Annotated in this window: 53 protein-coding genes and 1 riboswitch (2 of these 54 only partly in view); of the genes, 28 read left to right on the top strand and 25 right to left on the bottom strand. The window is 72.1% G+C overall.

Annotated features, from left to right (window positions below):
- A protein-coding gene (locus ABZX75_RS00485; RefSeq protein ID WP_355406243.1) for an MFS transporter crosses the window boundary here: on the top strand, nucleotides 1–1,119 show its 3' portion. Its footprint begins 342 nt before the window's first position; only the last 1,119 of its 1,461 coding nucleotides appear in the window; its start codon lies beyond the left edge, outside the window; it ends in the stop codon at nucleotides 1,117–1,119.
- Nucleotides 1,120–1,466: 347 nt separating this feature from the next.
- On the opposite strand, the gene ABZX75_RS00490 is transcribed toward ABZX75_RS00485, so the two are convergent.
- Nucleotides 1,467–2,048, bottom strand: coding sequence for a helix-turn-helix domain-containing protein (locus ABZX75_RS00490; RefSeq protein ID WP_355406245.1), 582 nt, complete (start codon nucleotides 2,046–2,048; stop codon nucleotides 1,467–1,469).
- 78 nt (nucleotides 2,049–2,126) lie between these two features.
- On the opposite strand from ABZX75_RS00490, the gene ABZX75_RS00495 reads away from it, so the two are divergent.
- A complete protein-coding gene (locus tag ABZX75_RS00495; RefSeq protein WP_355406247.1) occupies nucleotides 2,127–3,584 on the top strand; it encodes an MFS transporter in 1,458 nt (485 codons plus the stop codon).
- Here the strand turns inward: ABZX75_RS00495 and ABZX75_RS00500 are convergent.
- A complete protein-coding gene (locus ABZX75_RS00500; protein WP_355406249.1) occupies nucleotides 3,571–3,831 on the bottom strand; it encodes a DUF397 domain-containing protein in 261 nt (86 codons plus the stop codon). The two genes, ABZX75_RS00495 and ABZX75_RS00500, sit on opposite strands and share 14 nt — an antisense overlap.
- The gene (locus tag ABZX75_RS00505) at nucleotides 3,791–4,639 is read right to left on the bottom strand and encodes a helix-turn-helix transcriptional regulator (protein ID WP_355406251.1); all 849 of its coding nucleotides are present in this window, start codon (nucleotides 4,637–4,639) and stop codon (nucleotides 3,791–3,793) included. The genes ABZX75_RS00500 and ABZX75_RS00505 overlap by 41 nt, the downstream gene beginning before the upstream one ends.
- 85 nt (nucleotides 4,640–4,724) lie before the next feature.
- Between ABZX75_RS00505 and ABZX75_RS00510 the strand changes: the two genes are divergently transcribed.
- From ABZX75_RS00510 to ABZX75_RS00535, 6 genes are all read left to right on the top strand, one after another.
- Nucleotides 4,725–5,141, top strand: a complete 417-nt coding sequence (locus ABZX75_RS00510; RefSeq protein ID WP_355406253.1) for an ATP-binding protein — start codon at nucleotides 4,725–4,727, stop codon at nucleotides 5,139–5,141.
- A 485-nt stretch (nucleotides 5,142–5,626) separates the two neighbouring features.
- Nucleotides 5,627–6,268 carry a class I SAM-dependent methyltransferase gene (locus ABZX75_RS00515; protein WP_355406255.1) on the top strand — a complete coding sequence of 214 codons (642 nt, stop codon included), beginning with the start codon at nucleotides 5,627–5,629 and terminating at the stop codon, nucleotides 6,266–6,268.
- Between the two features lie 235 nt (nucleotides 6,269–6,503).
- The gene (locus ABZX75_RS00520) at nucleotides 6,504–7,511 is read left to right on the top strand and encodes an N-acetylmuramoyl-L-alanine amidase (protein ID WP_355406257.1); all 1,008 of its coding nucleotides are present in this window, start codon (nucleotides 6,504–6,506) and stop codon (nucleotides 7,509–7,511) included.
- 150 nt (nucleotides 7,512–7,661) lie between these two features.
- Complete coding sequence (locus ABZX75_RS00525) at nucleotides 7,662–8,486, top strand: DUF5336 domain-containing protein (RefSeq protein ID WP_355406259.1); 825 nt, start codon at nucleotides 7,662–7,664, stop codon at nucleotides 8,484–8,486.
- A gap of 281 nt (nucleotides 8,487–8,767) precedes the next feature.
- Nucleotides 8,768–11,407, top strand: a complete 2,640-nt coding sequence (locus tag ABZX75_RS00530) for an N-acetylmuramoyl-L-alanine amidase (RefSeq protein ID WP_355406261.1) — start codon at nucleotides 8,768–8,770, stop codon at nucleotides 11,405–11,407.
- A 216-nt stretch (nucleotides 11,408–11,623) separates the two neighbouring features.
- Nucleotides 11,624–12,634: an LLM class F420-dependent oxidoreductase gene (locus ABZX75_RS00535; RefSeq protein WP_355406263.1), complete on the top strand. Its 1,011-nt coding sequence runs from the start codon at nucleotides 11,624–11,626 to the stop codon at nucleotides 12,632–12,634.
- Nucleotides 12,635–12,658: 24 nt separating this feature from the next.
- Here ABZX75_RS00535 and ABZX75_RS00540 read toward each other — a convergent pair whose 3' ends face one another.
- On the bottom strand, nucleotides 12,659–13,072 hold the full coding sequence (locus tag ABZX75_RS00540; RefSeq protein WP_355406264.1) for a hypothetical protein: 414 nt from the start codon (nucleotides 13,070–13,072) through the stop codon (nucleotides 12,659–12,661).
- A gap of 29 nt (nucleotides 13,073–13,101) precedes the next feature.
- Nucleotides 13,102–13,659 (bottom strand): hypothetical protein, encoded by a 558-nt coding sequence (locus ABZX75_RS00545; protein ID WP_355406266.1) that lies wholly within the window; start codon nucleotides 13,657–13,659, stop codon nucleotides 13,102–13,104.
- Nucleotides 13,660–13,771: 112 nt separating this feature from the next.
- Between ABZX75_RS00545 and ABZX75_RS00550 the strand changes: the two genes are divergently transcribed.
- Nucleotides 13,772–14,074: a hypothetical protein gene (locus ABZX75_RS00550; RefSeq protein WP_355406268.1), complete on the top strand. Its 303-nt coding sequence runs from the start codon at nucleotides 13,772–13,774 to the stop codon at nucleotides 14,072–14,074.
- Nucleotides 14,075–14,188: 114 nt separating this feature from the next.
- Here the strand turns inward: ABZX75_RS00550 and ABZX75_RS00555 are convergent, their stop codons facing one another.
- The 3 genes from ABZX75_RS00555 to ABZX75_RS00565 form a co-directional block, all read right to left on the bottom strand.
- On the bottom strand, nucleotides 14,189–15,277 hold the full coding sequence (locus ABZX75_RS00555; RefSeq protein ID WP_355406270.1) for a prenyltransferase: 1,089 nt from the start codon (nucleotides 15,275–15,277) through the stop codon (nucleotides 14,189–14,191).
- Nucleotides 15,274–16,008 carry a class I SAM-dependent methyltransferase gene (locus ABZX75_RS00560; protein WP_355406272.1) on the bottom strand — a complete coding sequence of 245 codons (735 nt, stop codon included), beginning with the start codon at nucleotides 16,006–16,008 and terminating at the stop codon, nucleotides 15,274–15,276. Before ABZX75_RS00560 ends, ABZX75_RS00555 begins: the two co-directional genes overlap by 4 nt.
- Before the next feature lie 64 nt (nucleotides 16,009–16,072).
- The gene (locus ABZX75_RS00565; protein WP_355406274.1) at nucleotides 16,073–17,386 is read right to left on the bottom strand and encodes a glycosyltransferase family 4 protein; all 1,314 of its coding nucleotides are present in this window, start codon (nucleotides 17,384–17,386) and stop codon (nucleotides 16,073–16,075) included.
- A 356-nt stretch (nucleotides 17,387–17,742) separates the two neighbouring features.
- On the opposite strand from ABZX75_RS00565, the gene ABZX75_RS00570 reads away from it, so the two are divergent.
- Nucleotides 17,743–18,366, top strand: a complete 624-nt coding sequence (locus ABZX75_RS00570; protein ID WP_355406276.1) for a TetR family transcriptional regulator — start codon at nucleotides 17,743–17,745, stop codon at nucleotides 18,364–18,366.
- A gap of 28 nt (nucleotides 18,367–18,394) precedes the next feature.
- Here the strand turns inward: ABZX75_RS00570 and ABZX75_RS00575 are convergent, their stop codons facing one another.
- Entirely contained in the window at nucleotides 18,395–18,628 is a 234-nt protein-coding gene (locus ABZX75_RS00575) for a ferredoxin (RefSeq protein WP_355406278.1), read from the bottom strand.
- A complete protein-coding gene (locus tag ABZX75_RS00580) occupies nucleotides 18,628–20,106 on the bottom strand; it encodes an aldehyde dehydrogenase (RefSeq protein WP_355406280.1) in 1,479 nt (492 codons plus the stop codon). The genes ABZX75_RS00575 and ABZX75_RS00580 overlap by 1 nt, the downstream gene beginning before the upstream one ends.
- A 188-nt stretch (nucleotides 20,107–20,294) precedes the next feature.
- Between ABZX75_RS00580 and ABZX75_RS00585 the strand changes: the two genes are divergently transcribed.
- The 7 genes from ABZX75_RS00585 (at nucleotide 20,295) to ABZX75_RS00615 (ending at nucleotide 28,827) form a co-directional block, all read left to right on the top strand.
- Nucleotides 20,295–21,398 carry an MBL fold metallo-hydrolase gene (locus tag ABZX75_RS00585; protein ID WP_355406282.1) on the top strand — a complete coding sequence of 368 codons (1,104 nt, stop codon included), beginning with the start codon at nucleotides 20,295–20,297 and terminating at the stop codon, nucleotides 21,396–21,398.
- 170 nt (nucleotides 21,399–21,568) lie between these two features.
- A riboswitch (cobalamin riboswitch) is annotated at nucleotides 21,569–21,649 on the top strand.
- 128 nt (nucleotides 21,650–21,777) lie between these two features.
- On the top strand, nucleotides 21,778–23,019 hold the full coding sequence (locus ABZX75_RS00590) for a prenyltransferase/squalene oxidase repeat-containing protein (protein WP_355406284.1): 1,242 nt from the start codon (nucleotides 21,778–21,780) through the stop codon (nucleotides 23,017–23,019).
- On the top strand, nucleotides 23,019–23,699 hold the full coding sequence (locus ABZX75_RS00595; RefSeq protein WP_355406286.1) for an SCO2322 family protein: 681 nt from the start codon (nucleotides 23,019–23,021) through the stop codon (nucleotides 23,697–23,699). The genes ABZX75_RS00590 and ABZX75_RS00595 overlap by 1 nt, the downstream gene beginning before the upstream one ends.
- 422 nt (nucleotides 23,700–24,121) lie before the next feature.
- Nucleotides 24,122–25,222, top strand: a complete 1,101-nt coding sequence (locus tag ABZX75_RS00600) for an energy-coupling factor transporter transmembrane component T (RefSeq protein WP_355406996.1) — start codon at nucleotides 24,122–24,124, stop codon at nucleotides 25,220–25,222.
- Complete coding sequence (locus ABZX75_RS00605; protein ID WP_355406288.1) at nucleotides 25,219–27,177, top strand: ATP-binding cassette domain-containing protein; 1,959 nt, start codon at nucleotides 25,219–25,221, stop codon at nucleotides 27,175–27,177. The genes ABZX75_RS00600 and ABZX75_RS00605 overlap by 4 nt, the downstream gene beginning before the upstream one ends.
- 74 nt (nucleotides 27,178–27,251) lie before the next feature.
- Entirely contained in the window at nucleotides 27,252–28,088 is an 837-nt protein-coding gene (locus ABZX75_RS00610; protein ID WP_355406998.1) for an ECF transporter S component, read from the top strand.
- A gap of 295 nt (nucleotides 28,089–28,383) precedes the next feature.
- Nucleotides 28,384–28,827: a transglycosylase SLT domain-containing protein gene (locus ABZX75_RS00615; protein WP_355406290.1), complete on the top strand. Its 444-nt coding sequence runs from the start codon at nucleotides 28,384–28,386 to the stop codon at nucleotides 28,825–28,827.
- A 109-nt stretch (nucleotides 28,828–28,936) separates the two neighbouring features.
- On the opposite strand, the gene ABZX75_RS00620 is transcribed toward ABZX75_RS00615, so the two are convergent.
- From ABZX75_RS00620 to ABZX75_RS00645, 6 genes are read right to left on the bottom strand one after another with little or no spacing between them, the layout of a single operon-like run.
- Entirely contained in the window at nucleotides 28,937–29,554 is a 618-nt protein-coding gene (locus ABZX75_RS00620; protein WP_355406292.1) for an exonuclease, read from the bottom strand.
- Between the two features lie 22 nt (nucleotides 29,555–29,576).
- On the bottom strand, nucleotides 29,577–29,897 hold the full coding sequence (locus ABZX75_RS00625; protein ID WP_355406294.1) for a hypothetical protein: 321 nt from the start codon (nucleotides 29,895–29,897) through the stop codon (nucleotides 29,577–29,579).
- The gene (locus ABZX75_RS00630; protein ID WP_355406296.1) at nucleotides 29,890–31,173 is read right to left on the bottom strand and encodes a hypothetical protein; all 1,284 of its coding nucleotides are present in this window, start codon (nucleotides 31,171–31,173) and stop codon (nucleotides 29,890–29,892) included. The genes ABZX75_RS00625 and ABZX75_RS00630 overlap by 8 nt, the downstream gene beginning before the upstream one ends.
- Nucleotides 31,170–33,461 (bottom strand): ATP-binding protein, encoded by a 2,292-nt coding sequence (locus tag ABZX75_RS00635; RefSeq protein WP_355406298.1) that lies wholly within the window; start codon nucleotides 33,459–33,461, stop codon nucleotides 31,170–31,172. The genes ABZX75_RS00630 and ABZX75_RS00635 overlap by 4 nt, the downstream gene beginning before the upstream one ends.
- Nucleotides 33,419–33,976 (bottom strand): hypothetical protein, encoded by a 558-nt coding sequence (locus ABZX75_RS00640; RefSeq protein ID WP_355406300.1) that lies wholly within the window; start codon nucleotides 33,974–33,976, stop codon nucleotides 33,419–33,421. Before ABZX75_RS00640 ends, ABZX75_RS00635 begins: the two co-directional genes overlap by 43 nt.
- Nucleotides 33,973–34,347, bottom strand: a complete 375-nt coding sequence (locus ABZX75_RS00645) for a hypothetical protein (RefSeq protein ID WP_355406302.1) — start codon at nucleotides 34,345–34,347, stop codon at nucleotides 33,973–33,975. Before ABZX75_RS00645 ends, ABZX75_RS00640 begins: the two co-directional genes overlap by 4 nt.
- A gap of 161 nt (nucleotides 34,348–34,508) precedes the next feature.
- On the opposite strand from ABZX75_RS00645, the gene ABZX75_RS00650 reads away from it, so the two are divergent.
- Together ABZX75_RS00650 and ABZX75_RS00655 are read left to right on the top strand one after the other, a co-directional pair.
- On the top strand, nucleotides 34,509–36,062 hold the full coding sequence (locus ABZX75_RS00650; protein WP_355406304.1) for a M48 family metalloprotease: 1,554 nt from the start codon (nucleotides 34,509–34,511) through the stop codon (nucleotides 36,060–36,062).
- The gene (locus tag ABZX75_RS00655) at nucleotides 36,059–37,978 is read left to right on the top strand and encodes a hypothetical protein (RefSeq protein ID WP_355406306.1); all 1,920 of its coding nucleotides are present in this window, start codon (nucleotides 36,059–36,061) and stop codon (nucleotides 37,976–37,978) included. Before ABZX75_RS00650 ends, ABZX75_RS00655 begins: the two co-directional genes overlap by 4 nt.
- A 235-nt stretch (nucleotides 37,979–38,213) precedes the next feature.
- Here the strand turns inward: ABZX75_RS00655 and ABZX75_RS00660 are convergent, their stop codons facing one another.
- Complete coding sequence (locus ABZX75_RS00660) at nucleotides 38,214–39,383, bottom strand: steroid 3-ketoacyl-CoA thiolase (protein WP_355406308.1); 1,170 nt, start codon at nucleotides 39,381–39,383, stop codon at nucleotides 38,214–38,216.
- Between the two features lie 239 nt (nucleotides 39,384–39,622).
- Here ABZX75_RS00660 and ABZX75_RS00665 point away from each other — a divergent pair, with 239 nt between their 5' ends.
- Nucleotides 39,623–40,894, top strand: a complete 1,272-nt coding sequence (locus tag ABZX75_RS00665) for a cytochrome P450 (protein WP_355406310.1) — start codon at nucleotides 39,623–39,625, stop codon at nucleotides 40,892–40,894.
- Nucleotides 40,895–41,083: 189 nt separating this feature from the next.
- Here ABZX75_RS00665 and ABZX75_RS00670 read toward each other — a convergent pair whose 3' ends face one another.
- Nucleotides 41,084–43,159, bottom strand: a complete 2,076-nt coding sequence (locus ABZX75_RS00670) for a bifunctional glycosyltransferase 87/phosphatase PAP2 family protein (RefSeq protein ID WP_355406312.1) — start codon at nucleotides 43,157–43,159, stop codon at nucleotides 41,084–41,086.
- A 119-nt stretch (nucleotides 43,160–43,278) separates the two neighbouring features.
- Here ABZX75_RS00670 and ABZX75_RS00675 point away from each other — a divergent pair, with 119 nt between their 5' ends.
- Nucleotides 43,279–43,620 carry an antibiotic biosynthesis monooxygenase gene (locus tag ABZX75_RS00675; RefSeq protein ID WP_355406314.1) on the top strand — a complete coding sequence of 114 codons (342 nt, stop codon included), beginning with the start codon at nucleotides 43,279–43,281 and terminating at the stop codon, nucleotides 43,618–43,620.
- A 332-nt stretch (nucleotides 43,621–43,952) separates the two neighbouring features.
- Here the strand turns inward: ABZX75_RS00675 and ABZX75_RS00680 are convergent, their stop codons facing one another.
- The gene (locus tag ABZX75_RS00680; RefSeq protein ID WP_355406316.1) at nucleotides 43,953–44,348 is read right to left on the bottom strand and encodes a nuclear transport factor 2 family protein; all 396 of its coding nucleotides are present in this window, start codon (nucleotides 44,346–44,348) and stop codon (nucleotides 43,953–43,955) included.
- Nucleotides 44,349–44,453: 105 nt separating this feature from the next.
- On the opposite strand from ABZX75_RS00680, the gene ABZX75_RS00685 reads away from it, so the two are divergent.
- Nucleotides 44,454–45,044: a GNAT family N-acetyltransferase gene (locus ABZX75_RS00685; RefSeq protein ID WP_355406318.1), complete on the top strand. Its 591-nt coding sequence runs from the start codon at nucleotides 44,454–44,456 to the stop codon at nucleotides 45,042–45,044.
- Nucleotides 45,045–45,150: 106 nt separating this feature from the next.
- On the opposite strand, the gene ABZX75_RS00690 is transcribed toward ABZX75_RS00685, so the two are convergent.
- Together ABZX75_RS00690 and ABZX75_RS00695 are read right to left on the bottom strand one after the other, a co-directional pair.
- On the bottom strand, nucleotides 45,151–47,220 hold the full coding sequence (locus tag ABZX75_RS00690) for an MFS transporter (RefSeq protein WP_355406320.1): 2,070 nt from the start codon (nucleotides 47,218–47,220) through the stop codon (nucleotides 45,151–45,153).
- A 462-nt stretch (nucleotides 47,221–47,682) separates the two neighbouring features.
- Nucleotides 47,683–48,273: a hypothetical protein gene (locus ABZX75_RS00695; RefSeq protein WP_355406322.1), complete on the bottom strand. Its 591-nt coding sequence runs from the start codon at nucleotides 48,271–48,273 to the stop codon at nucleotides 47,683–47,685.
- 10 nt (nucleotides 48,274–48,283) lie between these two features.
- Here ABZX75_RS00695 and ABZX75_RS00700 point away from each other — a divergent pair, with 10 nt between their 5' ends.
- Both ABZX75_RS00700 and ABZX75_RS00705 read left to right on the top strand, forming a co-directional pair.
- Nucleotides 48,284–48,457: a peptidoglycan-binding domain-containing protein gene (locus ABZX75_RS00700; protein WP_355406324.1), complete on the top strand. Its 174-nt coding sequence runs from the start codon at nucleotides 48,284–48,286 to the stop codon at nucleotides 48,455–48,457.
- 131 nt (nucleotides 48,458–48,588) lie between these two features.
- Complete coding sequence (locus ABZX75_RS00705; RefSeq protein WP_355406326.1) at nucleotides 48,589–49,284, top strand: HAD-IA family hydrolase; 696 nt, start codon at nucleotides 48,589–48,591, stop codon at nucleotides 49,282–49,284.
- A gap of 58 nt (nucleotides 49,285–49,342) precedes the next feature.
- Here the strand turns inward: ABZX75_RS00705 and ABZX75_RS00710 are convergent, their stop codons facing one another.
- Together ABZX75_RS00710 and ABZX75_RS00715 are read right to left on the bottom strand one after the other, a co-directional pair.
- Nucleotides 49,343–49,864, bottom strand: a complete 522-nt coding sequence (locus tag ABZX75_RS00710) for a DinB family protein (RefSeq protein ID WP_355407000.1) — start codon at nucleotides 49,862–49,864, stop codon at nucleotides 49,343–49,345.
- Between the two features lie 304 nt (nucleotides 49,865–50,168).
- Nucleotides 50,169–50,750: a TMEM165/GDT1 family protein gene (locus tag ABZX75_RS00715; protein ID WP_355406328.1), complete on the bottom strand. Its 582-nt coding sequence runs from the start codon at nucleotides 50,748–50,750 to the stop codon at nucleotides 50,169–50,171.
- A gap of 555 nt (nucleotides 50,751–51,305) precedes the next feature.
- On the opposite strand from ABZX75_RS00715, the gene ABZX75_RS00720 reads away from it, so the two are divergent.
- From ABZX75_RS00720 to ABZX75_RS00735, 4 genes are all read left to right on the top strand, one after another.
- Nucleotides 51,306–51,959 carry an HNH endonuclease family protein gene (locus ABZX75_RS00720; protein ID WP_355406330.1) on the top strand — a complete coding sequence of 218 codons (654 nt, stop codon included), beginning with the start codon at nucleotides 51,306–51,308 and terminating at the stop codon, nucleotides 51,957–51,959.
- Nucleotides 51,960–52,047: 88 nt separating this feature from the next.
- The gene (locus ABZX75_RS00725) at nucleotides 52,048–53,709 is read left to right on the top strand and encodes an alkaline phosphatase D family protein (protein ID WP_355406332.1); all 1,662 of its coding nucleotides are present in this window, start codon (nucleotides 52,048–52,050) and stop codon (nucleotides 53,707–53,709) included.
- A 244-nt stretch (nucleotides 53,710–53,953) separates the two neighbouring features.
- Complete coding sequence (locus ABZX75_RS00730; protein ID WP_355406334.1) at nucleotides 53,954–54,586, top strand: VTT domain-containing protein; 633 nt, start codon at nucleotides 53,954–53,956, stop codon at nucleotides 54,584–54,586.
- A gap of 159 nt (nucleotides 54,587–54,745) precedes the next feature.
- On the top strand, nucleotides 54,746–55,252 hold the full coding sequence (locus tag ABZX75_RS00735) for a hypothetical protein (protein WP_355406336.1): 507 nt from the start codon (nucleotides 54,746–54,748) through the stop codon (nucleotides 55,250–55,252).
- Between the two features lie 38 nt (nucleotides 55,253–55,290).
- On the opposite strand, the gene ABZX75_RS00740 is transcribed toward ABZX75_RS00735, so the two are convergent.
- Entirely contained in the window at nucleotides 55,291–55,518 is a 228-nt protein-coding gene (locus ABZX75_RS00740) for a DUF2277 domain-containing protein (RefSeq protein ID WP_355406338.1), read from the bottom strand.
- A gap of 15 nt (nucleotides 55,519–55,533) precedes the next feature.
- Nucleotides 55,534–55,711, bottom strand: the 3' portion of a protein-coding gene (locus ABZX75_RS00745) for a hypothetical protein (RefSeq protein ID WP_355406340.1). Its footprint extends 458 nt past the window's final position; 178 of the gene's 636 nt are visible here — the last part of the coding sequence; the start codon falls outside the window, past its right edge; its stop codon occupies nucleotides 55,534–55,536.

The raw sequence follows: 55,711 nt of genomic DNA on the forward strand, positions 1-55,711 counted from the left end.
CCGGATCTGCTGACCGCCGCCCGCGTCCTGCAAGGCGCCGCGGCCGCGGCGATGGTCCCGCAGGTCCTGGCCACCCTGCACGTCACCTTCGACGCGGGCTCCCGGGCGAAGGCGTTCGGCCTGTACGGGACGGTCATGTCGCTCGGCAGCGTCACCGGCCCGGTCCTGGGCGGTGTCCTGACCCAGGCCGACCTGTTCGGCCTGGGCTGGCGGCCCATCTTCCTGATCAATCTGCCCATCGGGATCGCCGCCGTCGTCCTCGGCCTGCGCTTCCTCCCCGAGTCCCATAACCGCACCGCCCAGCGCCTCGACCCGCTCGGCATGCTCCTGTCCGCGCTCGGCCTGCTGCTGATCACGCTCCCGCTGACCGTGGGCGGCGAACACGGCTGGCCCGCCTGGTCGCTCGCGGCGCTCGCCACCGGTCCGCTCGTACTGGTGGTGTTCGTGGTCCAGCAGCGGGCCAAGACGCGCAAGGGCGGCTCACCCCTGATCGTCCTCTCCCTCTTCACCGGCCGCGCCTTCAGCGCCGGGCTCGCCACCCAGCTCGCCTTCGGCCTGCTGTCCGGGGCCTTCTTCCTGTCCTGGGCCCTGTTCATGCAGGACGGCCTCGGCCTCACCCCGGGCCAGGCCGCTGCCGGTTTCGTCGCGGCCTCCCTCGGCGAGATGGGCGGCGCCTGGCTCGCCATGAGCCTCGTCGCGCGCTACGGACGAGCCGTGCCGCAGGCCGGGGCCCTGCTCGCCGCCGCCACCCTGTGCGGCTACCACCAGCTCATCACCACCGAGGGCACCGGCATGGGAACCGTGCTGGCCGCCGCCCCGATGCTCGCCGTCGGCTTCGGTCTCGGCATGATCGGTGCCCCGCTCGCCGACCTGACCCTCGGCAAGGTCCCCCACCGGCACGCCGGGTCGGCCTCCGGTCTCTTCAACACCGGAACGCAGCTCGGCATCGCGCTGGGAACCGCCCTGACCACTCTGGTCCTCTTCACCCGGATCAGCGCCGGCACCCGCGGCCCGTCCATGGCCACCGCCTTCGCCGGCAGCCTCTGGTACGTCGTCGGCACACTCATCACGATGTGGGCGCTGATGCTGCTGCTTCCCCAGCGGACCCGCACGAGCTGACGGGACGGTACGGGGGCGACGGGCGACGGGCGACGGCGCGTCCGTACCGTCGCCCCACCCACCGCCGGCGAGAAGACCGCTGAGGAAACCCTGCGCAGCACTGACATCCACTCTCCGTCCGACACATTGCAGACCTGCCGTGCAGACCTGCCTTTGCGGGCGAGTCCGCGGGTGGGTGAGCTGCGTTGCGGGCACCTGTGGTCTCGGGCGTGGAAGGCGGCCGGACAAGTCGCCGTCCATCGAATCGCAAGGTAGGTCTTCACCACCCCGGCGCGCGCCGTGAAGACACACGCTTCGTCCCGCTGGTCATCCGCGGCCGGCGCCGCAACCCCTGCCTCACCGGACAGTCACGCACGGGGCTTCGCGCGGACGTGCATGCGTTCCCCCTGCCTCCCGAAGAGGCTGAGGATCTCGACGGGCCGCCCGTCCGCGCTGCTGAACCAGTGGGGCAGCCGGGTGTCGAACTCGGCGACCTCGCCGGCGCCGAGGACCAGATCGTGCTCGGCGAGGACGAGTCGCAGCCGGCCGTCCAGGACGTACAGCCACTCGTAGCCCTCGTGCGTACGGGGCTCCGGCTCACCACGGTCAGAGATGATCATCTTGTAGGCCTGAAGGGGGCCCGTGCTCCGGGTCAGGGATACGAACGTACCGCCGCTCGCCAGGGTGCCGGGGGTCAGCCGCACCCGGGGATCCCCCACTTCGGGAGCGCCGACCAGGTCGTCCAGGGGCACGCCGTACACACCGGCGAGCGGCAGCAGCAGTTCCAGGCTGGGACGGCGCTGCCCGGACTCCAGCCGGGAAAGGGTGCTCTTGGAGATGCCGGTCGCCTCGGAGAGTGCGGCCAGGGTGAGGCCGCGCTGGGCGCGCAGCCTGCCGAGCCGGGGGGCGACCTCGTTGAGGACCGCTTGGTAGGGCGCTGGTTTGTCCATGCGGGCATTCCACTCCGCCGTCCCGGAATCGGCAACAAGAGTTGCCGCCACCCCCCGGCCGGTCCCACGCTCCCGGACATGAACCCACACAGCGATCCCGTCCCGGTCGGCGCGGCACAGGACGAAGCAGCAGCCGCGAGTGCGGGGCGCACTCCACCCTCGGTTCGGTGGGCGCTCACCGGCCTGGCGCTGTCCATGCTGCTGTCCTCGCTCGGCATCAGCATCGCCCATGTCGCCCTACCGACGCTGGCAGAGGCCTTCAACGCCTCCTTCCAGCAAGTCCAGTGGATCGTCCTCGCCTATCTCCTCGCCATCACCACCGTGATCGTCAGCGTCGGACGGCTCGGTGACCTCATCGGCCGTCGGCAGCTGCTCCTGGGCGGGATCTCTCTGTTCACGGCGGCCTCGGTCCTGGCTGGCATCGCGCCCACACTGGGGCTGCTGATCGCCGCCCGGGCGGCGCAGGGCCTCGGAGCGGCCATCATGATGGCCCTCACCATGGCGTTCGTCGGTGCGACGGTCCCCAAGGCGAAGACCGGTAGCGCCATGGGGCTGCTCGGAACGATGTCGGCGATCGGCACGGCGCTCGGTCCCTCGCTGGGCGGCGCTCTCCTGTCCGGTCCCGGCTGGCGGGCGATCTTCCTCGTCACCGCACCGCTGGGCGTCCTGACCCTGCTTCTCGCCCACCGCCACCTGCCCGCTGACGGGCGCGAGCCCCGAACCTCCCGGGCCGACTTCGACCATGTCGGCACGCTGGTGCTCGCCCTGACGCTCGCGGCCTACGCACTCGCCATGACCCTGGGAGGCGGCCGCTTCGGTCCGCTCAACATCGCGCTGCTGCTGGCCGCCGCCCTGGGAGTGGTCCTCTTCGTACGGACCGAGGCGAGAGCGGCCTCGCCCTTGGTCCGGTTGGCGATGTTCCGCGACCGCGCGCTGAGCGCGAGCCTCGCCACGAGCGCGCTCGTCACAACGGTGATCATGACCACGCTGGTGGTGGGGCCGTTCTACCTCTCCCGCACCCTCGGGCTCGGTGAGGCCCTCGTCGGACTCGTCCTGTCGGTCGGTCCGGTGGTCGCCGCGCTGACCGGTGTGCCGGCCGGTCGCATCGCGGACCGTTTCGGCGCCCGGCGCATGACCGTCGCCGGACTCGTCGGGATGGCGGCCGGCTCGTTCACGCTGTCCATGACACCGGCGACGCTCGGCATCGCCGGCTACGTCGCCCCCCTCGTGGTCATCACCGGCGGCTATGCGGTGTTCCAGACGGCCAACAACACCGCCGTCATGGCGGACGTCCGCCCGGATCAGCGCGGCGTGGTGTCCGGCATGCTGAACCTGTCGCGCAACCTCGGCCTCGTCACCGGCGCGTCCGCCATGGGCGCCGTGTTCGCGCTCGCGTCGGCGACGACCGACGTCACCACGGCGGGTCCCGAGGCCGTTGCCACCGGCATGCGGATCACGTTCGCGGTCGCGGGGGCCCTGATCCTCGTCGCGCTCGCCGTCGCGGCGTCGTCTTCTACAAGGTCTACAAGGCGCTGACGAAGGCGGCGAAGGCGACGGGGCCGACGGTGAAGGCCGGGCCGTCGGGATTCTTGGAGTCCCGGACGGCGATTCGGCAGGGCTGGGCGGCGACCTCGACGCACTCGCCGCCGGTGTCACCGCTGTACGAAGCCTTGCGCCAAGCGGCGGCGCCGAGTGGGGCACACTCGACGCAGTCGCCGCCGGTGGTTCCGCTGTACGACGACTTACGCCATTGCACGCTCGTCACGTCCAGGCCGGTCCCCATAACGTTCCTCCATTACCCGAGCGATCAGCGCCGCCGAGCGCTCCGGAGAGAGCGCCTCGGCTTGCAGCCGAGCGTAGCCGACTGAACGCTCCCGGATCAGTGCCGGGTTGGCGGTCATATGCCCCTGAGCGTAGCCCTCCTCGTAAAACAGATCCGGGTCGTCATCGAAGCGGAGGAGATTGAACGACCCCAGCATTCCTGTGTGCTGTCCGACCGAGAAGGGCAGCACCTGAATCTGTACCCATGGCCGTCCAAGGAAGGTCAACAAGTGGGCGAGTTGGTTCCGCATGACCTCATGACAGCCGACCTCCTGATACAGGACCGCCTCGGCGAGCACCACCCACAGAGCAGGCGGGTGCTCACGTTCGAGGATGCGCTGCCTCTCCATACGGGCCTCCACCAGCTCGTCGACCTGGTCAGGTCGGTCCACACTGAGCAAAGCCCGTGCGTAGTCCGGGGTCTGCAACAGCCCGTAGACCAACTGGGCCTGGAAGGTGGAGATGTACTCCGCCTTCGCCTCCATCTCCGCGTACGCCTGGAACCACGTCGGCAACTGGCTCCGCAGCACCAGCCCCACCAGCCGCGAGAACACCCCGTCCGTACCCAGCGCCGCGTCCACCCGTTCCGAGAAGTCCCGGGTCGGCACCTTCCTCGCCGTCTCGATCTGGCCGATCAACGAGCCCGTACAGAAGACGCTGGATCCGAGCGCCCCCTGCTTCAGCTCCGCTTCTTCTCTCAGGCGGCGCAGTTCGGAGCCGTAGTAGTCCAGCGGCGATGCGCTGGGATCGAGGTCGCGGATGTTGACCACGAGGCGGTCACCCCCCAAGTTCACGCCGTGCGGCGTTCGTTTCGGTCTGTTGCCGAGCGTAATCACTCCACTCCACGCTGGTGACATGAATCACGCAACTGAGCCCTGTCGGGCGGAAATTGGCGGCAGCTACCGCATGGGCTTCACCGTGGGTGAGCATTCCGCCCGGCACATGCGGCGCATCCTGCGGACCTTCCTCGTCCGCTGGGACATGGCCGAACTGGCCGACGCCGCCGAACTGGCGCTCACCGAGCTCGTCGCCAACGTCGTACGGCACGTCCCCGGCCGGGGCTGCGCGGTGCTCATCCTGCGGCGGCCGGAAGGGCTACGGGTCGAGGTCACGGACGGGTGCCCGCACCCGGTGCGCGTCTCGGAGGGGGGCGACGAACTCACCGAGGGCGGGCGCGGGCTGCTCCTGGTCGAAGCCGTGACCGACCGCTGGGGCACCGTGCCGCTCCCGGCGGGCAAAACGGTCTGGTTCGAGTGCGACGCCCCGGTCTGAGGCGCGGGGCCCAAGGCCGCGCCCCCATCCCAGCCCGGCCAAGCACAACCCAGCCCCGCCGGGAACACTCCAACCCCACCGGGCCCCAACCCAGCCCCGCCGGGCCCATCGCAGCCCCGCCGGCGTTTGAGGCGCGGGGCCCGGGGCGGAGCCCCAAACCCAGCCCCGCCGGCGTTTGAGGCGCGGGGCCCGGGGCGGAGCCCCAAACCCAGCCCGGCCGGCGTTTGAGGCGCGGGGCCCGGGGCGGAGCCCCAATCCCAGCCCCGCCGGCGTTTGAGGCGCGGGGGCTCGGGGGCAGAGCCCCCGCAACGGCGCCGCACCCGCCCCCACAAGCCACCCCGCAGGGGACCGGGCAACGGCGCCGCACCCGGACCCGGACCCGCCAAGCAACCCCGCAGGGGACCGGGCAGGGGACCCGCCCCCGCCCGCTACTCAGCGGTACGGCAGCATGGGCCGCCGCACACCCCCACCACCCCGGAGGAACCATGGCCACGCCCAAGCCGGAGACCCTCGCCGCGTTCGAGGCGGCCAAGGGGTTCATGCCCGTACGGGAGGGCCTCGCCCTGTACGAGGCGGCCACGGCCGCAGCCTCGCTCGGCCTGCCGCTGCTGGAGGTCGGCACGTACTGCGGGCGCTCCACGATCCTGCTGGCCGATGCCGCCCGCGCGGCCGGGGTGTCCGCCATCACCGTCGACCACCACCGTGGCAGTGAGGAGCAGCAGCCCGGCTGGGAGTACCACGACCCGACGGTCGTGGACCCGGAGATCGGGCTGATGGACACCCTGCCCACCTTCCGCCGCACCCTGCACCGGGCCGGCCTCGAAGACCACGTGATCGCGATCGTCGGCCGCTCCCCCCAGGTCGCCGCGGCCTGGGGCGGCCCGCTCGGCCTCGTCTTCATCGACGGCGGCCACACCGACGAGCACGCCTCCGGCGACTACGAGGGCTGGGTCCCGCACCTGGCCGAGGGCGGGACGCTCGTCATCCACGACGTGTTCCCGGATCCGGCCGACGGCGGCCAGGCCCCGTACCGGATCTACCTGCGCGCCCTCGCCTCCGGCGCCTTCGAAGAGGTGTCCGTCACCGACTCGCTGCGCGTACTGCGCCGGACCGGCCCCGGCATCTGAGGCCCGGCCCGGGCCCAGCGCACAGCGTTCCGGACCCGGGACTCCGGACCCGGGACTCCGGACCCGGGACTCCGGACCCGGGACTCGGGGAGTCGGGACTCCGGACCCGGGACTCGGGGAGTCGGGCCCGGACGCCGGGCCCGGCACCGCGCTGCCGTCAGGCATATAAGCGCACCGCGCCCCCGGATGGCCCAGGGTCCGCCGTACCACCGCGCCCGCGAACTAGCATCGCGACGTGCGCTACGACGACGACAGCCCCCCGCCGCCCGAGTCCGGCTCCCCGGCCCCGCCGGACCAGCCGTGGTTCACTCGCCGCTCCGCCCTCGTGGTCTCGGTCGCCGCGCTCGCACCGACCTGCCTGGCGGGCTGGGTCCTGGCCCAGGTGCTGACGGGGGCCGGGCCGGGCGAGGAACAGATGCCGCGGGCGACGCCCGTGCCCGCCTCGCACTCCGCCCTTCCGTCCGGCTTCCGGGACGCAAAGCCGAACGCCTCGTCCAACGGAAGCACGAGCCCCAGCCCGGCCGTCGGACCGAGTTCGGGCACGAGCCCGGGCGGCTCCCCCGCCAAGGGCCCGCTCGCCGGCCGGACCGTCGTCATCGACCCCGGCCACAACACGGGCAACTTCAAGCACGGCACGGAAATCAACAAGAAGGTGGACATCGGCACGGGCCGCAAGGAGTGCGACACCACCGGCACCACCACCAACTCCGGCTACATGGAAGCGGAGTTCACCCTCGACGTGTCCCAGCGCCTGCGCGCCGTCCTGGAGGCCCAGGGCGTGAAGGTCCTCCTCACCCACCAGGCCGACCGCCCGTGGGGCCCCTGCATCGACGAGCGCGCCCGCATCGGCAACGAGGCGGCCGCCGACGCCGTCGTCTCCGTCCACGCGGACGGCGTCTCCGCGGGCAGCCGCGGCTTCCACGTCATCCTCCCAGCCAAGGTCAGCGGTGGTGGCGCCGACACCTCGGCGATCGTCGGACCCTCGCGGCAGCTCGGCGAGCGGATCGTCGGAAACTTCGCCCGGACCACCGGATCCGCTCCCGCCAACTACCTAGGCAGCGGTACCGGTCTGGTCGTCCGTGACGATCTCGGCGGACTGAACCTGTCAACTCAGCCCAAGGTCTTCATCGAATGCGGCAACATGCGTGACGCCAAGGACGCGGCGCAGCTGGCGAGTCCGGAGTGGCGGCAGAAGGCGGCACAGGGCATTGCGGACGGCATCGTCGGCTTCCTGGGCGGGTAGTTCCTGCGGGAGTCCCGCCGGGACTGCTCGCCGCCCCGATCCTCTCGGCCGCGGGAGAACTCCGTACCATGGTCCCGCCCGCCCCGCTCCAGGCTCGATCTGCGACCGCGGCACCACGAGACGACCGAGACCGAGAAGGACACCTAAGACGTGAACATCCGCTCCCTCACTCGAGGCGACGGCGTGGTGATCGGAGCAGCGGTGCTGCTGTTCATCGCCTCGTTCCTCGATTTCTACTCCAAGACCGGTGTCGAGCTCCCGAACGCGTGGGACACCGACGCCTACCGCCTGGTCCTTCCCAGCGTCTTCCTGCTCGGATTCATCGCGGCAGGCCTGCTCATCGCCGCCCGTTTCCTGCCGGAGACCCGCAAGGTCCTGGGCCTGCCGCTGGCGGCGTGGGGCACCGTGCTCGCCGTCTCGGCCGCCTGGTCCGCGCTGTGGTCGCTGATCACCTGCCCGAGCACCGTCGACCTGGGTGCCGGCGCCATCATCGCCTTCCTCGCCACCCTGATCCTGGCCGGTGTCGCCGTGGCCGGCGCGAAGATCCCGGCGCTGGCCGGTGCGCTGGTGCCGGAGCCGAGGCCGGCGGCCATCCCGCCGTACGGCGGTCAGCCGCAGCCGGGCGCCGGGTACGGCTACCCGGGCGGCCAGCAGCCGCAGCCGTACGGGACCACCCCGCAGCCGGTCCCGCCGTACGGCGGCACCCCGCAGGCGGGTCCGGGTCCGCAGGACGCCGCCCAGCCCACGCCGACGCCGACGCCCGCCCCGGCGGCGGACTTCACCCCGTTCTGGTTCGCGGTCCCGGTGGCCCGCCCCCTCTTCGCCGAGGACGGCTCCCCCACCCCAATCGCCGAACTCGCGCCGGGCACCTGGTACCTGGCCGTGGAGCAGCGCGATCCGGCCACCCTGGTCGCCCAGACCCAGGACGGCCGCCGCGGCATCCTGAGCGACACCTCGGGGATCCAGCGCGGCTGACGCCTCGCGGACCCGTGCGGGCCCCAGTGGTTCCCTCTTCGCTTCGCCCCACCGGTTCCCCGGTGGGGCGAAGTGCTGCATGGGGACAGACAGGGCAGGTAGGACAGATCGGACCGGCAGACAGATGGGCCTTTCGTATGTGGCCGAACTTCTTACCTTTTGCGTCCACTTATGTCCGATAAGTGGAACCCCCGCCTCTCTTTCTGTCAGAGCGAACCAGTAGCATCCGGCCAACCGGTGATGCCACCTGGTGAGTTCGTGACAGGGGTTGAGGAAAAGACGTGAGAATAGGTCGAGTGCGCGGTACGGCTTTGGCCGCCGCGCTCGGTGTCGTAGCGGCACTGGGCTTCCAGGGAGTGGCCGGTGGCGCCGGTACGGACGCCTCGGACGGCGGAGGACCGGCCGCGGTCGCCTACAGCGCCACCGCCGGGGAGAACGGTCCCGTCGAGGCAGAGGTCCACAAGCTCCCTCTGAAGCCGAAGGGTGACGGTCAGGCCGTCCTCTCGCAGCAAGGCACCAAGCCCTTCGGGCTGCTGGGCGTGTCCTGGACGAACCCCGCGGCCGAGATGAAGGGCACCATCGAGGCCCGCAGCCGGGACGCCGTGACCGGCAAGTGGTCGGACTGGATCGCCCTGGAACCGGTCAAGTCCGATCTCGACGGCAAGCGCGCCTCGGCGCGCGGCGCCACCGAGCCGGTCTGGGTCGGTCCGTCGGACGGTGCCGAAGTACGGGTGGCCGGCGACAAGGGTGCCGGCGTACTGCCGGCCGGGCTGGAGCTGAACCTGGTGGACCCGGGCTCGGGCACCGCCGGCTCCGCGAAGAAGAGCGGTGACCTGAACGCCGCCCCAGTGGCCTTCGCCGCCCCGGCGACGGAGCCCGCGCAGCCCCCGTCGGTCCCCGGACCGACGTCGACGGCGCCGCGGCCGACCGTGGTCACGCGGGCCGAGTGGGGCGCGGACGAGTCCCTCAACAACGAGGGTCCCGTCTACCTCCCCGAGCCACTGATCAAGGCGTTCTTCGTCCACCACACGGCGGCCAGCGCGCCGTACGAGTGCTCCCAGTCCGCCGCGATCGTCCGCGGCCTGCACGCCTACCACGTGCAGAGCCTCGGGTGGCGGGACCTCGGCTACAACTTCCTCGTCGACAAGTGCGGCACGATCTTCGAGGGCCGGCAGGGCGGTATCGACCAGCCCGTCATGGGCGCGCACACCTTCGGCTGGAACTCCCAGTCGACGGGCACCGCGATCCTCGGTGACTACACGAGCGCCGGGGCCTCGGCCGCCGCGCTCGACGGCGTCTCCAAGGTCGCCGCGTACAAGCTGGGCCAGTACGACGGGGACATGAACGGCACGACGACGCTGACCGCGGGTGCCACCCAGAAGAACTTCTACGGCGCCTCCTACACCGCCGACCAGCCGTACACGTTCAAGACGCTCTCGGGTCACCGGGACGGCTACAACACCGAGTGCCCGGGCAATTCGCTCTACCCGCAGCTGGACACGATCCGCCAGTCCGGTCCCGCGGCGGCGCTGAAGATCGCCTCGGTGAACGGGGCCCCGGCCGGGTCCGCCGTCACGACCCCCGGTCCCGTGACCGTCAACTGGAGCACCAGCACGGCGAGCACCAAGCTCAGCAAGTTCGAGCTGCTGGTCGACGGCAACTCCGTCACGACCGTCGCGGGCACCGCCCGTTCGGCGTACACGGTACTGGCCGTCGGCAGCCACCAGGTCCAGGTCCGGGCGACCGCGCTGAACGGCAAGGTCTCCACCAGCCTGCCGGTCACCGTCGTGGCGGAGGTGAAGGCGGCCAAATTCGTCCCGGTCACCCCGAAGCGCCTGATGGACACGCGGGAGGGCCTGGGCGTCGCCAAGGCCCCGGTCGGCGCCGGCGGCGTCGTCACCCTGCCGGTCGCCGGCGTCGGGGGAATCCCCGCCACCGGCGTTACCGCCGTGGTGCTGAACGTGACGGCCACCAACCCGACGGAGCCCAGCTTCGTGTCGGTGTACCCGAGCGGAACCACCCGCACCAGCGCCTCGAACCTGAACTTCGTCGCGGGCCAGACGATCCCCAACCTGGTCGTCGTCCCCGTGATCGACGGAAAGGTCAACTTCTACAACCACAACGGCACCGTCGACCTCATCGCCGACATCACCGGCTACTTCACGTCGAGCGGTGAAGGTGCCACGCACACCAACTTCGGCCCGAAGCGCCTGATGGACACCCGTGAAGGCCTGGGCGTCCCCAAGGCCCCGGTCGGCCAGGGCGGCGTCGTCACCCTGACCGTCGCGGGCGTCGACGGAATCCCCTCCACCGGCGTTACCGCCGTGGTGCTGAACGTGACGGCCACCAACCCGACGCAGCCCAGCTTCGTGTCGGTGTACCCGAGCGGAACCACCCGCACCAGCGCCTCGAACCTCAACTTCGTGGCGGGCCAGACGATCCCCAACCTGGTCGTCGTCCCCGTGATCGACGGAAAGGTCAACTTCTACAACAACGTCGGCACCGTCGACCTCATCGCCGACATCACCGGCTACTTCACGTCGGGCGGCGAGGGCGCCAACCACCTCAACTTCGGCCCCAAGCGCCTGATGGACACCCGTGAAGGCCTGGGCGTCCCCAAGGCCCCGGTCGGCCAGGGCGGCGTCGTCACCCTGACCGTCGCGGGCGTCGACGGAATCCCCTCCACCGGCGTTACCGCCGTGGTGCTGAACGTGACGGCCACCAACCCGACGCAGCCCAGCTTCGTGTCGGTGTACCCGAGCGGAACCACCCGCACCAGCGCCTCGAACCTCAACTTCGTGGCGGGCCAGACGATCCCCAACCTGGTCGTCGTCCCCGTGATCGACGGAAAGGTCAACTTCTACAACAACGTCGGCACCGTCGACCTCATCGCCGACATCACCGGTTACTTCACCAAGTGATCTGAGCTCACGTCTGCCTCACTTCGCCCCACCGGTTCCGCCGGTGGGGCGAAGTGCTGTCCGGGGCCTTGGCGCGCACACCGGCCGGTACGGGCCCGGGCGTGGCCTGCGGCCCTCCCCGCGGGCACCACCCCCCTTTCCGGGCGGGGGCGGTTGCCCGTACAGTCACCTGACGCACCGTCAGGTCTGCTGTCGGCATCGCGGAGGGAACCGTCCATGCGCCTGGGACTCGCACTCGGCTACTGGGGCCGCGGCCCCGATCCGGCCCATCTCGACCTCGCCACCGAGGCCGAGAACCTCGGCTACGACTCGGTGTGGACCGCCGAGGCCTGGGGCTCCGACGCCTTCACCCCGCTGACCTGGATCGCCGCCCACACCTCGCGGATCCGCCTCGGCACGGCCATCGCGCAGATGGCCGCCCGCACCCCCACCGCCACCGCCATGCACGCCCTCACCCTGGACCACCTCTCCGGCGGCCGGATGATGCTCGGCCTGGGCCTCTCCGGCCCGCAGGTGGTCGAGGGCTGGTACGGGCGCCCCTTCCCCTCCAGCCCGCTCACCGCGACCCGCGAGTACGTCGACGTCATCCGCCAGGTGCTGCGCCGCCAGGGCCCGGTCGCGCTGGACGGACGCTTCCACAGCCACCCGTACCGGGGTGAGGACGGCGCCGGCACCGGCAAGACGCTGCGGCCCATCACCCACCCCCTCCGCGCGGACCTGCCCCTGCTCCTGGGCGCCGAAGGCCCGAAGAACATCGCCCAGACGACGAGGATCGCCGACGGCTGGCTCCCCCTCTACTGGTCACCGACCCGCACCGACGTGTACCGGGCATCGCTGACCGGTCTGCCCGAGGGCTTCATGATCGCGCCGATGGCCCGCGCCAAGGTCTGCGACGACGTCGCCGAGGGACTCCTGCCGGTCAAGGCGATGCTCGGCTTCTACATCGGGGGCATGGGGCACGCGGCACGCAATTTCCACGCCGACCTCATGGCCCGCATGGGTTACGAGGACGAGGCCCGCCGCATCCAGGAGCTGTTCCTCGCCGGGCGCAAGGAGGAGGCGGTGCTCGCCGTCCCGGACGCCTTCGCCGACGAGATCTCGCTGATCGGACCGCGGGAGCGCATCGCCGAACGCCTGGAGCTGTGGCGCGAGGGCCCGGTCACCGACCTGCTCCTCACGGCCCCGGACCCCCACACGCTGCGGGTGCTGGCGGAACTCAACAGCTAGTGCTGTGACCGTCCCGTTGCGGCACTAGGGCGTGTCCGGCCCCGTGTCGTCTCGCGCCACGGCCTGCGGCACGCCTTCCAGGAGCTCGCGCAGATCCAGGGGCATGACGGCGATCTCGATGCTGCCGCCGCCCTCGTACGTACAGGTGACGATCCGTGAGCCGGGGTTGATGGAGATCCCCTCCCGCACGGAGGGCGCGCGCAGGGCGGTGGCGCGGCCGCCGGGCAGCGCCACGGGCTCACCGCGCCCGGGGACCCACCGGGCCACGCCCTGATCGACGTACACCCGGCCCGTCCGCCAGCGGCCCTCACCGGCCGGATGCCGCGCCATGCACGGGATCCCGGGCACGGGTCCGCCGGCCACCCGGCGCAGGTGCTTGCGCCGCAACAGCCAGCCGGCCCCGGCCGCCCCGAGGACGACCACCACGAATTCGATCACACGACCCATTGAAGCAGGCCGGACAGGGCTCAGCCGCCCAGCTGGGAGGTGCTCGGGACCTGGTCCTTGACCTCCGCGCCCGCGCTCTTGCCGGCGTCCTTCACATTGCCGATGATCTTCTCGAAGGCGCCGACGTCGGCTTCGCTCGCCTCGCCCTTGCGCAGCTTCGTCCCGAGGTCCTTGAGCGAGTCGATGCCCGCCGACAGCGGGGCCACCGCCTTCGACAGCAGCGGGTCGCCCTTGGCGTTGTTGACGGCCGCCTTCAACCGGTTGTAGGTGAACGCGCCCGCGAGGCCCGCCTTGACCAGCGCGAACTTGCGGCCCTCCGCGCCCTGCTTGAACTTGCCCTCGCGGTACGGCTTGACGATCCACTGGTACGTCGCCCCGGCCGCGAGCCCCGCGTTGGCGACGAAGCGCGTCTTGGCGAACTTCTGCGCCTCCGCCGAGCTGGTGGGCGTGGCCGTCCCGGTCGCGGCGGCGGTGTCCTTCTCGTCACTGCCGCACGCGGTGCTCCCGGCGAGCAGCGCGGTGGACAGGATCACCGCGGCCAGGGCGCGGCGGAATCTGGCGGTACGGGGTGCGGGCACGGTTTCCTCCGGGGGCTCGGGGATCTTCCGCAGCCTCACCCGGGGCGCCGGGCTGCGCCACTTGGGGGACCCGTTCGGGTTTACAGCGCGCTTACGCGGCAAGACGGATGACATGTCCCCACTCACGCGTTCCCACGCCCGAGGTAGCAGTCAGGCAGGGCGAGCCGTCGCCTTGGTAGCGGACGTCGCCGCCCTGATCATCGCCCTGTGGATCGTGCTGTACCTGCTCGACGCCAACCAGGGAAACGGACTCGTCCAGTTCTTCCACAACGCCGCCACCTGGCTGGCCGGCTGGTCCCATGACCTGTTCACCTTCAGCCGCGAATGGATCCAGGTGGTGGTCGGTTACGGCCTGGCGGCCGTGGTGTACCTGATCCTCGGCCACCTGATCGCCGGCTGGCTCTACCGCCGCTGATCACGCCGACAGCGCCCCCTGGGGCGGGACCGCCCTGCGGCGGTCCCGCCCCACCCCTGACTCTCAGCCCCGTCGGCTCCTGCGATGCGGAGCGCCGGCAGCCGCCCGCACCGGCTACGGGCAGCAGTCGGGCTCCAGCCCGCCCGGCAGGGCCGACCCGCCGAACACCGACGTCGTCGCCTCGTCCCCGCCCAGCGCGGCCACCGCGAGCAGCAGCGACCCGGCCGTCCACGTCGTCTGCTCCACCGGCCACACGGCCTTGTCCTGGAACACGTACCCCGTCCAGTACATGCCGTTGTCGGCACGCAGGTGGGTGATCGAGCGCAGGACGTCCAGCGCCCGGTCCGACTCCCCCATCGCCCAGAGCGCGATCGCGAGCTCACAGGACTCGCCGCCGGTCACCCACGGATTCGGCAGGACGCAGCGCACGCCGAGCTCCGGCACCACGAACTCGTCCCAGCGTTCCTCGATGCGGGCCGTCGCCTCGGGGCCGGTCAGGGCTCCGCCCAGCACCGGGTAGTACCAGTCCATCGAGTAGCGGTTCTTGTCGAGGAACCGCTCGGGGTGCCGGCGGATGGCGTGCCGGAGCGCGCCCACCGCGAGTTCCCAGTCGGGCTGCGGCTCCTCGCGGTGCTCGGCGATGGCCAGGGCGCAGCGCAGTGCCTGGTGGATGGAGGAGGACCCGGTCAGCAGCGCGTCGGTGACCGCCGTGCCGTCGGGTTCCCGCTTCCAGCCGATCTCGCCGCCCGGCTGCTGGAGCGCGAGCACGCACTCGACGGCCGCGAAGACGGCGGGCCACATCCGGTCGAGGAAGGCATCGTCGCCGGTGGACAGGTAGTGGTGCCAGACGCCGACGGCTATGTAGGCGGTGAAATTGGTTTCGCGGCTCGCGTCCTGCGGCTCGGTGGTGTCCACGCCGTCCGCCCGGTCGGCGTAGGCCGCGTACCAGGAGCCGTCCCGGTTCTGGTGCCGGGCCAGCCACATGTACGCCCGCTCGGCGGCTTCGTGCTCGCCGGCCACGTCCAGCGCCATCGCGGCCTCGGTGTGGTCCCACGGGTCCAGGTGGTGCCCGCGGAACCACGGGATGGCTCCGTCCGCCCGCTGCGCGGCGAGGATGCCGGCCACCGTCGCGGCGGCCTCTTCGGCGGTCAGTACGCCGTCCAGGACGAGGTGTTCGGGTGCGGTGCGCCCGGGCGAGCTCACTGGGCGGCGCCGACGGGGAGGTGCGGCTTGGTCGCGTACGCCACGAAGCTCTTGCCGATGACCGGGTTGAGCACCTGCTCCGCGAGCCGGGTGGCCATCGGCTTCTTCATGATGTCCCAGACCAGGAGCTTGTGGTACGCCTTGACCGGCAGCGCCTTGTCGTTGTCGACGCCGAAGGCGCACTTGAGCCACCAGTAGGGGGAGTGCAGTCCGTGCGCGTGGTGCGTGCCGTAGGGCTTGAGGCCGGCCTGCCTCATCTTGCCGAGCAGCTCGTCCGCCTTGTAGATGCGGATGTGGCCGCCCTCGACCTCGTGGTACGCGTCGCTCAGCGCCCAGCAGATCTTCTCCGGGCCGTAGCGCGGCACGGTGACGGCGATGCGCCCGCCGGGCTTCAGCACGCGCACCATCTCGGCGAGGACGCCCTTGTCGTCGGGGATGTGCTCCATCACCTCGGAGATGATGACGACGTCGAAGGACTCGTCGGGGAAGGGCAGGGCGAGCGCGTCGCCCTCCATGGCGGTGGCGGTGGCTCCGGCCGGGGCCTCACCGGCCTCCTTCATGGCGGCGAACCACTTGGCGACCTCGCGGATCTCCTCGCCGTTGCGGTCGACGGCGACCACTTGGGCGCCTCGCCGGTAGCACTCGAAGGCGTGCCGGCCTGCGCCGCAGCCCAGATCGAGCACGCGGTCGCCGGCGGCGAGCGGGAACCGGGAGAAATCGACGGTCAGCACGGGGTCCTGCCTTCGCGGTCGCGGGGGTGGTGAGGGGGAAGCGGAAGCGGAATCGGGGGGAAGGTCACCGCGTACGGCGGGTACGGGCGGCCTGCTCGATGGCGGCCCGGTAGTGCCCGACGGTGCCCTCGGCGGCCTTGGCCCAGGTGAACCGGGACAGCACCCGGTCGCGCCCGGCGGCGCCGAGCCGGGCGCGCAGCCGCGGGTCCTCCAGCAGCCGGCCCAGCGCGGCGGCCAGGGCGCCCGCATCGCCCGGCGGCACCGCGAGGCAGGTCTCGCCGTCGGGGCCGGCGACCTCGGGGATGGCGCCGCCGGTGGTGGCGACGAGCGGGGTGCCGGTCGCCATGGCTTCGGCCGCCGGGAGCGAGAAGCCTTCGTAGAGGGAGGGGACGCAGGCGACCTGCGCGCTGCGGACGAGGTCGACGAGCTCGGCGTCGGTGATGCCCTTGACGAACCGGACGGCGTCCTGGAGCGCGTACTTCTCGATCGCGCGCGCGACGGGGCCGCGCTCGGCGCGCTTGCCGACGACGACGAGGTGGGCGTCGGGCCGCTCGGTGCGCAGCTTCGCCAGCGCCTCGACGAGGTGCACGAGCCCCTTGAGCGGCACGTCCGCGCTGGAGGTCGTGACGATCCGGCCGGGGACCTCGGCGACGGAGGCGTCGGGCGACCACAGGTCGGTGTCGGCGCCGATGTGGACGACGTGGATGCGCTCGTCCCGCACGCCCAGGTGCTGGGCGATCTCCTGCTTGGAGGACCCGGAGACGGTCAGCACGGACGGCAGCCTGCGGGCCACGCGCCCCTGCATGCGGGTGAAGCCGTACCAGCGCCGTACGGAGACCCGCTTCTTGCGGTCCTTCGCGGCGGCGAGGTCCAACTGCCGGTCCACGGTGATCGGGTGGTGGATCGTGGTGACGAGCGGCGCGCCGAGGTCGGCCAAGAGGCCGTAGCCGAGCGTCTGGTTGTCGTGGATGACGTCGAACTCGCCGACGCGGGCGGCGAGGTGGCGCCGAGCCCGCAGCGAGAAGGTCAGCGGCTCGGGGAATCCACCGGTCCACATGGTGGCGACCTCAAGCGCGTCGATCCAGTCCCGGTACTCGTCGCGCTTCGGGGTGCGGAAGGGGTCGGGGTGCCGGTACAGGTCGAGGCTCGGCAGCTCGGTGAGCGAGGCGCCCGTGTCGAGGACCGGGTAGGGCTGGGCGCCGATCACCTCGACGGAGTGTCCGAGGCGGACGAGCTCGCGCGAGAGGTGGCGGACGTAGACGCCCTGGCCGCCGCAGAACGGGTTCCCCTTATAGGTGAGGAGTGCGATGCGCAGCGGGCGGTCGCCGTCGGTGGCGGAACCCGCGAAAGGGCTCGTCACCATGGCCTCAGCGGTCACTCTCGGCCCCCTTCTCCCTGCACTTTCGCCGGAGCGTAACCGCTCGCATAATGTAGAACAAGTTTCAGACTTGATCCGTTGAAGACCATTGAATCTACCGGCCGGAAACCACACCGTAAGAGGCGGAGCAGGTGATTCACGCCACGGCTCCAGCGCCTGCCATGCTGGCCCCCGATCAGCCCCGAGGCGGACCGGATCAGCCCGCGCGACGCACACGCAACGCCACGTACGCAACGCCCAAGCAAGGTCCAGGCAAGGCCCACGTAACACCCAGACAGCGCCACACATCGACATACAGCGACATACAGCGACACGGAACGATACGGAACGACGCCGAACGCCATGGAACGGGACACATGACAGCGGAAGCCAAAGCCGTCAGCATACCGGCGTCCCCTCCCCTGACGGAGCGCCAGGAGGCCCGCCGCCGCCGGATCCTGCACGCCAGCGCCCAGTTGGCCAGCCGGGGCGGTTTCGACGCCGTCCAGATGCGCGAGGTCGCGGAGTCGTCCGGCGTGGCGCTCGGCACCCTCTACCGGTACTTCCCGTCCAAGGTGCACCTGCTCGTCGCCACCATGCAGGACCAGCTCCAGCACATGCACACCACCCTGCGCAAACGCCCGCCGGCCGGCGACGACCCGGCGGCGCGGGTCGCGGAGACCCTGATGCGGGCCTTCCGCGCCCTCCAGCGGGAGCCGCACCTGGCCGACGCGATGGTCCGGGCGCTGACCTTCGCGGACCGCAGCGTGAGCCCCGAGGTGGACACGGTCTCCCGGCTGACCACGGCGATCATCCTGGACGCGATGGGCCTGGACTCCCCGCCGACGGCCGAGCAGCTCTCGGCGGTGCGGGTGATCGAGCACACCTGGCACTCGGCGCTGATCACGTGGCTGTCGGGCCGTGCCTCGATCGCCCAGGTCAAGATCGACATTGAAACGGTCTGCCGCCTGATCGACCTGACCTCCCAGGAAACGGCCTGATCCCACCCCCGGGGGGCCCGGACAGGACCTAGTCCTCCGGCGGGAACACCACCTCGCCGCTGCCCGCCAGGGTGATCGCGATCGCCTCCACCGGGCAGCCCTCCGCCGCCGTCAGGACCGGTTCGTTCGGGTCCGTCTCCGCCGCGCGGGGGTGTGACTGGCGGGCCGAGTCGAGGGTGAAGCCCTCCGGGGCGTGGTTCACGCACATGCCCGAGCCGATGCAGACCGTGCGGTCCACCTCGACCTGCCAGCGGTCGCCCATCAGGCACCCGCCCGGCCGGCGCCCGGTGCGTACGCGGCCGGCAGGTGGATCATCTTGTGTTCGAGGTACTCGCTCAGGCCCTCCGGCCCGAACTCCCGTCCCAGGCCGCTGTTCTTGTAGCCGCCGAACGGCCCCAGCATGTCCAGGCTGAAGGTGTTCACGTTGAAGGTGCCGGTCCGTATCCGGCGGGCGAAGTCGATGCCGTGCTCGACGTCACCGGTCCATACGCTGCCGCTCAGCCCGAAGTCGGAGTCGTTGGCGATGCGCGCCGCCTCCGCCTCGTCCCCGTACGGGATCAGGCACACCACCGGGCCGAAGATCTCCTCGCGGGCGATCCGCATCGCGTTGTCGACGTCGCCGAAGAGGGTGGGCTCGACGTACCAGCCCCGCTCCAGCCCGGCCGGGCGGCCGCCGCCGGCCAGGACCTTCGCGCCCTCCTCCTGGCCGATGCGGATGTAGTCCAGGGACCGCTGCTGCTGCCGCTGCGCCACCAGCGGCCCGAGCTGCGTCGCCGGGTCCAGCGGGTCGCCGACGACCAGCGCCCCCGCCGCGGCGGCCAGGGCCTCGGCGACCTCCTCGTACCGGCCGCGCGGTGCGAGGACGCGGGTCTGGGCCACGCACGCCTGGCCGTTGTTCATCCACGCCGCGGGGACGATTCCGGCGATGGCGGATTCCAGGTCGGCGTCCGGGAGGACGACGGCCGCCGACTTGCCGCCGAGTTCCAGGGTGACGCGGGTGAGGTTGCGCGCGGCGACCTCCATGACGCGCTTGCCCGCGGCGACCGAGCCGGTGAAGGCGACCTTGTCGATGCCGGGGTGGCCGACCAGGTACTCGCTGACCTCGCGGTCGGCGGGCAGGATCGACAGCACGCCCTCGGGCAGTCCGGCCTCTCGCGTGATGTCGGCGAGGATGTACGAGTCGAGAGGGGACTCGGGGGACGGCTTCAGGATCACGACCGATCCGGACAGCAGCGCGGGCGCGAGTTTGGCGGCGGCCACGAACTGCGGGACGTTCCACGGGATGACGGCCGCGACGACCCCCACCGGCTCCCGCCGCACCAGGATCGGCCCGAGCACCCCCTGGCGGTGCTCCTCGTACGGGAAGTCACGCGCGACGGTGATCGCCGCGTCGTAGACCATCATCGGGCCGAGCGCCTGGGCGAGGATGCTCCAGGAGTACGGGGACCCGTTCTGGGAGCTGATCGAGCGGGCGATCTCCTCGTGCCGGACGACGATGGCGTCCTTGATCCGGGAGACGACGGCGATCCGCTCGTCCAGGCTCATCCGGGGCCACGGCCCCTCGTCGAAGGCTTTGCGCGCCACCTCGACGGCCCGGTCGACGTCCGCCTTCGAGGCGTGCGGGACGCTGCCGATGACCTGCTCGGTGTGAGGGGAGACGACCTGGATGGTGTCGGTGCCCAGCGGATCCGTCCACTCCCCGCCGATGAGCAGTTGTCCGTGTTCCACGAGCTCGGTCATGGCAGATGCCTCCTGCGGCTTGGCGGTTCCAGAACTGATACCAGTTCTAGTTCGAGGAGTCCACGGCCAGGACGAACCCCGGGAAGGATCCGACGACTAGTCAGGAGGGCGTCGACATGGTCGACTTGGGCTCCTACTGGAACAGGTTCTCGTTGCGTTCCCGGAGAACAAGGAAACAGGGGGCTCTCATGTCAGAGGATCCGGCCCGGGCGACGCAGGCGGCGCCGCAGGCGGCACCCCAGTCCCCACAGCCGCCACCGCACGTCACCGACCACGGCGGAGGCGTGTGGGGCATCAAGGTCCCCATCCCCGACAATCCGCTGGGACACACCCTCGTCCACGTCCTCGACACCGACCGCGGGCCCGTCCTCGTGGACACCGGCTGGGACGACCCCGCCTCCTGGCACACCCTCGTCGCAGGCCTCGCCGCGCTCGGCATCGCGGTCTCCGGCGTCCACGGCGTGGTCATCACCCACCACCACCCCGACCACCACGGCCTGTCGGGCCGGGTCCGGGAGGCGTCCGGCGCCTGGATCGCCATGCACGCCGCCGACACCGAGATCGTCGTACGGACCCGCCGGGCCGAGCCCGGCCTCTGGCTGGAGTACATGAGCGAGAAGCTCACCGCCGCCGGAGCCCCCGAGGAGCACGTCGCCCCCCTGCGCGCCGCCCGCGCGAGCGGCCGCGCGAGCACGCTGCCCGGCCTGCGGGCCGCCGTCCCCGACCGGGAGATCGTCCCCGGCGACCTGCTCCCCCTCGCCGGCCGCCGCCTGCGCGCGATCTGGACCCCCGGCCACACCCCCGGGCACGTCTGCCTGCACCTGGAGGAACAGCACCCGGCGAACCTCCCCGGCCACGGCCGCCTCTTCTCCGGGGACCACCTGCTGCCCGGGATCTCCCCGCACATCGGCCTCTACGAGGACCCCGGGGACACCCGCGTCACCGATCCCCTCGGCGACTACCTCGACTCCCTCGAACGCATCGGCCGCCTCCGGCCGGCCGAGGTGCTTCCAGCCCACCAGCACGCCTTCACCGACGCCGCCGGGCGCGTACGGGAACTCCTCGACCACCACGAGGAGCGGCTGACGGGCCTGTGGGAGCTGCTGGCCGAGCCGCTGACCCCGTGGGGGCTGGCGGAGCGGATGGAGTGGAACCGGCCGTGGGCGCAGATCCCGTACGGCTCCCGCAACATCGCCGTCTCGGAGGCGGAGGCGCACCTGCGGCGGCTGGTGAAGCAAGGGCGCGCGGAGGCGGTCCCGGGGAGCGAGCCGGTGACGTACCGCGCGCTGTAGGGCGTACGGGAGGACCGCGGCACCGGCCGGCGGCCCGGCGCGCGCACGCGCTCGCAGCGGCGCGGCCCCGCGCGCGGCACCGGCGCCGGTAAGGACCGCTCCCGGCCGGCGCCCCGTGCCCGCGGTCTACGGGCCGGTACAGTGTGCCCGTCGTCCACACTTCCGTACGGGGGGAAGCCGGTGCGAATCCGGCGCTGACCCGCAACCGTGACCCGCTCCCGGCACCGCCCGGGCGGGGAGCCGGATTGCCCCGTACCGGAGGTGCGCGGCTCGTGCCGCCGGGTCCCCCGGCGGCCGGCACCGTCGAGGTAAACGGAGCCGGAGCCCGGTGCCTGCGCGTGCCTGCCTCCCGCTCCCCAGCACGAGAGGCACCCGCCCCATGAACGTCCGCCGCAGCGCCGCCGCGCTCGCCGCCTCCGCCGTGCTCTGCGTGGCCGCCGCCCCCGCAGCCCTCGCCGACACCGTGCCGCCCTCCCCGGCCCCGGTCATCCCGTCCGGTCTGTACGGCAAGAACGACCCGACGTACGACGGTGTGTGGCGCCAGTCCTTCGCGCTGCTCGCCCAGCACACGGTCGGCGTCAAGCCCGCCCCGCAGGCCGTCGACTGGCTCGTCGGCCAGCAGTGCGCGAACGGCGCCTTCGCCTCCTTCCGCGCCGACACCGCGAAGGCGTGCGACGCCGCCACGATGCTCGACTCGAACGCCACCGCGGCGGCCGTGCAGGCGCTGAAGGCGCTGGGCGGCCAGGACGCGGCCGTGAAGAAGAGCGTGGACTGGCTGAAGTCCGTACAGAACGAGGACGGCGGCTGGAGCTACGTACCCGGCTCCCCGACCGAGTCGAGCTCCACCGCCCTGGTGATCAGCGCGCTGAGCGTGGCGGGCGAGAAGCCGGCCGAGGTGAAGTCGAAGGCCGACAAGTCGGGCTACGACGCGCTGCTCCCGTTCCAGCTGGGCTGCGACGCCGAGCCGGCCGCCGACCGGGGCGCCTTCGCGTACGAGATCAAGGACGGCAAGCGCGTCGCCAACCCGGACGCGACGGCCGCCGCGACGCTCGCCGCCCTCGGCCAGGGCGCCGTCGTCACCCCGGCCGCCGCGGACACCCCGGTCGCGGCGCTGGACTGCCCGGCCGGCGCGAAGGACCCGGCGGGCGCGGCGCGGGGCTCGGCCGGCTACCTGGCCGAGGCGCTGAAGAAGGACGGCCACTTCACCGTGGCGACCCCCGGCTCGGACCAGGTCACCCCGGACTACGGCAACACCGCCGACGCGGTGATCGCCCTGGCCGCGGGCGGCCACAAGCAGGCCGCGGCGGGCCCGCTGGAGTGGCTGAAGGCCAACACGGCGCAGTGGGCGAAGGGCAGCCCGGCGGCCCTGGGCACGCTGATCCTGACCGCGCACGCCACCGGCACCGACCCGAAGGCCTTCGGCTCCACCGACCTGGTGTCCGCGCTCAACGCGACGGGCCCGGCCCCGCAGGCCGCCGAGACCGGCGCAACCGAGGCCGAGAGCAAGGGCGACGACAGCTCCGGCAACCAGAACATCTGGTGGATCATCGGTGCGGGCGCCGCGGCCGGTGTGGGCATCGGCATCCTGCTGAGCGGCCGCCGGAAGAAGAACCAGCTCTGATGCGCCGCCGTCTGCCCGTACTGGCCCTCGCGGTCGGGATCACCCTCGCCCTGCTGGCCGCCGGTCCGGCGCTGGCGGCGGGCTACCGCTACTGGCTGTTCTGGGACGGTGCGGACGGCCGGTGGACGTACGCCACCCAGGGCCCTTCGCAGGCCCGTCCCGCGGACGGCACCGTCCAGGGCTTCCGCTTCGCGGTCAGCAAGGACGCCGCCGACGCGGCGGCGCAGGCGGCCCAGCCGCGCGCCGCCGCCGACTTCGAGGCCGTCTGCGGGGCCACCGCCCCGGCGGAAGGCAGGAAGCGGGTGGCGCTGGTCATCGACTTCGGCCTCCCCGCGGACGCCCCTGCGGGCGAGAGCCCGCCGCAGGAGGCCCCGCGCACGGCCTGCGCGCAGGTGGCTCCGGAGGCCACGACGGCGGAGGCCCTGGCGGCGGTCGCGAAGCCGTTGCGCTACAACAGCGCGGCGCTGCTGTGCGCGATCACCGGCTACCCGAAGCAGGGCTGCGGCGAGCAGGTCGCGGACGCCGACACCGAGCCCTCGGCCGCGCCGACGGCCCCGGTCCCGGCCCCGGCCCCAGCCCCCGGGGACGGCGGACCCTCGGCGGGCCTCCTCGCGGGCATCGCGGCGGTGCTGGCCCTGGCCGCGGCCGCCCTCTGGCAGTCCCGCCGCCGCGCGCGATGACCGACCACGCCGACACGACCGCCCCGCACCGATCTCCGGCATCCGCCGACGCCGCTCCGGCGCCCACCGGCGGCGGGCCGGTCCCGGCTCAGCACGCGGCCGCACCCGCCGACGGCTCTCCGGCGCCCACTGGTACCACCCGTACGGGCGGCCGTCCGACTCCGGCGGAGCACGGAGCCCCAACCGCCGACGGCGCCCAGCCACCCACCGGCGCCACCGGCACCGGTGTCGCGGGTGGCACGGGTGGGAACCCAGCCCGGCCGCAGGCCGGGCGCACCCCCGGCGGCGCCGCAGCCGGCACCGCACCTGCGCCCGGGCGCCGCCCCGCCGCGCAGGAGGGTCCCGCGCGCGGGACCCCGTATGCCCACTCCCGGGCGGCGGACGGCAGCCGCCCGCACGGGCCGACGTACACCCGCCCCCGCATGCTGCCCGCCCCGCCGGAGGCGACCCGCGGCAACGCCCTGCACGCGGGAGCGTGGTGGCTGTGGGCCCTCGGCCTCGCCACCGCCGCCTCCCGGACCACCAACCCGCTCCTCCTCGGCCTCGTCGTCGGCGTGGCCGGCTACGTCGTCGCGGCCCGCCGCACGAGCGCCCCCTGGGCCCGTTCCTACGGAGCCTTCGTCAAGCTCGGCCTCTTCGTCATCGGGCTGCGCCTGGTCTTCTCCATGCTGCTCGGCTCCCCCATCCCCGGCTCGCACGTCCTCTTCACCCTCCCCGAGGTCCCGCTGCCCGCCTGGGCGCAGGGCATCCGCTTCGGCGGCAAGGTCACCGCCGAGCAGCTGGTCTTCGCCTTCTACGACGGCGCCAAGCTGGCCGCCCTCCTCATCTGCGTCGGCGCCGCGAACGCCCTCGCCAACCCGGCCCGGCTCCTGAAGTCCCTCCCGGCCGCCCTCTACGAGGCGGGGGTCGCCGTCGTCGTCGCCATGACCTTCGCGCCGAACATGGTCGCGGACGTGGTGCGGCTGCGGACCGCCCGCCGCCTGCGCGGACGCCCCACCGGCGGGGTGAAGGCGATCCTCCAGATCGGCCTCCCGGTGCTCGAAGGCGCGCTGGAACGTTCCATCGCCGTGGCCGCCTCGATGGACGCGCGCGGCTACGGCCGTACGGCGCAGGTCCCGCCCGCCGTTCGGCACACCACCAACGTCCTCACCCTCGGCGGGCTGCTCGGCATGTGCGCGGGCACGTACGGACTGCTCGCCGCGCAAGGAGCGGCGTACGGGGTCCCCGTGCTGGTCATCGGGCTCGTCCTGGCCCTCGCCGGCCTACGGCTGGGCGGCCGCCGGTCGGTCCGGACGCGGTACCGGCCCGACCGCTGGGGTGCGCGCGCCTGGCTGGTGGCCGGGTCCGGCGCGGCCGTCGCCGCCCTGCTGATCCACGCCGGCGCCCTCGACCCCCACGGCCTGCGGCCGGGCGTGGTCCCGCTGGTCACCCCCACGCTCCCGCTCTGGCCGGCGGCGGCGATCCTCATCGGCCTGCTTCCGGCCTTCGTGGCATCCGTACCGCCCAAGGAGGCGTCGCAGTGATCCGCTTCGAGCAGGTGTCGGTCACCTACGAGGGCGCGGCCGGACCTTCGCTGCAAGGCGTCGACCTGGTGATCCCCGAGGGGGAGCTCACGCTCCTCGTCGGCCCGTCGGGGGTCGGCAAGTCCACCCTGCTGGGGGCCGTCTCGGGGCTGGTGCCGCATTTCACGGGCGGCACCCTGCGGGGGCGGGTGACGGTGGCGGGCCGGGACACGCGTACGCACAAGCCGCGCGAGCTCGCGGACGTGGTGGGCACGGTCGGCCAGGACCCGCCGGCGCACTTCGTGACGGACGTGGTCGAGGACGAACTCGCCTACGGCATGGAATCCCTCGGCCTGCCCCCGGCCGTGATGCGCCGCCGCGTGGAGGAGACGCTCGACCTCCTCGGCCTGAACGAGCTGCGCGACCGCCCCATCGCCACCCTCTCCGGCGGGCAGCAGCAGCGGGTCGCGATCGGCTCGGTCCTGACCCCGCACCCGAAGGTCCTGGTGCTGGACGAACCGACCTCGGCGCTCGACCCGGCGGCGGCCGAGGAGGTCCTGGCGGTCCTCCAGCGCCTCGTCCACGACCTCGGCACCACGGTCCTCATGGCGGAACACCGACTGGAACGGGTCGTGCAGTACGCCGACCAGGTACTGCTACTGCCGTCCCCGGGCGCGGCCCCCGTGCTCGGCACCCCGGCCGACATCATGGCCGTCTCCCCGGTCCACCCGCCGGTGGTCTCCCTGGGGCGCCTCGCGGGCTGGTCGCCGCTCCCGCTGTCGGTCCGCGACGCCCGCCGGCTGGCTGCGCCGCTCCGCTCCCGCCTGTCGGCCCTCTCCGCTCCGCTCGGGTCCCACCGGTCGGAGCCCGCCCGCACCGCCGCGCCCCAGGGCTCCGCCCCACACCACCCGTCCCAGCCCACCCCCGGCGCCGCGCCCCAGGGCTCCGCCCCGGACCCCGCGCCTCAAACGCCGGCGGGGCTGGAGTTGCCGCTCCGCGGCACCCCCCAGCCGGTGGCGACGGCTCCCGCAAACGCAGCCCGGCCGGCGCTTGAGGCGCAAACCCCAGCCCGGCCGGCGTTTGAGGCCCAAACCCCACCCCCGCCGGCGTTTGAGGCGCGGGGGTACGGGGGCGGAGCCCCCGGGTTGCTCGCCCGGCTGCTCCGCCGGAGCCGGCCGGCCACCCCCGCCGCCACCGCCCCCGCCCCCGCCAGGGAACCGGTCGAGGTCCGCGACCTCACCGTCCGCCACGGCCGCACCGAGGTCCTGCACGGGATCACCCTCACCGTCGCACCCGGCGAAACCGTCGCCCTCATGGGCCGCAACGGCGCCGGCAAGTCCACCCTCCTGTCCGCCCTCGTCGGTACGGTCCCGCCCGCCTCCGGCCGCGTCACCGTCGGGGGCCGGACCCCGCACCGGACTCCGCCGTCCGAGATGGTCCGCTGCGTCGGGCTCGTCCCCCAAGAGCCGCGCGACCTCCTCTACGCCGACACCGTCGCCGCGGAGTGCGCCGCCGCCGACTCCGACGCCGGCCAGGCGCCCGGCACCTGCCGGGATCTGGTCTCCGCCCTTCTCCCCGACGTCCCGGACGACACCCATCCCCGCGACCTGTCCGAGGGCCAGCGCCTGGCCCTCGCCCTGGCCCTGGTCCTCACCGGGCGTCCCGCCCTGCTCCTCCTCGACGAGCCCACCCGCGGCCTGGACTACGCCGCCAAGGCCCGCCTGGTCGGGATCCTGCGGGATCTCGCCGCGCAGGGCCACGCCATCGTCCTCGCCACGCACGACGTGGAACTCGCCGCCGAGCTGGCCCACCGCGTGGTGATCCTGGCGGGCGGCGAGATCGTGGCGGACGGGCCGACCGCCGAGGTCGTCGTCTCCTCCCCCGCCTTCGCGCCGCAGGTGGCGAAGATCCTGGCGCCGGGCCACTGGCTCACCGTGAGCGAGGTCGCCCGGGCGCTGAGGACGGCGGCCCCGTGAGCCGCGCGGCCAAGCACCCGGCGAACCGCCGAGCCCACCGCCCGGCCTACCGCCCGGCCAACCGCCCCGTCCGTATCGGCCCCCGGGCCGCCGCCGCCCTAGTACTGGTCACCCTCATCGGTATCGCGGCCTTCGGCTGGCCGCTGCTCGCCGACCGCCAGTCCGGCCTCGCCCACTCCCAGGACGCCCCCTGGCTCTTCGCCGCGCTGCTTCCGCTGCTGGTCGCCGTGGTCATCGCGACCATCGCCGACAACGGTATGGACGCCAAGGCGGTGGCGATGCTCGGTGTGCTCGCCGCCGTGGGGGCCGCACTGAGACCGCTGGGCGCGGGTACGGCCGGCCTGGAGCCCATGTTCTTCCTGATGGTGCTCAGCGGGCGGGTGCTCGGCCCGGGCTTCGGCTTCGTCCTCGGCTCGGTGACGATGTTCGCCTCCGCCCTGCTGACCGGCGCGGTCGGGCCGTGGATGCCGTTCCAGATGCTGGCCATGGGCTGGTTCTCACTCGGCGCCGGGCTGCTGCCCGGGCCGGAGCGCATCCGGGGCCGGGGGGAGCTGCTGATGCTGGCGGCGTACGGCTTCGTGGGCTCGTTCGCGTACGGCACGATCATGAATCTGCAGGGCTGGGTGATCCTGCAGGGCATGGGGCAGGGCGTCTCCTTCCACCCCGGGGAGCCGGTGTCCGCGAATCTGGCCCGGTTCGTCGCGTACTGCCTGGCGACTTCGGTGGGCTGGGACCTGGGCCGGGCGACGCTGACCGTGGTCACCACGCTCGCGCTCGGCACCACGCTGCTGAAAGCCCTGCGGCGGGCGACTCGCAAAGCTGCCTTCGACGCGCCTGTTTCCTTCGATTCGGGGGCCCCAAACGGCGGCGACCCGACCCTCGAAAGGGGTACGAACCGCGACGGAGGGTGATATTCAGCCCCTTCCCCGGTGACCCGCCCCACAGGACCCACGTCACATACGAAGCGCGATCGTAGGCCCTAAACGTCCCATATACGACCATTTACCCCGGGTCTCACCTGCACAGATGCCGATCGCGACCGAGGGGGCCGTTGCGCCCCCGCTCCGAAGACCCCTAGTAAGTCGGGTCGTTGCCAGGACCTGCGGGCGTCTGTAGAACTGGATGAGTCGCAAGGCGGCAGGGGTGCTTCACCCCCCGCCGACGAACCCCTCTCCCTCGCGTGAGTGGCTCACGCATGTCTTCGGCATGCCTGCGACCGCCCTTGTCCCCTTCGAAAGGTTCTCCGTGTCCAACGCCGTCATCCGCCGCATCGCCGCTTCCAAGAAGACCCTCATGGGCTCCGTCCTCGCCGTGGGCGTCGCCGGTTCCATGCTCGCCGCGGTCCCCGCCCAGGCGGCCCCGACCAGCGCCAAGGCGATCGCGCAGCAGATGATCAAGGACCCGGCCCAGTTCGCCGCGTTCAACAAGATCATTTCCCGTGAGAGTGGCTGGGACCACACCGCCACGAACCCCTCCTCCGGCGCGTACGGCCTGGTCCAGGCCCTGCCGGCCTCGAAGATGGCCTCGGCGGGCTCGGACTGGAAGACCAACCCGGCCACCCAGATCAAGTGGGGCCTGGACTACATGAACGACCGCTACGGCAGCCCCGTGGGCGCCTGGAACTTCTGGCAGTCTCACCACTGGTACTAAGCCACCAGCGGCAGCAGACGCCCGGCGCGCCGAGCGGCGCGCACGCGAAGGCCCCGGTGGCCGACCTCCCCAGGTCGGCCACCGGGGCCTTCGGCTTCCCATCGCGCTGTCACTCCCTCTGGTGCTGGTGGTCGACGCGGGGGTGAGCTCGCCAGCGCATCAGGTTCTGGAACAGTTCGGCCTGCTCGACCGCGTCGTCCAGGGCGTTGTGCGTGTGGGGGCGCGAGGACAGCAGATGGCCAGGCATCGACCGCTTCGTCGCCTCGCCGATCGGCACGGCGGCCTTGGCGGCGTACAGCGTCTTCAGGTCCATGCAACGCGAATGCCCGAACGGCGAGCCGGCGTCGGCGAATTGCACGAAGTACCAGTACATCCACATCCAGTCGTAACCCAGCGGGTACGCAACGAATACCGGAGTGGCGGCCAGCTCCTCGGACACGGCGGCGAGCCAGGCGGCCGCGGCGTTCATGGCCTGGGCGGGATCCTGGCCTTCACGTGCCAGCCGGCCGCGATCCAGGCCGCTGACCGCGAGCGCCTCCGCGTCGTAGGCGTCGCTGATCGGCCTGAGTTCGGCGTAGAACGTGCGCACGGCGGGGTCACACGCCTGGAACACGACCCCGTCGTGGATCCCCGCGACCGCCAGGCCGAAGCTCGACATCGAGAACGGCCCGGGCACCGGGCCGTCAGCCTCCACGTCAGCCGAAACATAGAATTCGGATTTCGCCATTGTTCTTTACCCGTCCCGAGCTTTAGGAGAGGACCTGGGCGGTGACGGTCAGCCCCGCATGAGCTACGGCGTCCAGAATCGTTCGCCGCAAGTCTTCTGTTTCCTCGGCAGGTAGCGGATCACGCTCGTAACTGAGCGAGATCATCCAGTCGTCATCCGCGTAGCGCCACAGGGTCAAGTCCACCCGCCCCAGCTCCTTAGGGCGCAGCTCCCGCCTGCCGAATTCCTCGTCCCAGTCGTCGTCGAGGCGACCGCGCGGTGTCAGCCCCACCTGATCCCGGAATACGGAAAGCCCACCTTTGGGGAACTCGCCCTTCATTCGGATCTTCAGTTGGCTATTCATCTCTATCGCCTCCCGGGCGGTTGATGATCCAATCAGTTTCACGGAAATGTGTGGATATTCCCTTACCCACGTCAGTCCGATCCGGAGGGCCTTCGGAGGTAAACAGAGCCGGGGCCACTTCGCGACCCGTCTCCTCTTCCCAGTGCTCTTTCCAGGCGTGCAGCGCAGGAAATGTTTCCTGCACCGTTTCCTTGTCCACGAAATCATATTTCGGGTGGATGACGTCTGGCCTCCGGGCTTCAGGGTCAGCGGCCTCCCACGTCTCCTTGGCCTTAGCGACCATACTGTCGGAAGAAAGCTGGACATCATAGTCGCTGGGCGGCTCCGGCGTACCATCGGCATCCTCCACGCCCAGCAGATGCTTAGCGTCGAAGGGGATCCGGGCGGGTCGTTCGGATTCCGTCCTGTCACCCATCCATTCCGTCAGCCTGCTCAACGCCTCAGGCTGGTCAGCCAGATCCTGCTCCGTCGGGAAGTCTTTGTGGGAACCGGAGAAGAATTGTGCCGACGAGCCCTGCAGCCGGATATCCACCTGCTCCGGATCGATCCCGTCCGCCGCGAGGGCTTCGTTCAGGCTCTCTCTAAATTCCGTGAACTGTTCCGGGTTCATTCCCAGTGGCGCCTCGAACCGCTGCCAGGCCTCTACCTGCTCCTCGTCCAGGCCAAGGTATTCCAGGTCCTCGGCCCGTATCTCGTAACCAGTGTCATCGCACGGCCGACCCCGCACCCGGTCACCCGAGTCGAGTTCTTCGACCGGGACGCGCCCGGCGTCGTCTATCAGCCCGTCGGCCTGCGCCGCCTGCTTCCTGGCATCCACGGTGTCGACCGTGTCGGCGGCATCGGTGGTGTCGCCGTCGGCGGCATCGTCATCCGCAACATCAGCAGTCGACAGCTCCACCTCCGCCGGATCAACAGGCGCCTCAGGCTCCGGGTCCTCATCGGGGGCTTCGGGCTCCTCCGGCTCGACGGCATCCTCAGCATCCGTAACATCGCCGTCTCCATCAGCCGCATCGCCATCCGCAGCATCAGCAGTCGACAGCTCCACCTCCGCCGCATCATCAGGCGCCTCAGGCTCCGTGTCGTCGTCGGGGGCCTCGGGCTCCTCCGGCTCGGCGTAGTCCGCCATCACCGAGTCGTCGGCAGCCTCGCCGTGGCCGGATTCCTCCGACTCCTGCGGTCCCTCCGGTTCCCCGACGGGCTCTGCAGTGTCCGGCAGCGGGGAAGGCGGAGGGGTGTCCGCCGCGGTGGTCTTGTCGGTGACGTCGAGCTCGCTCATCGCGTGTCCCCCGTGGACGGTTCGGGCACCACCGGCTTGCGCGGCCTGCGCTCGAAGCACTTGAGCGCATGGGCGAACCGCTTGGACCAGTCCTCCGACGGGTCCCCGCAGCCGACGGTCTTCTCCAGCACGGACGGCGTGTGGCGCCCGTGGTAGTACTGCCGCGTCTTCGTCCCCTTCCGGGCCTTCCACCGCGGCTCGGCGACCGGGCAGGGGTCGGAGCCGTCGAGTTGGGCCCGCATCATCGAGGCGACATGCCCGGCCAGGGCGGCGGGTGAGCCCGGGGCGCCCACGCGGCTGTGCACCGCGCGGTCGACGGCCTGGCCGATGGCGCACTCCACCAGGCGCCGGTCCGAGGTCCAGTACGGAGCGAGGTCGCGGCGCATTGCCTCGCCCGGCAGGGGAGTGATCCAGCCCAGCAGGTGTGCGGCCACCGCCATTTCGGCCCAGAGGGTGATGCGGAGCTCGTCCTGTTCGGTCAGGCGTTGCGCGGTGCGCAGTTGCCGGAGGGTGCAGGGAGCCGCCGAGCAGTCCTCGCCGCAGGCCCTGCTGCGCGGCGCGACCATCGGGGCCGGGGACGCCGGGCGGATGGCGGCCGCGTCCTCGCGCGACGTGCCGTCCTCCATGCGGACCAGCAGGGGGTAGTCCATGCCGTCGGTGAAGACCGCGGCCTCACCGGGCTTGAGGGTGACCAGGTACTCCGACTGCGCCTCGGTGATGTTCATCGTGGCACCGACGGCCTCGCGGTCGTCCTGTGCCGGGAGGCGGTGGACGATCTTGGCCGCGGTGTTCTTGATGACGTCGGGGACCAGTTTGGCGGGGATCTGGTCGGCGATCACCAAGCCCTCGCCGTACGCGCGGATTTCGGCGAGCAGGCCCGCGAACATCTCCACCGCGTGGGCGCTCGCCCCGCCGTCCTCCGAACGCCGCAGCAGCCGGTGGGCCTCCTCGAAGACGGTCAGGTGGCGCAGGGGGAAGGAGAGCCGGCGGGTCGTCCGCTGCTCCATGCGCAGGTACTCGACGAGCCGGATCAGGATGGTCCCCATCAGGAACGCCTTGTCCTTGTCGTCTCCGACGTCCTCGATCTCGAAGACGACGTTGCGCTTGAGCAGTTCACCGAAGTCGACGGGGTGGCCGCCCTCCAGGAACCGGCCGGTGGTGCCGAGTCGGAGGCTGGCGAGCCTGATCTTGATGAAGCCCTGGACGTTGTCGGTGATCTCCTTCCCGTAACCGATCTCCGCGACGATCCGCAGCGCCGTGTGCTCCAGGTCCTCAAGCGTCGGGTAGCGCGGCTCGGTCTCGGCGAACCGTGGTTCGCCGAGGGTGAGATCCCAGCCCAGGTCCTCGTAGCAGCGTGTCAGTGCGGCGCTCAGCACCTGCGGGAACGGCTCCTGCGGGTCGAAGGAGGCGAGGAAGAGGGCGCGGACCATGTCGAGATGGGTCTGCAGGGGGAAGCGTTCACCGTCCGCGAAGACGGACGGTTCCAGCGGGTTGAGGCCCGCGGGGAGGGCGTCGCGGTCGCCGGGCTTGATGACGATGACCTCGTGCTCGTCGCCCAGGCGCGCGGACATGAACCGGTACTCCGCCTTGGCCGGCTCGACGACCAGCCACGGCAGCCGCTCCCGCGTGGCCGCTTCGAGCAGGCCGCGTACGGTCTGGGACTTGCCGCCGCCCGTGGCCCCGCAAACGAAGGTGTGCCGGTTGAGCGTGGAGCGCGACAGGTCCAGGGCGCCCACCGGGCTGCGGTTGCGGTCCAGGATCATGCCGAGCCGGATCGGGGCGGCACCCGGCTGGGTGGGCCGGGGCCCGTTCTCCGGGGTCACGTCGAACTCGGGGCGCAGTGCGAACCGTACGCCGGGTACCTCCTGGGCCGGGGGCCGGGCCAGCGCCGCCAGCAGCTCCGAGCTCCCGTGGAAAGGGAAGCCGGCGGGCTCCGGCGGGTTGGCCCCGTGCGCGGTCGTGAGCGCGGGAGTGAGCACGGTCGGGAGGTCGCCCACTTGCCCGGTCGGCCTGAGCGCATAGGGGAGCCCTTCGAGATCCGCCGACGCGCAGACCAGGGCAGCCACCCGCTGTGCGTCTTGGGGTGTACGACCACCGGCCAGTAGACGTATGCGCCACAGCCCGGTGGCCGACGCCTTCGCCAGTTCCTTGTGTCTGCGCTCCAACCGGGCGGCTTCCAGGGAGTATTCGGGCGAGCCCGCCGCCTTGGACTGTGCTCTTCGCTGCCGGTCCGCGGTCTCACCGGTCAGCTCGTCGAGCTCGTCCGGCAGCACCGGGTCGGCCAGCACCAGCCAGGCGAAGGCGTCCTGCCATACGCCGAGCAGACAGTCCTCGAGGGTGGGACGCAGCCGGGGCGTCCCCTGCTCCCGGGCCTCGTCGTCGACCAGCAGTCCGTCCGCGACTCCGGCGACGGCGGTCCATGGGAGAAACGTGCCAGGGCTCCTGCGACGGCGCCCGGGGCCTGCCGCCGCGCTCGCGCCCCGGCGGGGAGGCGGAGCAGGGCCGTGCCCGGGTCGGCGGCGTCATCGCCACCGGCCAGCGAGGAGCCGCCGAGGAAGATGTCGAGGGGGTGGGCCGCCGAAGGGCGCGACCAGCCGAGGAGGACGCTGCCCTGGCCCGGGTCGTACGGATCTCGGGTGTGGAATGCGGAGACGAGGGCGGCGAACCGGTGCCCGCGCAGTTCGTCGTCGGGGCCGGACGGCCGCGAGGCGTCGGGCCGCCGGCGCGGCACCTCTGTCAGCGCGAAGGTGGGCATGGCGAGGAGGCGGTGCCATGCCTCGCCGGTGGCCGCCGTGGGGGTCATGTCCGACGTCCCGTCGACGTCATGTCCGGTGTCATGTCCGTATCCATCGCCGTCGCCGCGCGGGAGGGTCCCTTTCCGTACGGCTCGAACGCGTCGAATGCGTCGCCGGAGCCCGCCACACCGAGCTCGCTTTCGGGGAGGGACGGGTCCGCCCACAGTCCGGGCATGCCGGGCGGTGTCGCGATCGGAGCGGCATCCCCGGCCTCACCCGTGTCGTCTTCGCGCAGCACGGTCGGCACGGTCCGGCCCCCCTCGTAGATCGCTCTCGTCGGCAGCATCCTAGAGTCGATCAAGATCGGGTCCAACCTCGCGCGGGACGACGGGCGTTGCCCGGAAGTGAACAGGACGCCGAGCCGCGCGTGATGCAGCATGACTCGACTACAGGTCGATCAACGGCTCTCCGCTTCGGCGGATTCGGGGGCGAGTCGAATCACTGGGATGTCCCATAGACCGTCTGCCGGGTCGACAGTTGACCAACTGTCTTGATCTCAGCGCCTTTTGTAGCGCCAGGCACCCATAGGGCGGACCCTCCGTGAACCAACCCGTCGATCCTCGGCAGCCGCACTACCCGCCGGGTAGCGGCGAATCCGCCGAGCCCAACTCTCCTCAGGCTTCGCCGCCTTACCCGTACGGGCAGCATCCCGGATTCCAGGGGCAGGCGGCGCCGCAGGGCGTACCCCCCTATCCGCAGCAGGGCCACCCCTACCCGCCGGCTCCGCCGACGCAGGCACCGGGCTACCCGGCCACTCCCCCCGCGCAGGCACCGGGCTACCCGGCCGCCCCGCCTCCGCAGCCCTACCCGCCCACTCCGTCGGCGCCACCGCAGCACGCACCCGGCTCCTTCGCGCCGCCACCGCCCTCCGCGGGCTTCCAGGCCACCGGCCGCCCCCCGGCTCCTCCGCAGGGGCAGGCGCCGGGCCACCACCCCGGCACGCCTCCCCCGTCCGTGCCGCCCACGCTCGCGAAGCCGCAGCCCGGGTACCCGCAGATACCCGGCGGAGCTCCTGCGCCCGGGTACCAGCCCGCCGCGTACGACCCGACCGCGCCGCCGCCCACCCGTCGCGGCGCGGACTCGTCGTCCATCACCACGCTCCTCCTCAACCTGCCCCTGTTCCTCGGCAGTTTCCTCGTCATCTGGCTGATCTCCCAGATGTTCCCCACCGGCCTGGACGTCGTCTTCGTCCTCGCCTGGCTCGCGTCCGGTGCGCTGATGTTCCACCGCCCGACCGAGCGCGCCCTGGCCCGACTCCTCTACAAGGTCCGCGAACCCACCGCCGCCGAGCTGGCCAGGCTCCAGCCGCTGTGGGACGACGTCACCCGGCGGGCCGGTCTCGACGGCTCCGGCTATGACCTGTGGGTCGAGGACAGCGACCAGGTCAATGCCTTCGCCGCCGCGGGCCACATCGTCAGTGTGACGCGCAAGTCGCTGGGCAACCTTCCCCCGGAGCAGCTCGCCGCCGTCCTCGCCCACGAGCTGGGGCACCACGTGGGCGGTCACGCCTGGTCTGGGCTACTCGGTGTCTGGTACGCGTTCCCGGCCCGGTTCGTGATGGCCGTCGTGAAGTTCGTCGTGAAGTTCGTCTTCCTGGTGGCCGCGCAGATCGCATGCGTCGGCACACTTCTCTTCGCCCTGATCATCGGCGCGGTCGCCGTCTCCCTGGCTGTCACCTTCCCGCCCGCACTGGCCCTGTTCGCGGTCCCGTTCCTGCTCGCCTGGGCGGGGCGGCTCGGTGAGCTGCGGGCCGACCGGTTCGCTGCGGAGATCGGCTACGGGCCCTTGCTGCTGGCCACGTTCACCGGCTGGCTCGACCAGGGCTCCGACGACGACCGCGGTCAGCAGGGCGTGGTGGCCCGGCTGATGGCCACGCACCCTGCGCTCCACCAGCGCATCCGCGCGCTGGAGCCGTTCGTGGCCGGACCCACCGGGCTCACCGGACCGACGGGACCGACGGGACCGACGGGACCGACCGGGCTTACCGGACCGACCGGACCGACCGCACCCGCCGGACCCGCCGGACCCGCCGGACCCGCCGGACCCGCCGAACCCGCCGAACCCGCCGAACCCGCCGGGAGCCTGCCCTCATGACGATCCAGGACTCCAAGGCCGCACCGCCCGACCGGCACCTGCGCCTCTTCGCCCCCGGGCAGCGGCTCGGCTGGACTTACCGCGACCCCGAATCGCTGCGCCGGCCCTTCCCCGAGCCCGAACCGCAGCGGCAGCCCGTACCCGTGGCGTACGAGAACCGGGCGCACGCCGCCCGGCTGGCCCATGAGGGACGCAAGGGATCCGTCACCAAGGCCGGTGGCGCGATCGTGCTGGTGTGCCTGCTGCTGGCCACCGTGGGCGGCGCCACCATGGCCGTACTCGCCGTGGTCGCCGCGGTGGTGAGCCTGGCACTGGTCGCCCACGCCGGACAGTCGGCCACGACGGCCGGCGCACACCTGGAAGCCAAGCGCGCGGAACTGGAGCATCACTTCCAGTACGCATGGCAGGACTGGCACCAGCGCGGCCTCCAGCACGCGGCGGCGCAGGACCAGTGGGTGCGGAGCCTCGACGCGTGGGGCGCGCTCCCGGCGGGTCCCGGCATGCGACGCCTGGACATCTTCGGCGGCAGCCAGCGCAGTCGGGAGGGCTTCCTCACGGTCTTCGGTACGTCGACCCTCCAGCAGCAGCCGCTGATCGTGGTCGACCTGACCCAGGCTCTGGTCTGCCAGGAGCTGTCCGAGGTGGCCGAGCTGGCCGGTGTCCCCGTCGACGTACAGCTGCTGCCGAGCCGCATGGCCGAGAGCGGCATCGTGAGCGGTCTCACGCCGCAGGAGCTGGTGGACAGCCTCGTGGAGGCGGTGTACGCCGACGACTCCGAGGCCAACAGAGCCGCGCGGGCCCTGGACACCAGGATCCTCCAGCAGCTGTGCGGAGCCCTCGGCGGCGATGTCACTCCGGCCCGCCTCGGAGCGGGCCTGCGGGCCCTGATGGGCGAGACCGACGACACCGAAGCCCTCACCCGGGCGGAGCGAAACCGTATCGCGGACGACCTGCTGGGCGACAAGAACAAGGACCAGATGCGGGACAGCCTGCTGCGGCTCGCGTCCTTCATACATCCGCTGGAGCGCCTGGGCGCGGAGCGGGGCGGGCGCGGCCCGGGCTATCTCACCTGCATCGCGCTGGACTTCGCCGCCGGATCGGTCGGCACCGCCCTGCTGGCGGACCTGGCGGTTCAGAGCGTGACCCGGCGTCTGGCCTCCTTCCAGGAGGCGGCGCCGTCGGTGGTCGTCGCGCTCGGCGAGCAGGGTCTTCAGCGGCGGTGCCTGGAGCAGCTGGCCAGCGTCTGCGAGCGTCGCGGCGCGCAGCTCACCGTCCTGCACCCGCACTTGCGCGAGGGGTCACAGGAGGTGATCGGTGGTGGCACGGTCGGCTTCATGAAGCTGGGGAACCACCAGGAGGCCGGGATCGCGGCGGACTTCCTGGGCCGCCACCACTCCTTCGTCCTGCACTCGCTGACGGACACCGACGGTACGACGTTCAGCACCTCCGTGGCCAAGACCATCGGGTCCTCGGTGAGCACGGGCACCACGTACAGCGAGTCGGTGACCACAGGCTCGAACTGGGGGAGCAGCAGCTCCAGCAGCTACCAGGGCACGCCCAATCCGCTCTCGTCGAGCAGCTCCAGCAGTTCCGGCGGCAGCTACAGCGAGACCTCCGGCACGTCGACCAGTACGACCCGCACGACCAACGAGTCCACCTCGTACACGACCAGTGACGGTCAGAGCACGAGTTTCGCCCGCGGTCAGCAGCGCGTCTACGAGTACGCGGTCGAGCCGACCCAGCTCCAGGCGCTCGCCGACTTCAGCCTGCTGCTGGTGGAGCGCGGGCCGGACGGTTCCGTGGCGGTCCACCCGGCGGACTGCAACCCGAACATCGTCCTGCTGGACCGGGTGAGCACCCAGCCGCTCCCGTACGCCGCGCCCCTCGCGCCATCCGGCGGGGCGGGGGCGTGGTGAGCTCGTCGGCGGCTCCGTCCCGTAGCCGGTCAGCGGTGTAGGGGCGCTCGCCCTGGCTCAGACACCGGCCTGCCGTGGCGGGGTCGCGCCGTCCGCCCTGGCGACCGGGCGGACGGCCCGGCCCGGCCCGTCAGGGGCGTCCCGGCCGTTGCACCACGCACGGCACCTCCCGGGTCCGGCCGCCGGGGCCTTGCGCATCCGTCCCGCGGGGTTCGCGTACGCCTCGACACCGGTCTCACAGGCGCTGGATGATCGTCCCGGTCGCCAGCGCGCCGCCCGCGCACATGGTGATCAGCGCGAATTCCTTGTCTCGGCGTTCCAGCTCGTGCAGCGCGGTGGTGATCAGCCGGGCGCCGGTGGCGCCGACGGGGTGGCCGAGCGCGATGCCCCCGCCGTTGACGTTGACCTTCTCCAGATCCTGGTCGAAGACCCGGGCCCAGCTGAGGACGACGGAGGCGAAGGCCTCGTTGATCTCGACCAGGTCGATGTCCTTGAGGGACATGCCGGCCTTGCCGAGCACGGCCCGCGTCGCGTCGATCGGCCCGTCCAGGTGGTAGTGCGGGTCGGCGCCGACCAGGGCCTGCGCGACGATGCGGGCGCGCGGCTTGAGCTTGAGGGCGCGGGCCATCTTGCGGGAGGCCCACATCACGGCGGCGGCCCCGTCGGAGATCTGCGAGGAGTTCCCCGCGGTGTGCACGGCGGTCGGCATGACCGGCTTGAGCCGGGCCAGCGCCTCCATGCTGGTGTCGCGCAGTCCCTCGTCCCGGTCGACGAGCCTCCACATGCCCTGCCCGGCGGCCTGCTCCTCCTCCGTCGTCGGCACCTGGACGGCGAAGGTCTCGCGCTTGAACCGCTCCTCCGCCCAGGCGGCCGCGGCCCGCTCCTGGGACAGCAGGCCGAGCCGGTCGACGTCTTCGCGGCTCAGGCCCCGGTGGCGGGCTATCCGCTCGGCGGCCTCGAACTGGTTCGGGAGGTCGACGTTCCACTCGTCCGGGAAGGGCTTTCCGGGACCGTGTTTGGAGCCGGAGCCGAGCGGCACGCGGCTCATGGCCTCGACTCCGCAGGCGATGCCGATGTCCATGACGCCGCCGGAGATCATGTTGGCGACCATGTGGTTGGCCTGCTGGGAGCTGCCGCACTGGCAGTCCACGGTCGTCGCGGCCGTCTCGTACGGGAGTCCCATGGCGAGCCAGGCGTTGCGGGCGGGGTTCATCGACTGCTCGCCGGCGTGGGTGACGGTACCGCCGACGATCTGCTCGACGCAGTCGGGCTGGATTCCGGTACGGGCGAGGAGCTCGCGGTAGGTCTCGCCGAGCAGGTAGGCGGGATGGAGGTTGGCGAGCGCGCCCCCGCGCTTGCCGATGGGGGTGCGTACGGCTTCGACGATGACGGGTTCCGCGGCCATGAGCTCGTCCTCTCCTGCACTGTGCCGGCGCGGCGGGCCGTCCCGGCGCCCCGCCCGAACTAGTACGCGTTCTAGTTCCCCCCGCAGTCTTATGACCTCAGCCCCTGCCACGCAAGGGTCTTGCACGCGGCCTGCACGGATTCCACACGCAACAGTTGACGCGCCGACCCTTGTCACTTCTAGAACTCGTTACTACCTTCAAGCCAACTTCTGATAGGCCGTCAGACCTTGGAGTGCCGATGTCCTGCCCCGCGCTGCCCGAAGGCTTCGACGCCACCGACCCCGACCTCCTCCAAGACCGGGTACCGCTGCCGGAGTTCGCGCAACTCCGGCAGACCGCACCCGTGTGGTGGTGCCCGCAGCGGCGGGGCATAACCGGCTTCGACGACGAGGGCTACTGGGCCGTGACCCGGCACGCGGACGTCAAGTACGTCTCCACGCACCCGGAGTTGTTCTCCTCCACCACCAACACGGCGATCATCCGCTTCAACGAGCACATCCAGCGTGAGCAGATAGACGCACAGCGGCTGATCATGCTGAACATGGATCCCCCGGAGCACACGCGCGTACGCCAGATCGTGCAGCGCGGTTTCACCCCCCGCGCCATCCGGGGCCTGGAGGAGGCCTTGCGCACCAGGGCACGGAAGATCGCCGAGGAGGCCCTGGCGGCCGCCGGGAACGGCGGCGACGGTGACGGTGACGGTGACGGCAGTTTCGACTTCGTCACGCAGGTGGCGTGCGAACTCCCGCTCCAGGCCATCGCCGAGCTGATCGGCGTACCGCAGAAGGACCGGGCCAAGATCTTCGACTGGTCGAACAAGATGATCGCCTACGACGACCCGGAGTACGCGATCACCGAGGAAGTCGGCGCCGAGGCGGCGATGGAGCTCATCGGCTACGCGATGAACCTGTCCGCCGAGCGCAAGGAATGCCCGGCCAAGGACATCGTCACCCAGCTGGTGGCGGCGGAGGGCGAGGGCAACCTCGGCTCCGACGAGTTCGGCTTCTTCGTGCTGCTGCTGGCCGTCGCGGGGAACGAGACCACGCGCAACGCCATCAGCCACGGCATGCACGCCTTCCTCACCCACCCCGACCAGTGGGAGCTGTACAAGGCAACCCGGCCGGCCACGGCCGCCGAGGAAATCGTGCGCTGGGCCACGCCGGTGGTGTCCTTCCAGCGCACCGCCGTCCAGGACACCGAGCTGGGCGGGCAGAAGATCAAGGCGGGCGACCGGGTGGGCATGTTCTACTCCTCGGCCAACCACGACCCCGAGGTCTTCCGGAACCCGGAGGCCTTCGACATCACCCGCGACCCGAACCCGCACCTGGGCTTCGGCGGCGGCGGCCCGCACTTCTGCCTCGGCAAGTCCCTGGCCATCATGGAGATCGACCTGATCTTCAACGCCCTGGCCGACGCCCTGCCCGACCTGCGGCTGACCGGCGAGGACCCGCGCCGGCTGCGCGCGGCCTGGCTCAACGGCATCAAGGAGCTCCGGGTCAGCCACGGCTGACCCGCGACCCAGGGCGGCAGGGGCCGCTCCCTCCCACGCCCCGGCCCCTGCCGTCCGCTGGCCGACGTGGCCGCGCCGAATCGTCGTAGGCCGGGGAGGAACGGGGAGACCCGGCCGCACGGGACCGCCGCATGCGGGGCGCAGGCCCGGAACCGGGACCAGGCCCTGGCCGGGCCTGGCCGCAGGGTGCTACGGCCCCGTCCGGGCAGGCGCCTTGGCCCCTGCCTCGACCCCTGCCTCGACTCCTGCTCCGGCCCCTGCCCCGCCCTCCGCTTCGCCGCTCGTCCCGGCGGCGCCGGTCCGCTGTACGGGCAGCTTCAGCTGGAGGCCGCGCGGCCCCGACAGCACGTAGACGAGCCCGAAACCGGCGGTGACCACCACCGCGCCGCCCACCGCGTCCAGCACCCAGTGATTCGCGGTGGCGACGATCGCGCACACCGTGATCAGCGGGTGCAGCACCCCGAGGAGCTTCTGCCAGCCCTTCGGTGCGAGGACGACGATCACGATCCCGCACCACAGCGACCAGCCGAAGTGCAGCGAGGGCATCGCCGCGTACTGGTTGGAGATCGCGGTCATCGCCCCGTACGAGGGGTTGGCCAGGTCCTGCGGCCCGTGCACGGTGTCGATGAAGCCGAGACCGGGCATCAGACGCGGCGGCGCGAGCGGGTAGAGCCAGAAGCCTATGAGCGCGAGGACGGTCGCCAGGCCCAGGGAGGCGCGGGCCCAGCGGTAGTCGCCGGGCCGCCGCCAGTACAGGACGGCCAGGATCGTCAGCGGGACCACGAAGTGGAAGGAGGTGTAGTAGAAGTTGAAGAAGCCCTCCAGCCAGGGTGTGTCGACCACGGCCAGGTTCACGGCGTGCTCGATGTCGATGCCCAGCGCGCGCTCGATGCCGAGGATCTGGTCCGCGTTGCCCTCGGCGAGGCTGCGGCTGGTGGGTGCGGCGGCCCGGATGTGCGAGTAGAGCGAGTATCCGACCCGTATCAGCAGCAGTTCCAGCAGCAGGTTGGGGCGCGACAGCACGCGCCGCCAGAAGGGCAGCAGCGGCACCCGCGACCAGCGTGCGGCCGCCGGCTGCCCGTACGCGGTCGGGACGGGCTCACGCCAGTACGAGGAGGAGCGCGGCAGGAACGGTACGGCGCAGCCTGCGGCCAGCGCGGCGAGCAGCAGCACGTTGTCGCGTACGGGGGCCAGTACGGCCAGGTTCGGCAGCAGCACCGCGCTCGGCAGGGTCATGGCGAGGACGACGGCCACGGGCCACACGGGCCGGTCAGCGGCCCTCTTGCCGACCTTGCCGGCGACGGCGAGCAGCACCCACAGCAGCTGGTGGCGCCAGCCGGCCGGGGACACGGCGACGGCCACGCAGCCGGTGACGGCGACGGCGAGCAGCAGCTGGCCGTCCCGGGCGTAGCGGGCGGCGCGGCGCAGGCCGAGCCAGGTGATCCCGGCGGCGAGGGCGACGTACAGCAGGATCTCTGCGGGGCCGCTGAGGCCGAGGCGCAGCAGCGCGCCGTGCACGGACTGGTTGGCGAGGCCGTCGGGGGCGCCGCCGAGGCCGGTGCCGGCCAGGTGCTGGGCCCAGTAGGTCCAGGAGTCGCGCGGCATGGCCGCCCAGGACAGGGCGGTGACGGCGGCGAAGGTCAGGGCGGCGGCCCGGGCGGCGGGACGGCGTCCGGTCAGCCACAGCAGCGGGGCGAAGAGCAGCAGTGCGGGCTGGAGCGCGGCGGCGAGGCCGATGAGGAAGCCGGCGGGCCGGTCGCCGGGCACCCGGAAGAGGGCCAGGAGCACCAACAGCACCGGCAGGACGGCGGTCTGGCCCGGAGAGGCGGCTTCGCGGACGGGCAGCGAGACCATCATCAGGACGACCAGCACGGGCGCGGCCAGCAGCGCGGTGCGCCGGGGCACGGGGTCGGGCAGGCCGCGTGCGGCGACCAGCCCGATGGCGGCCACGAACAGCAGCGTCACGCAGGTCCAGGCGACCTCCAGCGACGGGGCGGCGAAGCCGGTCAGTGGTTTGAGGACCAGCCCGGCGAAGGGCGTGCCGGTGAACTGGCCGGCGTCGTAGAGGGAGCCGGGAAGGCTGCCGGGGAGGTGGAGGCCGCTGAGCCACTCCCCCGGTGGCACGCGCAGAGCGGCGGCGGCCTGCCTGACGGCGAGCGCGCCCGCCAGCGCCCACAGGAGCAGGCGTGCCGCCCCGAGTCTGCCGCTGCCGTCTATGACCCCGGCATGTCCGTTCGCACCGCTGTGCTCCGCCGCGTTAGCCACGCCTCGCAGGCCTCCCGCCCAGTTGACCGCAAGCCCGACTTCGCCCGGCTGCCGCGCTTCATGCCCCGTTCCATTACCGGGACGACGATATCCCCCGCGGGATACCTAGGATGGCCCGCATGAGCATCGTGAAGATCAACGCACTGTCCGTCCCCGCCGAGCAGCGGGAGGTCCTGGAGCAGCGGTTCGCCTCGCGGGCGGGGGCCGTGGAAGGTTCGGACGGGTTCGAGTGGTTCGAGCTGCTGCGCCCCGTGGAGGGCACCGACCAGTACCTGGTCTACACGCGGTGGCGTTCCGAGGAGGACTTCCAGGCGTGGATGGAGGGGCCGATGAAGGCGGCTCACCAGGGCGGGGGCGCTGGCGGCGGCGCGGGCGGCGGCGAGCGTCCGAAGCCTGCGGCGACCGGTTCGTCGGTGTGGTCGTTCGAGGTCGTGCAGCAGGCGGCGCCGAAGAAGGCCTGACCTCGTGAAGCCCTGAGGGCGGGCAGGGCCCGGGCGACCCGCCCCGGGCCCTGCCCACTCCGGATCCACCCCGGGATCCACCCCGGGATCCACCCCGGGCCCACCTGATGCCGCTTGGTCCGCCGGGCTCACGCCTGCCCAGCCTGCGCCGAGCCCGAGCCGCGCGTGACTCACGCTGAAGGACGCCCGGGGCTCTCACACCCGGCGCTGACGCCCGGCGCTCACGACCGGCGCGGGTGCGCGGCACCGGCGCCCGGCGCTGACGCCCGGCGCTCACGCCGACGCCGACGCTGAGGCCCGGGGCGCTCACCCCCGGCGCTCACCACTGGCTCTCACGCCCAGAAGGCGTCGATCTCGTCGATGTCCGCGGTGCACTGGTCGATGTCGGTGATCTTGTGGCCGATGATGGTGATGAAGAGGCCTTCGCGGATCTCGATGCCGCGGTCACCCCGGTCCCCACGCGACGTGTGGAAAGACATCACATGGCCGCGGCCGTCCGCGAGGACGGTTTCCAGGTGGACCTGGAAGGTGCCGTTCGTCTCCTCCCCGAGGCGCCGGTAGAGGCCGAGGACGGCTTCCCGCCCCTTGTGGTGCCCGGACACCGGGCTGTTGCCCGGCACGTGGTGGATGACGTCGGCCGTCATCATCGTGCTCAGCGTCTCCATGTCGCCCTTGCCGAAGGCTTCGTAGGCGCGGCGGATCAGGGCACAGTCCGGATGCTCCGACATGACGGTTCCACCCTCCGTGTGCGCGGTTTGCCCTTTTTCCTATCATCAGCCCGGCACTGTGGATATTCCACGCGGGAGATCCGGCGCGAACTCCACAATGACGTCATGGACAGCAACGCGATCACCACCACCACCTCAGGCCCTCCAACGACGGCCGGGCCGGCCGGGCCGGCCGGGTCGGCCGGGCCGGCCGGGTCGGCCGGGCCGGCCGGGTCGGCCCGATGGACCGTGGCCCCCGAGGCGTTCACCACTGCGGACGCCACCGTCCTGCGCCGCGCGTACTACGCGGAGGTCGCGGGCCGGTACTGGAAGCGGACGGTCAGCGAGGCCGAGATCGACCAGGGCCTGCTGGACTTCCCCGACGACGGGCTGGTCCCGCCGACCGGCGAGTTCGTGGTCGGGCGACTCGACGGCGTGCCCATGGCGTGCGGTGGCATACGCCTGCTCGACCCGATCACCGCAGAGCTGACCAGGGTGTACGTCGACCGGCGCGCCCGAGGTACCGGCGGCGGGGCGGCCCTGCTCGAAGTCCTGGAGCAGGCGGGCCGAGCGCTGGGCGCCGAGCGGGTCCGGCTGGACACCCGGTCGGATCTCGTGGAGGCCCGGGCGTTGTATGCGCGCCAGGGGTATGCGGAGATACCCGCGTACAACTCGGGCCCCTATGCGCAGCATTGGTTCGAGAAGCGCCTGGTCTGAGGAGGCCAGGGGCTTTCAGGGACTGAGGGCACGGGCTTGAGCGCGCGGGCTTGAGCGCGCGGGCCTGAGCGCGCGGGCCTGAGCGCGCGGAGCCCCCTGCCGGGTGTCAGCGCGGGGAGTGGTCCCAGCGGGGCGGAGTGTCGTAGGGCTCCTCGGCGTCGGATCCGCACAGCTCCGCGTTGAGCTCGGCGACGAGTTCGACCAGGTCGGTCGGGCGGTCCGGCCCCCACCAGTCCCCCAGCAGTTCGGCGAGCGACTCCTGCCGGGCCGCGGCGAGCTTCACGGCGCTCTCGCGTCCCTTGTCGGTCAGCACCAGCGCCAGCCCGTCCCGGACGGCGAGCCCGCGCTCCTCGACCTGGCGGGCGGCCTCCGTGATGGCCTTCAACGGCACGACGGTGCGTTCGGCGAGCAGCGCGGGCTCGGCGGAGCCGTACTTGTTGATCCGCAGCAGCAGCCAGCTGGCGGCGGGCAGCAGGTCGTAGCCGGCCTTCTCGGTGATCTTCTCGTACACGTGGCGACGGCCCTCGCGACTGCCGAGGACCGACAGCGCGCGGGCGACCTCGTCGCGTGAGGAGCGGTGGACGGGGTTGGAGGCGAGGGTCTCGCTCACATCGGGTGCGGTGACCGAGCCTCGGAGCTTGTCCTCCGTGAGGAACCAGGCGATCAGGAAGGCGAGGAGGACGACGGGCACGGCGTAGAGGAAGACGTCGGTGATGGAGGTGGCGTAGGCGTCGAGTACGCGGGGGCGCAGCTCGGCGGGGAGTGCGCCGATGGCCCGGGGGTCGGCTTCCAGCTGCGCGACGCCCGCGCCGGGCGGCAGCGGGACGCCCGCGAGGGCGGTGGCCAGTTTGTCGTCGAGCCGGTTGGTGAAGACCGTGCCGAAGATCGCGACGCCGAAGGAGGCGCCGATGGAGCGGAAGAAGGTGGCACCGGAGGTGGCGACGCCCAGGTCGGCGTAGCTGACCGCGTTCTGCACCACGAGGACGAGTACCTGCATGACCAGGCCGAGGCCCGCGCCGAAGACGAAGAAGTAGGCGCTCATCTCCCAGGTGGAGCTGGTGCGGTGCAGCTGGTGCAGGAGGAGCAGGCCGAGGGCGGTGACGGCCGTGCCGACGACCGGGAAGACCTTCCACCGGCCGGTGCGGCTGACGATCTGGCCGGAGGCTGTGGAGGAGATCAGCATGCCGGCCACCATCGGCAGCATGTGGACGCCGGACATGGTCGGCGAGACGCCCTGGACGACCTGGAGGAAGGTCGGCAGGTAGACCATCGCGCCGAACATCGAGAAGCCGACGATGAAACTGATCACCGAGGAGAGCGTGAAGGTCCGGATCCGGAACAGCTTGAGCGGCAGGACCGGTTCGGCGGCCTTCCCCTCCACGAAGACGAAGGCGCCGAGCAGTACGGCGCCGAGGACGGCGAGGCCGATGATCCGGCCCGAGCCCCACCCCCAGGTGCCGCCGAGGGAGGCGACGAGCACGAGGCAGGTGGCGACGGAGGCGATGAGGAAGGTGCCCAGGTAGTCGATGGTGTGCTTCGAGGAGCGCACCGGGATGTGCAGGGCGGCGGCGATGACGAGGAGCGCGACGAGACCGATGGGGAGGTTGATGTAGAAGACCCAACGCCAGGACAGGTGGTCCACGAAGAGTCCGCCCAGCAGCGGGCCCAGCACACTGGTCGCGCCGAAGACGGCGCCGAAGAGGCCCTGGTACTTGCCGCGTTCGCGGGGCGGCACGATGTCGCCGACGATCGCCATCGACAGCACCATCAGTCCACCGCCGCCCAGGCCCTGGAGGGCGCGGAAGCCGATGAGCTGGGGCATGTTCTGGGCGATGCCGCAGAGGGCGGAGCCGATGAGGAAGAGGACGATGGCGAACTGGAAGAGCTTCTTGCGCCCGTACTGGTCTCCGAGCTTGCCCCACAGGGGGGTGGCCGCGGTGGCGGCGAGCATGTAGGCGGTGACGACCCAGGACAGGTGCGCCATGCCGCCGAGGTCGCTGACGATGGTCGGCAGGGCGGTGGAGACGATGGTCTGGTCGAGTGCGGAGATCAGCAGGCCCAGCAGCAGGGCACCGATGGAGACGAGTACCTCGCGGGAGGTGTGTTCACCGGTGGGTCCGGACTTGCGCGGGCCCGGGCCGGGGCCCCCTGCCTCCGTGGTCACATCCTGAGCCATCGATTCCTCCTCAGGCCGGATCAACATCTCCATCCTGAGTGGTGTGTCCGGATATGGCCTCCCGGGTGGGTTGGGAGGGACCCGGCGGGTCTGCATAATCGCAGGCAATGCCCAGGGAGGGGTTCCAGTGAGCGGTGAGCAGTGTCCAGCGTGCGGCGCCGTCGGCGCCGGGTGCGAGTGCGCGCCGGGTGCGCGTTTCGAGCCCTTGCGCGTCCGCCCGTATGTGACGTTGCCCGACCCCGGGAGCGCAGTCGGCCCGACTGCCCCGTCCCTGGTGCCGGGCCTGATACCCCCGGGCCCGGTCGCGGGTCACGGTCCGGTTGCAGATCACGGCCAGGATCCGGGCTACGGCCAGGATCCGGGTCACGGCCAGGATCCGGGCTACGGCCAGGATCCGGGTCGCGGTCCTGCGGCGGCGCCGCAGGAGGGCACTGCGCCGTACGGCATACCCGTACCGCCGGTTCAGCCATGGCCGGACGCCCCGGCACATGCGTCGGGCCCGGACGAGACGGTGCAGCTCCCGGCACTCGCCCCGCAGGCCGTGGGCGGGGCCGGAACGACTGGCGGAACGACTGGGGAATCGGACGGCGGAGGGGGAGGGGGTGGGGGTGGGGGTGGGGGCCCCGAGGCGCGGAACAGCAACCCCGCCGCCCGGCGGTGGCCGCTGCCCCTCCTGGCCGGAGCCGCCGCGGTCGTCGTCCTCGCGGGGACGGCCGTGGCGCTGTGGGTCCTCCCGAGTTCCCCCGACATGGACGCGACCCTGCTGAACGCGAAGCCGCCGGCGTCCGTCGGGGGCGTGGCCCCGGCCGGGCCGTCGCAGACCGCGTCCGCCGAGGCGAGCCCGTCCGCCTCGGCCTCGGGTTCCCCGTCGCCCAGCGCATCCCCGTCCCCCTCGGCCTCGACCTCGGCGTCGCCGTCGTCCACGCCGTCGCCGTCCGCCTCGCCGAACGAGTCCCGCCCGGCGGCGCCGCCCTCTCCCAGCGCGAAGCCGAGTACGAGCCGCAGCTCCAGCCCGACAACCACGCAGCCGCCGACCCTGCGGGTCGGGGACACGGGCCCGGAGGTGGAGAAACTGCAGCGGCTGCTGGCCGCGCGTGGCCTGTACCAGGGCAAGATCCACGGACGGTTCGACTGGAAGGTGGAGGAGGCGGTGTCGACGTTCCAGTACAACAACGGCATCGACTCGGAGGAGTGGGGCGTCTACGGACCGGTGACCCGCAAGGCCTTGGAGGGATAGGCCACACCTCCCGTGGTGGCGCGGACCACCCACCTTTTGTATCGTGTAGAAACAAAGTGGTTCCGCCTTCACTCCCTGACCGGTGGGCGGAACCACTTGTTCTCTTTTCCCGCCCGTCTGGAGCCCCGCCGATGCCGGCCAGCACCCCCACCACCGCCACCACCGCACCCGTCGTCCTCACCGCCAAGGCCCTGCTGCTGGACATGGACGGCACCCTCGTCAACTCCGACGCGGTGGTCGAGCGCTGCTGGCGCGACTGGGCGGTGTCCCACGGGCTCGATCCGCAGGAGGCCCTCAAGGTGGTCCACGGCCGCCAGGGCTACGCCACCATGGCCGTCCTCCTGCCGGACCGCCCGATGGAGGTGAACCACGCGGAGAACGCGGTGATGCTCGCCCGCGAGACCGCCGACACCGACGGCGTGGTCCCCGTCGCGGGTGCCCCGGAGTTCATGGCGGCGATCGACGGGCTGCCGCACGCCCTGGTCACCTCCGCCGACGCGGCCCTGGCCGCGGTCCGGATGGACGCCGCCTCCCTGCCGATGCCCGGGGTGCGGGTCACGGCCGAGTCCGTCCAGGCCAGCAAGCCGCACCCCGAGGGGTTCCTCAAGGGCGCCGCCGCGCTGGGTGTGGACCCCGCCGACTGCATCGTCTTCGAGGACTCGGCCGCGGGCATCGCCGCCGGTCAGGCCGCGGGCATGCGGGTGATCGGCGTCGGCCCCCGCGCCGCCGCCCACGCCCCCACGGCCCACGTCCCGGACCTGACGGCCCTGCGCGTCACATCCGCTGCCGACGGGTCGATCCACGTCACCGTCCAGTCCGCCGCCTGAGAACGCGCACGGCTCCGCCGCCCCGGCCTGAACTCGAAACCGGAAGCGGGTCTAGGGGTTACTGTCCGACCCGGCCGTCGACGCGCTCGCGCAGGAAGTCGGCGTGGCCGTTGTGGCGGGCGTACTCCTCGATCATGTGGACCAGCACCTCGCGCAGTTCCATCGGCTCCCCGCCGTCGTCGCCGGTGACATCGAGGCCGGGGGCCTCGGCGACGAGCTGTTCCGCGAAGGCGACCTCGGCCCGCCAGGTGGCCCAGGCCTCTGCCACCACCGCCGGGTCGGCCTCCGCCCCGTTGAAGTCCCCGGCCGGGTCGCCCTGCGAGCGAAAGTGCCGACGTACCTCCTGGCCCGCCATGACATGCCGGAACCAGTACTGCTCCACGCCCGCGAGGTGGCGTACGAGGCCCAGCAAGGACAGGTTCGACGGCTCGACGGAGCGCCGCGCGAGGGCCTGCGCGTCCAGGCCCGCGCACTTCATCTCCAGCGTCAGCCGCTGGTCGCGCAGGTAGCCGACGAGTACGGCCCGCTCGCCCTGGAAGCCGCCGTCACTGCGGGTGTCCTCGTCGGGGTGGAGGAACATGTTCGACCAGGCGAAGCGCCGGTCGGGCGTCACGGCGGGATCGGCATCCGAGTCGGGCACGGAGGGGGAGGCGGCTGAGCCGGTGGTGGTGGTCACGCCCGCGAGCGTGCACCGTACGCCGGCCTCCCCGCAACGGAAATTCCGCCCGGCTCCCGCCGCCTCGTCCGCCTCCCCCTGCCCTCTGCCGCCCTCTGCCAGGGAGGACGGCCCTGTCGGCCTCCCTCCGGCGCCGCAGCCGGCTCGGCCCGTACGACCCTGCCCGGCCCGGTCAGCCCGGTCAGCCCGGTCAGCCCGGTCAGCCCGGTCAGCCCGCGATCGCCTCGTACAGCGAGAAGACGGCCAGCGCCGCCATCACCGCGGCCGCGATCTTCGTGATCAGGCGCAGCGGCACGTACTTCATCAGGGTGCGTCCGCCCAGGATGCCGATGGCCGCGACCGCCCACAGGGCCAGCACGGCGCCGATGCCGACGGAGACGGGATTGTCGTACCGGGCGGCGAGGTTGGCCGTCATGATCTGGGTGAGATCACCGAACTCGGCCACCAGGATCAGCATGAAGCCGGCCCCGGAGACCTTCCAGAAGGACTGGTCGGCGGGCGGCTTGACCTCTTCACCGTCGTCGTCCTTCTTCAGGAGCAGCATGGCCGCACCCGCGAGGAAGAGGACGCCGACGACGGCTTGGACGAGCCGGTGCGGGAGCAGGGTGAGTACGCTGCCGGCCGCGATGGCGAGCGCGACGTGCACGGCGAAGGCGGCGGCGACGCCCGCGAAGACGTATGAGGCGCGGTAGCGGGTGCCGAGCATCAGGCCGGCGAGGGCCGTCTTGTCGGGGAGCTCGGCGAGGAAGACGACGCCGAAGGCGATCGCCGTGACGCTGAAGCTGAACACGGGGTGAAACCTCGATCGGTCGGGCAGGACGCCAGCGGTACCGAGAGACCTGGGGTGGATCAGGGGTCGCTTCGGCTCGGCGGCGTCCCGGCTTGCGTGTGCGCGCACAAACGCGCCTACGCGTGAACAGGACACTGCGGCCGAAGGTCTCGCTGGCCGACCGCTGTCCGCGGCCTGCCTCCGGGCGCCGGCTGGTGTGACCCAGCAGTATGTCGACGGTCCGGCGAAGAGCTACTCCCCTTCTGCTCGGTACAGAGTACGCGAGGCCCGCGGGCGCCCGAAATAGGTCCTTGGTCCCGCCGGATCCGGCCGTATCGGCGCCGGACCGGCACCGATACGGCGCCGCGCACGGCAGCCGTCCCGCGGCCCCAGCCCGTTCACACCCCTACGGAATCTCAACGTCCGCATAATCAGGGGTCCTTGCGGGCTTGATGTGACGTGCTCATGTCGCCAGGCTGTCACCTGGCGCCCATCCCCGCGAAACCTGGCGCCGACACCATGGCCGCGGCCCGCCGGGGCCGCACGGCCACACCCCCCGCATCAAGGGAGCCCCTCATGGCACTCATATCCAGCGTCTACGCGCGTCGCATTGGCGTGCTCGCGTCAGCAGCAGCGCTCGCCTCGCTCACCTCCCTCGTCAACGCTCCGACCGCTCAGGCCGCACCGCCGACCCCCATCAGTGCCGCGTCCGCCCGCTCCTACCTGGCAACGGTCACGCCGAAGGCGGAAGGGTCCAGCACCGGCTACAGCCGCGACCTGTTCCCGCACTGGAGCACCGTCTCCGGCACCTGCAACACCCGCGAGACCGTCCTCAAGCGGGACGGCGTGAACGTCGTCCAGGACTCCGCCTGCGCCGCGGTCAGCGGAAGCTGGTACTCCGAGTACGACGGCGCCACCTGGACCGCCGCCTCCGACCTGGACATCGACCACGTCGTCGCGCTCGCCGAGGCCTGGCGCTCCGGCGCCAACTCCTGGACCACCACCAAGCGCCAGCAGTTCGCCAACGACCTGTCCCGCCCTCAGCTCATCGCGGTCACCGACGACGTCAACCAGGCCAAGAGCGACCTCGACCCCGCCGAGTGGCTGCCGTCGCGGACCGCCTACCGCTGTACCTACGCCCGCATGTGGGTCCACGTGAAGCAGTACTGGGGCCTGAGCATGGACTCAAGCGAGAAGACGGCCCTGGTGAACGTCCTGAACGGCTGCTGACCGGCCGATCTTTCCCCCGCCAGGGGGAGGCGCGGCTCCCCCACCCCGTCGTACCGTGATCGCAGGGGCTACGAGGAGGGGGAGTCGCATGGCCGGATTGCGTCTGGGACCACTGCTGCGCTATGTCGACTGGGACACGGGCGGTTCGGCCACCATATGGGTGGAGGCGGACCGTCCGTGCACGGCCGAGGTGCGGTGTGCCGACGGGGCGGGAGGCAGCGTGCGCACCTTCCAGATAGCCGGGCACCACTACGCGTTGGTACCGGTGACCGGCCTGACTCCGGGCGCCACCACGGCGTATGAGGTGCTGCTCGACGGCGTGCGCGTATGGCCGCTGCGCGACAGCGGCTTCCCGCCGAGCACGATCAGCACACCGGCCGTGAGGGGCGCCGGGCGCCCCGGGCCCGAGCTGCGCGTCACCTTCGGCTCCTGCCGTCAGGCCGCGCCGCCCGCCGGCCGGCACGGGCCGCACGGCCCGGACGCGCTCGACACCCTCGCGGCGCGGCTGGCCGCCGAGCCGGAGGCGGTGCGCCCGGACGTCCTGCTGCTGCTCGGCGACCAGGTGTACGCGGACGCGCTGTCCCGGGAGACCCGGCAGTGGCTCGCGGCCCGGCGGGATCTGCGGGACCCTCCCGGAGCCCAGGTCGCGGACTACGAGGAGTACACCCGGCTCTACTACGAGTCCTGGCTCGATCCGGAGATCCGCTGGCTGCTGTCGACCGTGTCGAGCCTGCACATATTCGACGACCACGACGTCATCGACGACTGGAACACGAGCGCGGCGTGGCTGGCGGAGATGCGGGCGACGCCGTGGTGGCAGGAGCGGATACTCAGCGGGCTGATGTCGTACTGGGTGTACCAGCACCTGGGCAATCTCTCGCCCGCGGAGTTGGAAGCCGACGGGCTGTACGGGTCGGTCCGGGAGACCCCGGACGGTACGGACGCGCTGCGCGCGTTCGCGGCCAGGGCGGATGCCGATCCGGGCACGGTGCGCTGGAGCTACCGGCGCGACTTCGGACGGGCCCGGCTGCTGATGGTGGACACGCGGGCCGGGCGGGTGCTGGCGGAGGACGGGCGGGCGATGCTCGACCCGGCGGAGCAGGAGTGGCTCAGGGAGAACGCGCTCGCGGGGCGCGGGGGTTACGACCACCTGCTGATCGGGTCCTCACTGCCGTGGCTGCTGCCGCCGCTGGTCCACGACGCCGAGACGTGGAATGCCGCGCTGTGCCGTGGTGAGAGGGGGCCGCGATGGGCGCGGATCGGGGAGAATCTGCGCCGTCGCAGCGATCTGGAGCACTGGGCGGCGTTCCCGGCCTCGTTCGCGGCGCTCACCGATCTGATCGAGGAGGTGGGGACGGGGCCGCGGGCGCCGGCGACTGTACTCGTGCTGTCGGGGGACGTGCATCACGCGTATGTGGCCGAGCCTCGAATACCCAGTACGGCGCGGCTGTTCCAGCTGACGTGTTCGCCGGTGCACAACTCCATCCATACCGCGGTGAAGCTGGGCTTCCGGCTGGGCTGGTCGCGGACGGGGCGGTGGCTGGGGCGCGGCTTCTCCCGGCACGGGCGGACGGGCCGGCCGCCGGTCAGCTGGCGGCGTACGGGTGGGCCGTGGTTCGGGAATCAGCTGATGACGCTGGCGCTGGCGGGCCGGACCGCCCGGCTGCGGCTGGACCAGGCGCGCAAGGAGCGGAAGGGGGCGGCCCGGTTGGTGACCGTGCTGGACCGTGACCTCACCGGGGCGCAGTGACGTGCCGGGGCGTAGGTGACGGGGCGAGGCAGTGCGGCGCGGGGCGGCAGGGGGCGCGGCCGACCTGACACCGTCGGGCGGTGTGGCGCAAGGGACCTGACACACCGTGGCCGGGGGGCGGCCCCGCGTGTCCGGGGTACGAACGTCAGGCGTACGCTGTATGGCTGTCAGCCGCTCCTGCCGCTCCCCGCGACGTCGCGGCGCTTCATGCCGCAGCACGTCAACCGGACTGGGGAGTCCCGCCTTGTTTGAGACTCTGGGGTCGCTGACCACGAGCCCATGGATCTACGCCGTGGTGGCGCTGTCCGTCGTGCTCGACGTCTTCCTGCCGGTGCTGCCGAGCGGGGTCCTCGTGATCACCGCTGCGGCGGCCGCTGCGGCCGCCGGGGCGGCCGGACCGGTGCCGGTTCCCGCCCCGGTGCCGGACATCCTGGCCCTGCTCGTGATCGCCACGACGGCCTCGGTGCTGGGTGACATGGCCGCGTACCGGCTGGCCCGGCGCGGTGGAGCGCGGCTGGACCGGGCCATCGCCCGTTCCCGTCGGCTGACGCGGGCCCAGGAACGCCTGGGCACCGCCCTGGCGCGCGGCGGCGGCGCCCTGGTGGTGATCGCCCGCTTCGCCCCGGCGGGCCGCTCGGTGGTGTCCCTGGGCGCGGGCAAGACGCACCGCAAGGTGATGGAGTTCCTGCCCTGGTCGGTGCTGGCGGGCATGGCCTGGGCCGGTTACAGCGTGGCCCTCGGCTATTTCGGCACCCAGTGGCTCGGCACCCAGTGGCTCGGCACCGCGCTCTCCCTCATCGCCCTCTTCGCCGCGGGCGCCCTGGCCGCCTTCGTCATCCGCCGCCCCGTCCCGGTGGCGGCGGCTCCGGCGGCGTAGCAGGACCTCCCCCGGGCGGAGCAACGACTCACCCGTTCACCCGGCCCCGATCGCCGCCGCGGCGCCGGGCTCCTAACGTCACAACACGGTGCGCAACCGAATCCGCGTCACATCCGTGCCCTGGCCGCGCCGTTTCGAGGAGCCCGAGGAGTTCTCTCCATGCCGCACGCCGAGCCGCAAGCCCAGCCGCACGCCATGCAGCGCCGCCTCATGACCGTCGCGGCCGCGACCCTCATCGTCGCCGCCGCCACTCCCGCCACAGTCGCCTACGCCGGCCCCTCCGCCACCGTCTCCCCCAGCACCGTCGCCCCAGGCGGCCGGGTCAGCCTCAACGTCATGGGCTGCGGCACCAAGACCGGCAGGGCCTCGTCCAGCGCCTTCGGCGACGTACGCCTGACCCCGGGCAATCTGGAGGCCACCAACCTCTTCGGCAGCGCCACCGTCTTCCGCAACGCCAACCCGGGCACGCACCGCGTCACCTTCGAGTGCGGCGGCCCCGGCGGCCAGCGCGTCACCGTCTCACTGCACGTCACCCCGGGCGGCGCGCGCGGCGGTACGGGTGGCAGCGTCGGTTCGATGAACACGGGTCAGATCGCGGTCGGCGGCACCCTTGTCGCGGGCGCGCTCGGAGCCGGGGTGTGGCTGCTGCGCCGCCGCTCCGCCTGAGCAGCGGCGACCGCCGATCCCGCGCGCCGCCCGCGCCGTCACGCGGCGGGCTCGGCCTGCCCCCGTACGCGTACCCCGTCGAGCAGCATCCGGGTGGCCTCGGCAACGGCGTCCACGGCTGCCTCGAACACCTCGCGGTTGTGCGCGGCGGGCACCCGGAATCCGGAGACCTTCCGTACGTACTGCAGGGCTGCGGCGCGGATCTCCTCCTCCGTGGCCTTCTCGGGGATGGCGGGCGGGCGCAGGGTCTTAATGGAGCGGCACATACTCCTACTATCCCGCTACCCGGGCAGCTCGGCCCCGGACAGTTTCATGATCAGCCCGGCCTGGAGCCGAGCCCGCAGCACTGGGTCCGCGACCTCGTCGAGCAGCCCAATGGCCTGCTGCGTCGTCTCGGCGGCCCGCCGGTCGTCGCGCAGCGAGGCGGTCTGGTCGGCCATGTGCTTGAGCGCGATGTCG

This window comes from Streptomyces sp. NPDC003038, assembly GCF_040611115.1.
GTDB lineage: Bacteria > Actinomycetota > Actinomycetes > Streptomycetales > Streptomycetaceae > Streptomyces.

Bases quoted from the DNA above. Each gene is read 5' to 3' on its own strand.
- ABZX75_RS00580 (WP_355406280.1), bottom strand. From the start codon at position 20,106: ATGACCGAGCTCGTGGAACACGGACAACTGCTCATCGGCGGGGAGTGG.
- ABZX75_RS00620 (WP_355406292.1), bottom strand. From the start codon at position 29,554: ATGGCGAAATCCGAATTCTATGTTTCGGCTGACGTGGAGGCTGACGGC.
- ABZX75_RS00600 (WP_355406996.1), top strand. From the start codon at position 24,122: ATGCTGCCCGCCCCGCCGGAGGCGACCCGCGGCAACGCCCTGCACGCG.
- ABZX75_RS00675 (WP_355406314.1), top strand. From the start codon at position 43,279: ATGAGCATCGTGAAGATCAACGCACTGTCCGTCCCCGCCGAGCAGCGG.
- ABZX75_RS00660 (WP_355406308.1), bottom strand. From the start codon at position 39,383: ATGGCCGCGGAACCCGTCATCGTCGAAGCCGTACGCACCCCCATCGGC.
- ABZX75_RS00500 (WP_355406249.1), bottom strand. From the start codon at position 3,831: ATGGGGACCGGCCTGGACGTGACGAGCGTGCAATGGCGTAAGTCGTCG.
- ABZX75_RS00495 (WP_355406247.1), top strand. From the start codon at position 2,127: ATGAACCCACACAGCGATCCCGTCCCGGTCGGCGCGGCACAGGACGAA.
- ABZX75_RS00655 (WP_355406306.1), top strand. From the start codon at position 36,059: ATGACGATCCAGGACTCCAAGGCCGCACCGCCCGACCGGCACCTGCGC.
- ABZX75_RS00570 (WP_355406276.1), top strand. From the start codon at position 17,743: ATGACAGCGGAAGCCAAAGCCGTCAGCATACCGGCGTCCCCTCCCCTG.
- ABZX75_RS00630 (WP_355406296.1), bottom strand. From the start codon at position 31,173: ATGAGCGAGCTCGACGTCACCGACAAGACCACCGCGGCGGACACCCCT.
- ABZX75_RS00645 (WP_355406302.1), bottom strand. From the start codon at position 34,347: ATGCTGCATCACGCGCGGCTCGGCGTCCTGTTCACTTCCGGGCAACGC.
- ABZX75_RS00625 (WP_355406294.1), bottom strand. From the start codon at position 29,897: ATGAATAGCCAACTGAAGATCCGAATGAAGGGCGAGTTCCCCAAAGGT.
- ABZX75_RS00640 (WP_355406300.1), bottom strand. From the start codon at position 33,976: ATGACCCCCACGGCGGCCACCGGCGAGGCATGGCACCGCCTCCTCGCC.
- ABZX75_RS00535 (WP_355406263.1), top strand. From the start codon at position 11,624: ATGCGCCTGGGACTCGCACTCGGCTACTGGGGCCGCGGCCCCGATCCG.
- ABZX75_RS00585 (WP_355406282.1), top strand. From the start codon at position 20,295: ATGTCAGAGGATCCGGCCCGGGCGACGCAGGCGGCGCCGCAGGCGGCA.
- ABZX75_RS00615 (WP_355406290.1), top strand. From the start codon at position 28,384: ATGCCTGCGACCGCCCTTGTCCCCTTCGAAAGGTTCTCCGTGTCCAAC.
- ABZX75_RS00735 (WP_355406336.1), top strand. From the start codon at position 54,746: ATGCCGCACGCCGAGCCGCAAGCCCAGCCGCACGCCATGCAGCGCCGC.
- ABZX75_RS00720 (WP_355406330.1), top strand. From the start codon at position 51,306: ATGGCACTCATATCCAGCGTCTACGCGCGTCGCATTGGCGTGCTCGCG.
- ABZX75_RS00575 (WP_355406278.1), bottom strand. From the start codon at position 18,628: ATGGGCGACCGCTGGCAGGTCGAGGTGGACCGCACGGTCTGCATCGGC.
- ABZX75_RS00690 (WP_355406320.1), bottom strand. From the start codon at position 47,220: ATGGCTCAGGATGTGACCACGGAGGCAGGGGGCCCCGGCCCGGGCCCG.
- ABZX75_RS00740 (WP_355406338.1), bottom strand. From the start codon at position 55,518: ATGTGCCGCTCCATTAAGACCCTGCGCCCGCCCGCCATCCCCGAGAAG.
- ABZX75_RS00685 (WP_355406318.1), top strand. From the start codon at position 44,454: ATGGACAGCAACGCGATCACCACCACCACCTCAGGCCCTCCAACGACG.
- ABZX75_RS00490 (WP_355406245.1), bottom strand. From the start codon at position 2,048: ATGGACAAACCAGCGCCCTACCAAGCGGTCCTCAACGAGGTCGCCCCC.
- ABZX75_RS00665 (WP_355406310.1), top strand. From the start codon at position 39,623: ATGTCCTGCCCCGCGCTGCCCGAAGGCTTCGACGCCACCGACCCCGAC.
- ABZX75_RS00710 (WP_355407000.1), bottom strand. From the start codon at position 49,864: ATGTTCCTCCACCCCGACGAGGACACCCGCAGTGACGGCGGCTTCCAG.
- ABZX75_RS00510 (WP_355406253.1), top strand. From the start codon at position 4,725: ATGAATCACGCAACTGAGCCCTGTCGGGCGGAAATTGGCGGCAGCTAC.
- ABZX75_RS00590 (WP_355406284.1), top strand. From the start codon at position 21,778: ATGAACGTCCGCCGCAGCGCCGCCGCGCTCGCCGCCTCCGCCGTGCTC.
- ABZX75_RS00705 (WP_355406326.1), top strand. From the start codon at position 48,589: ATGCCGGCCAGCACCCCCACCACCGCCACCACCGCACCCGTCGTCCTC.
- ABZX75_RS00550 (WP_355406268.1), top strand. From the start codon at position 13,772: ATGTCCCCACTCACGCGTTCCCACGCCCGAGGTAGCAGTCAGGCAGGG.
- ABZX75_RS00725 (WP_355406332.1), top strand. From the start codon at position 52,048: ATGGCCGGATTGCGTCTGGGACCACTGCTGCGCTATGTCGACTGGGAC.
- ABZX75_RS00515 (WP_355406255.1), top strand. From the start codon at position 5,627: ATGGCCACGCCCAAGCCGGAGACCCTCGCCGCGTTCGAGGCGGCCAAG.
- ABZX75_RS00680 (WP_355406316.1), bottom strand. From the start codon at position 44,348: ATGTCGGAGCATCCGGACTGTGCCCTGATCCGCCGCGCCTACGAAGCC.
- ABZX75_RS00595 (WP_355406286.1), top strand. From the start codon at position 23,019: ATGCGCCGCCGTCTGCCCGTACTGGCCCTCGCGGTCGGGATCACCCTC.